This window comes from Cupriavidus sp. JZ107, from assembly GCF_053903255.1.
The window spans coordinates 1,997,346-2,053,552 of the sequence record NZ_CP096480.1 but is presented as its reverse complement, the minus strand read 5'-3'; the positions used below and the strand labels follow the sequence as shown (position 1 = coordinate 2,053,552).

55 protein-coding genes (1 of these 55 only partly in view) are annotated in these 56,207 nt (G+C 67.8%); 43 read left to right on the top strand and 12 right to left on the bottom strand.

What is annotated here, in order from left to right; genetic code table 11:
- Positions 1 to 210: 210 nt before the first annotated feature.
- The gene (locus M1D55_RS08880; RefSeq protein ID WP_006577744.1) at positions 211 to 657 is read right to left on the bottom strand and encodes a hypothetical protein; all 447 of its coding nucleotides are present in this window, start codon (positions 655 to 657) and stop codon (positions 211 to 213) included.
- 160 nt (positions 658 to 817) lie between these two features.
- Between M1D55_RS08880 and M1D55_RS08875 the strand changes: the two genes are divergently transcribed.
- On the top strand, positions 818 to 1,165 hold the full coding sequence (locus M1D55_RS08875; RefSeq protein WP_006577745.1) for a hypothetical protein: 348 nt from the start codon (positions 818 to 820) through the stop codon (positions 1,163 to 1,165).
- A 2-nt stretch (positions 1,166 to 1,167) separates the two neighbouring features.
- Here M1D55_RS08875 and M1D55_RS08870 read toward each other — a convergent pair whose 3' ends face one another.
- Entirely contained in the window at positions 1,168 to 1,776 is a 609-nt protein-coding gene (locus M1D55_RS08870; protein ID WP_456280680.1) for a phospholipase D family nuclease, read from the bottom strand.
- 243 nt (positions 1,777 to 2,019) lie between these two features.
- On the opposite strand from M1D55_RS08870, the gene M1D55_RS08865 reads away from it, so the two are divergent.
- The 7 genes from M1D55_RS08865 to M1D55_RS08835 all read left to right on the top strand — a co-directional run bounded on the left by M1D55_RS08865 (position 2,020) and on the right by M1D55_RS08835 (position 9,114).
- On the top strand, positions 2,020 to 2,226 hold the full coding sequence (locus M1D55_RS08865; protein WP_053824425.1) for a dodecin: 207 nt from the start codon (positions 2,020 to 2,022) through the stop codon (positions 2,224 to 2,226).
- Positions 2,227 to 2,666: 440 nt separating this feature from the next.
- Positions 2,667 to 3,365 (top strand): 3-oxoacid CoA-transferase subunit A, encoded by a 699-nt coding sequence (locus M1D55_RS08860; RefSeq protein WP_006577747.1) that lies wholly within the window; start codon positions 2,667 to 2,669, stop codon positions 3,363 to 3,365.
- Between the two features lie 40 nt (positions 3,366 to 3,405).
- Positions 3,406 to 4,053 carry a CoA transferase subunit B gene (locus M1D55_RS08855; protein ID WP_456280679.1) on the top strand — a complete coding sequence of 216 codons (648 nt, stop codon included), beginning with the start codon at positions 3,406 to 3,408 and terminating at the stop codon, positions 4,051 to 4,053.
- 89 nt (positions 4,054 to 4,142) lie between these two features.
- Complete coding sequence (gene pcaF, locus M1D55_RS08850) at positions 4,143 to 5,345, top strand: 3-oxoadipyl-CoA thiolase (protein WP_023264891.1); 1,203 nt, start codon at positions 4,143 to 4,145, stop codon at positions 5,343 to 5,345.
- Positions 5,346 to 5,601: 256 nt separating this feature from the next.
- Positions 5,602 to 6,333 (top strand): SDR family NAD(P)-dependent oxidoreductase, encoded by a 732-nt coding sequence (locus tag M1D55_RS08845; protein WP_006577749.1) that lies wholly within the window; start codon positions 5,602 to 5,604, stop codon positions 6,331 to 6,333.
- Between the two features lie 66 nt (positions 6,334 to 6,399).
- Complete coding sequence (locus M1D55_RS08840) at positions 6,400 to 7,407, top strand: Bug family tripartite tricarboxylate transporter substrate binding protein (RefSeq protein WP_006577750.1); 1,008 nt, start codon at positions 6,400 to 6,402, stop codon at positions 7,405 to 7,407.
- 237 nt (positions 7,408 to 7,644) lie between these two features.
- Positions 7,645 to 9,114, top strand: coding sequence for a SulP family inorganic anion transporter (locus M1D55_RS08835; protein ID WP_456280678.1), 1,470 nt, complete (start codon positions 7,645 to 7,647; stop codon positions 9,112 to 9,114).
- Between the two features lie 172 nt (positions 9,115 to 9,286).
- On the opposite strand, the gene M1D55_RS08830 is transcribed toward M1D55_RS08835, so the two are convergent.
- On the bottom strand, positions 9,287 to 9,523 hold the full coding sequence (locus M1D55_RS08830) for a hypothetical protein (RefSeq protein ID WP_064577342.1): 237 nt from the start codon (positions 9,521 to 9,523) through the stop codon (positions 9,287 to 9,289).
- Between the two features lie 220 nt (positions 9,524 to 9,743).
- On the opposite strand from M1D55_RS08830, the gene M1D55_RS08825 reads away from it, so the two are divergent.
- A complete protein-coding gene (locus M1D55_RS08825) occupies positions 9,744 to 10,286 on the top strand; it encodes a PadR family transcriptional regulator (RefSeq protein ID WP_023264889.1) in 543 nt (180 codons plus the stop codon).
- A 67-nt stretch (positions 10,287 to 10,353) separates the two neighbouring features.
- Here M1D55_RS08825 and M1D55_RS08820 read toward each other — a convergent pair whose 3' ends face one another.
- The 3 genes from M1D55_RS08820 to M1D55_RS08810 form a co-directional block, all read right to left on the bottom strand.
- The gene (locus M1D55_RS08820; RefSeq protein WP_456280677.1) at positions 10,354 to 10,764 is read right to left on the bottom strand and encodes a type II toxin-antitoxin system PemK/MazF family toxin; all 411 of its coding nucleotides are present in this window, start codon (positions 10,762 to 10,764) and stop codon (positions 10,354 to 10,356) included.
- A 9-nt stretch (positions 10,765 to 10,773) separates the two neighbouring features.
- Positions 10,774 to 11,046 carry an AbrB/MazE/SpoVT family DNA-binding domain-containing protein gene (locus M1D55_RS08815; protein WP_053824417.1) on the bottom strand — a complete coding sequence of 91 codons (273 nt, stop codon included), beginning with the start codon at positions 11,044 to 11,046 and terminating at the stop codon, positions 10,774 to 10,776.
- 263 nt (positions 11,047 to 11,309) lie between these two features.
- Positions 11,310 to 12,299 carry an NAD(P)H-dependent flavin oxidoreductase gene (locus tag M1D55_RS08810; protein WP_006577756.1) on the bottom strand — a complete coding sequence of 330 codons (990 nt, stop codon included), beginning with the start codon at positions 12,297 to 12,299 and terminating at the stop codon, positions 11,310 to 11,312.
- Between the two features lie 252 nt (positions 12,300 to 12,551).
- Between M1D55_RS08810 and M1D55_RS08805 the strand changes: the two genes are divergently transcribed.
- Positions 12,552 to 13,568: a tyrosine-type recombinase/integrase gene (locus M1D55_RS08805; protein WP_456280676.1), complete on the top strand. Its 1,017-nt coding sequence runs from the start codon at positions 12,552 to 12,554 to the stop codon at positions 13,566 to 13,568.
- Positions 13,569 to 13,627: 59 nt separating this feature from the next.
- Positions 13,628 to 14,647, top strand: a complete 1,020-nt coding sequence (gene galE / locus M1D55_RS08800) for a UDP-glucose 4-epimerase GalE (RefSeq protein WP_456280675.1) — start codon at positions 13,628 to 13,630, stop codon at positions 14,645 to 14,647.
- A gap of 137 nt (positions 14,648 to 14,784) precedes the next feature.
- Here galE and M1D55_RS08795 read toward each other — a convergent pair whose 3' ends face one another.
- Positions 14,785 to 15,090: an H-NS histone family protein gene (locus tag M1D55_RS08795; RefSeq protein ID WP_006577758.1), complete on the bottom strand. Its 306-nt coding sequence runs from the start codon at positions 15,088 to 15,090 to the stop codon at positions 14,785 to 14,787.
- 788 nt (positions 15,091 to 15,878) lie between these two features.
- Between M1D55_RS08795 and M1D55_RS08790 the strand changes: the two genes are divergently transcribed.
- The 17 genes from M1D55_RS08790 to cheZ all read left to right on the top strand — a co-directional run bounded on the left by M1D55_RS08790 (position 15,879) and on the right by cheZ (position 33,749).
- Positions 15,879 to 17,819 carry a putative bifunctional diguanylate cyclase/phosphodiesterase gene (locus M1D55_RS08790; RefSeq protein ID WP_064577343.1) on the top strand — a complete coding sequence of 647 codons (1,941 nt, stop codon included), beginning with the start codon at positions 15,879 to 15,881 and terminating at the stop codon, positions 17,817 to 17,819.
- A gap of 215 nt (positions 17,820 to 18,034) precedes the next feature.
- Positions 18,035 to 18,430, top strand: a complete 396-nt coding sequence (locus M1D55_RS08785; protein WP_232204319.1) for a response regulator — start codon at positions 18,035 to 18,037, stop codon at positions 18,428 to 18,430.
- 227 nt (positions 18,431 to 18,657) lie between these two features.
- Positions 18,658 to 19,140 carry a chemotaxis protein CheW gene (locus tag M1D55_RS08780; protein WP_456280674.1) on the top strand — a complete coding sequence of 161 codons (483 nt, stop codon included), beginning with the start codon at positions 18,658 to 18,660 and terminating at the stop codon, positions 19,138 to 19,140.
- Between the two features lie 36 nt (positions 19,141 to 19,176).
- Positions 19,177 to 20,832, top strand: coding sequence for a methyl-accepting chemotaxis protein (locus tag M1D55_RS08775; protein WP_456280673.1), 1,656 nt, complete (start codon positions 19,177 to 19,179; stop codon positions 20,830 to 20,832).
- Between the two features lie 183 nt (positions 20,833 to 21,015).
- Positions 21,016 to 22,875, top strand: a complete 1,860-nt coding sequence (locus M1D55_RS08770; protein ID WP_456280672.1) for a methyl-accepting chemotaxis protein — start codon at positions 21,016 to 21,018, stop codon at positions 22,873 to 22,875.
- A 60-nt stretch (positions 22,876 to 22,935) separates the two neighbouring features.
- On the top strand, positions 22,936 to 23,715 hold the full coding sequence (locus M1D55_RS08765; RefSeq protein ID WP_006579235.1) for a DUF4088 family protein: 780 nt from the start codon (positions 22,936 to 22,938) through the stop codon (positions 23,713 to 23,715).
- A gap of 403 nt (positions 23,716 to 24,118) precedes the next feature.
- Positions 24,119 to 24,436 carry a flagellar transcriptional regulator FlhD gene (flhD, locus tag M1D55_RS08760; RefSeq protein WP_006579236.1) on the top strand — a complete coding sequence of 106 codons (318 nt, stop codon included), beginning with the start codon at positions 24,119 to 24,121 and terminating at the stop codon, positions 24,434 to 24,436.
- Entirely contained in the window at positions 24,433 to 25,035 is a 603-nt protein-coding gene (flhC, locus tag M1D55_RS08755) for a flagellar transcriptional regulator FlhC (RefSeq protein WP_006579237.1), read from the top strand. The genes flhD and flhC overlap by 4 nt, the downstream gene beginning before the upstream one ends.
- Before the next feature lie 117 nt (positions 25,036 to 25,152).
- Positions 25,153 to 26,016, top strand: coding sequence for a flagellar motor stator protein MotA (gene motA / locus M1D55_RS08750; protein WP_006579238.1), 864 nt, complete (start codon positions 25,153 to 25,155; stop codon positions 26,014 to 26,016).
- A 58-nt stretch (positions 26,017 to 26,074) separates the two neighbouring features.
- Positions 26,075 to 27,025: a flagellar motor protein MotB gene (motB, locus tag M1D55_RS08745; protein WP_023264293.1), complete on the top strand. Its 951-nt coding sequence runs from the start codon at positions 26,075 to 26,077 to the stop codon at positions 27,023 to 27,025.
- Positions 27,026 to 27,238: 213 nt separating this feature from the next.
- Positions 27,239 to 29,263, top strand: coding sequence for a chemotaxis protein CheA (gene cheA, locus M1D55_RS08740; RefSeq protein WP_064577469.1), 2,025 nt, complete (start codon positions 27,239 to 27,241; stop codon positions 29,261 to 29,263).
- Between the two features lie 129 nt (positions 29,264 to 29,392).
- Positions 29,393 to 29,887: a chemotaxis protein CheW gene (locus M1D55_RS08735; protein ID WP_006579683.1), complete on the top strand. Its 495-nt coding sequence runs from the start codon at positions 29,393 to 29,395 to the stop codon at positions 29,885 to 29,887.
- Between the two features lie 94 nt (positions 29,888 to 29,981).
- Positions 29,982 to 30,881, top strand: coding sequence for a CheR family methyltransferase (locus M1D55_RS08730; protein WP_064577466.1), 900 nt, complete (start codon positions 29,982 to 29,984; stop codon positions 30,879 to 30,881).
- Positions 30,881 to 31,528 (top strand): chemoreceptor glutamine deamidase CheD, encoded by a 648-nt coding sequence (cheD, locus tag M1D55_RS08725; RefSeq protein ID WP_006579681.1) that lies wholly within the window; start codon positions 30,881 to 30,883, stop codon positions 31,526 to 31,528. Before M1D55_RS08730 ends, cheD begins: the two co-directional genes overlap by 1 nt.
- A 22-nt stretch (positions 31,529 to 31,550) precedes the next feature.
- Complete coding sequence (locus M1D55_RS08720) at positions 31,551 to 32,627, top strand: protein-glutamate methylesterase/protein-glutamine glutaminase (protein ID WP_232204323.1); 1,077 nt, start codon at positions 31,551 to 31,553, stop codon at positions 32,625 to 32,627.
- Positions 32,628 to 32,704: 77 nt separating this feature from the next.
- On the top strand, positions 32,705 to 33,100 hold the full coding sequence (cheY, locus tag M1D55_RS08715; RefSeq protein WP_006577576.1) for a chemotaxis response regulator CheY: 396 nt from the start codon (positions 32,705 to 32,707) through the stop codon (positions 33,098 to 33,100).
- 10 nt (positions 33,101 to 33,110) lie between these two features.
- Complete coding sequence (cheZ, locus tag M1D55_RS08710; protein WP_006577575.1) at positions 33,111 to 33,749, top strand: protein phosphatase CheZ; 639 nt, start codon at positions 33,111 to 33,113, stop codon at positions 33,747 to 33,749.
- Between the two features lie 66 nt (positions 33,750 to 33,815).
- Here the strand turns inward: cheZ and M1D55_RS08705 are convergent, their stop codons facing one another.
- The gene (locus tag M1D55_RS08705; RefSeq protein WP_456280671.1) at positions 33,816 to 35,897 is read right to left on the bottom strand and encodes a hypothetical protein; all 2,082 of its coding nucleotides are present in this window, start codon (positions 35,895 to 35,897) and stop codon (positions 33,816 to 33,818) included.
- A gap of 27 nt (positions 35,898 to 35,924) precedes the next feature.
- Entirely contained in the window at positions 35,925 to 38,024 is a 2,100-nt protein-coding gene (locus M1D55_RS08700; RefSeq protein ID WP_456280670.1) for a hypothetical protein, read from the bottom strand.
- 346 nt (positions 38,025 to 38,370) lie between these two features.
- Between M1D55_RS08700 and flhB the strand changes: the two genes are divergently transcribed.
- The 8 genes from flhB (at position 38,371) to M1D55_RS08660 (ending at position 49,077) form a co-directional block, all read left to right on the top strand.
- Positions 38,371 to 39,513, top strand: a complete 1,143-nt coding sequence (flhB, locus tag M1D55_RS08695; protein WP_006577572.1) for a flagellar biosynthesis protein FlhB — start codon at positions 38,371 to 38,373, stop codon at positions 39,511 to 39,513.
- Positions 39,510 to 41,600: a flagellar biosynthesis protein FlhA gene (gene flhA, locus M1D55_RS08690; protein WP_006577570.1), complete on the top strand. Its 2,091-nt coding sequence runs from the start codon at positions 39,510 to 39,512 to the stop codon at positions 41,598 to 41,600. The genes flhB and flhA overlap by 4 nt, the downstream gene beginning before the upstream one ends.
- Positions 41,601 to 42,068: 468 nt before the next feature.
- A complete protein-coding gene (gene flhF, locus M1D55_RS08685; RefSeq protein WP_456280669.1) occupies positions 42,069 to 44,612 on the top strand; it encodes a flagellar biosynthesis protein FlhF in 2,544 nt (847 codons plus the stop codon).
- A 6-nt stretch (positions 44,613 to 44,618) separates the two neighbouring features.
- Entirely contained in the window at positions 44,619 to 45,464 is an 846-nt protein-coding gene (locus M1D55_RS08680; protein WP_456280668.1) for a MinD/ParA family ATP-binding protein, read from the top strand.
- 19 nt (positions 45,465 to 45,483) lie between these two features.
- On the top strand, positions 45,484 to 46,200 hold the full coding sequence (locus M1D55_RS08675) for an RNA polymerase sigma factor FliA (RefSeq protein ID WP_053824398.1): 717 nt from the start codon (positions 45,484 to 45,486) through the stop codon (positions 46,198 to 46,200).
- 20 nt (positions 46,201 to 46,220) lie between these two features.
- Complete coding sequence (locus M1D55_RS08670) at positions 46,221 to 46,661, top strand: flagellar protein FlhE (RefSeq protein WP_456280667.1); 441 nt, start codon at positions 46,221 to 46,223, stop codon at positions 46,659 to 46,661.
- 140 nt (positions 46,662 to 46,801) lie between these two features.
- Positions 46,802 to 48,022 (top strand): cardiolipin synthase ClsB, encoded by a 1,221-nt coding sequence (gene clsB / locus M1D55_RS08665; RefSeq protein ID WP_456280666.1) that lies wholly within the window; start codon positions 46,802 to 46,804, stop codon positions 48,020 to 48,022.
- Between the two features lie 71 nt (positions 48,023 to 48,093).
- A complete protein-coding gene (locus tag M1D55_RS08660) occupies positions 48,094 to 49,077 on the top strand; it encodes a lysylphosphatidylglycerol synthase domain-containing protein (RefSeq protein ID WP_064576194.1) in 984 nt (327 codons plus the stop codon).
- Positions 49,078 to 49,350: 273 nt separating this feature from the next.
- Here M1D55_RS08660 and M1D55_RS08655 read toward each other — a convergent pair whose 3' ends face one another.
- The 3 genes from M1D55_RS08655 to flgA all read right to left on the bottom strand — a co-directional run bounded on the left by M1D55_RS08655 (position 49,351) and on the right by flgA (position 51,091).
- Positions 49,351 to 49,809 (bottom strand): flagella synthesis protein FlgN, encoded by a 459-nt coding sequence (locus M1D55_RS08655; protein ID WP_006579137.1) that lies wholly within the window; start codon positions 49,807 to 49,809, stop codon positions 49,351 to 49,353.
- Positions 49,810 to 49,880: 71 nt separating this feature from the next.
- Positions 49,881 to 50,189 carry a flagellar biosynthesis anti-sigma factor FlgM gene (gene flgM / locus M1D55_RS08650; protein ID WP_456280665.1) on the bottom strand — a complete coding sequence of 103 codons (309 nt, stop codon included), beginning with the start codon at positions 50,187 to 50,189 and terminating at the stop codon, positions 49,881 to 49,883.
- Between the two features lie 137 nt (positions 50,190 to 50,326).
- Positions 50,327 to 51,091, bottom strand: a complete 765-nt coding sequence (flgA, locus tag M1D55_RS08645; RefSeq protein WP_232204330.1) for a flagellar basal body P-ring formation chaperone FlgA — start codon at positions 51,089 to 51,091, stop codon at positions 50,327 to 50,329.
- Positions 51,092 to 51,409: 318 nt separating this feature from the next.
- Between flgA and flgB the strand changes: the two genes are divergently transcribed.
- From flgB to flgH, 7 genes are all read left to right on the top strand, one after another.
- Positions 51,410 to 51,817 carry a flagellar basal body rod protein FlgB gene (gene flgB, locus M1D55_RS08640; protein ID WP_006579134.1) on the top strand — a complete coding sequence of 136 codons (408 nt, stop codon included), beginning with the start codon at positions 51,410 to 51,412 and terminating at the stop codon, positions 51,815 to 51,817.
- A gap of 7 nt (positions 51,818 to 51,824) precedes the next feature.
- A complete protein-coding gene (flgC, locus tag M1D55_RS08635) occupies positions 51,825 to 52,232 on the top strand; it encodes a flagellar basal body rod protein FlgC (RefSeq protein WP_006579133.1) in 408 nt (135 codons plus the stop codon).
- Between the two features lie 43 nt (positions 52,233 to 52,275).
- Complete coding sequence (flgD, locus tag M1D55_RS08630) at positions 52,276 to 52,941, top strand: flagellar hook assembly protein FlgD (RefSeq protein ID WP_006579132.1); 666 nt, start codon at positions 52,276 to 52,278, stop codon at positions 52,939 to 52,941.
- Positions 52,942 to 53,033: 92 nt separating this feature from the next.
- A complete protein-coding gene (flgE, locus tag M1D55_RS08625; RefSeq protein ID WP_232204331.1) occupies positions 53,034 to 54,251 on the top strand; it encodes a flagellar hook protein FlgE in 1,218 nt (405 codons plus the stop codon).
- A 44-nt stretch (positions 54,252 to 54,295) separates the two neighbouring features.
- Positions 54,296 to 55,039: a flagellar basal-body rod protein FlgF gene (gene flgF / locus M1D55_RS08620; protein ID WP_006579130.1), complete on the top strand. Its 744-nt coding sequence runs from the start codon at positions 54,296 to 54,298 to the stop codon at positions 55,037 to 55,039.
- Between the two features lie 73 nt (positions 55,040 to 55,112).
- The gene (gene flgG, locus M1D55_RS08615; RefSeq protein ID WP_023264122.1) at positions 55,113 to 55,898 is read left to right on the top strand and encodes a flagellar basal-body rod protein FlgG; all 786 of its coding nucleotides are present in this window, start codon (positions 55,113 to 55,115) and stop codon (positions 55,896 to 55,898) included.
- 11 nt (positions 55,899 to 55,909) lie between these two features.
- A protein-coding gene (gene flgH, locus M1D55_RS08610) for a flagellar basal body L-ring protein FlgH (RefSeq protein WP_052511343.1) crosses the window boundary here: on the top strand, positions 55,910 to 56,207 show its start. 392 nt of this gene lie beyond the right edge of the window; 298 of the gene's 690 nt are visible here — the first part of the coding sequence; its start codon is at positions 55,910 to 55,912; the stop codon falls past the right edge of the window.

The following is a 56,207-nucleotide window of genomic DNA, read 5'->3' as shown; positions in this document are numbered from 1 at the left end:
TGCTTACCAGCGTAGGAGCGACGGCGCGCGCGGCACGTCGGCTTGATCCGCGGCGCGGCCTCGGCGATCGGCGGATTGCGTTGTCAGCGAATGACCACAGCGATGCCGTGAGGAATTTTCACGGGTCGTAAGAAGGGGAGGGAACAGGAAGAAAAAAGGGACGCGGATGCGTCCCTTTGCTGCCGATGGAAGGCAGCCGATCATCGGCAATTACCGCTCGCGGTTCTGGCCCGACTGTCCGCCCGAGGACTGCTGCCCAGGCTGGCCGCTGGTGCCGGACTGCTGTTGTTGCTGGCCGCCGCTCTGGCCACCCATGCCGCTCTGCTGGCCGCTCTGCCTGCCGCCTTGCTGCTGCTGGCCGCCTTGGCCGCTTTGGTTACCCATTCCGCCCTGCTGGCCGCTCTGGCCGCCGCCTTGCTGCGACTGGCCGCCCATGCCGCCCATGCCGCCTTCGCTCTGGCCCATGCCGCCCTGCTGACCGCCCTGGCGACCGCCTTGCTGTTGCTGACCGCCCTGGCCGCTTTGGTTACCCATTCCGCCCTGCTGGCCGGTCTGGCTGCCGCTCTGCTGATGCTGCTGAGACGATTGGCCACCCTGGCCCATGCCACCCTTTTCGGTGCCGCCTTGCTGCGCCTGCGGTTGCTGTTGCTGTTTCATTGCTGGTCTCCATCAGCGGCGAAATGCCGCGCCTTGGTGTCGTGCAATGGGCGTGCCACCGCGCCGCAACATGATTTCAAGCCGGGCGCCCGGGCATGACACGACGCAGGTATGGCGTTTGCGTGTCGTCGATGGTCAACATTCGGTCAGGGGAGGGCATATGACCAAGCAACCGACGCATCCGGAACGTGAACCGCGGCAGGGTCAGGCCGGCGGACGGCCGCAGGGCGAGACGACGGGAGAAAGAACGGCACAGGGAACCAGCGAGGGGCCGGGACCGCTGGCCGAGAAGTCGCAGCCGGACCCCGGCACGCTGCCGCAGAAGGGCGGCGGCGAACCGATGCCGCGCCTGCCGCACGAGCGCGACGAATCGCATCAGAGCCAGCACACCGGCAGCAGGCCGGTGGGACGTCAGGCCGCGCGCGATATCGAGCGCGGCCTCGAGGAAACCGATCTGTACGGCTCGCGCGGGCGCCGTGGCGGCGCGGCCTCGGAGGACAACGATTGAGCCTAGTACGGCAATGACAGCCGATGCCGGCTCTGCCAATTGTCGACGTAGCGCTTGACCAGACGTGCATCGCCGCGAATCAGGATGCCGTTCTCGGTGTTGCGTTCCTCGGCCGATTTGGTGAAGTTGAACGAGCCGGTGAAGACCGCCTCGCCGTCGAAGATCATCACCTTGTTGTGCGCGATGGCGGGGCGCGAATCGATCATCACCTCGATGCCCTGGTGCTTCAGGAAGGTGGCGCTGGTATAGCGCTCGGACACCTGGCTCTTGTCCAGGATCACGCGCACATCGACCCCGCGCTTGCGCGCCTGCATCAGCGCCTCGGCGATCGGCTTGCTGGTGAACGAATACGCCTGTACCAGCACGCTGCGCCGCGCATTGCGGATCGCGTCGACCAGCATGGCCTGGCAGCTCTCGCCATCGGGCGTGAAGCACAGCGCGTAATTGGCGCCGTCAGCGAAGCTGCGCGCGCCGTCGGCGGGGGCTATCGGCGCTTCGCCGCTGCGGGGCAGGATGCGCGCGGACGCGGCGGGCGCCAGCAGCGAAGAAGAAAGCAGAACGGACAACAGGGCGCCGGCGACGATGGCGGGCGCGCGAAACACAAAGGACATGAGACAGCGTGAATGCGTTGCCGCGGAGCGCGCCGCTCGCGGCAATGGTAGCCAATTGAATAACGAATCGAAATGGAAACGTTGCGAGGCGGGGAAGTTAGCAGCGCGAGCACGCAAAGGCAAGGCGGTTGGAACGGCGCGGCCCGGCTGCCTATGATGAAACGCGTGCCGGCACATGCCGACGCCGATCGGTTATCCCAACCCAGGCGCCAGCAGCCCGGCGCCCAACCCTGGAGGCAAGCGATGTCGAATCACACCTACAAGCTCGTCGAAATCGTCGGCACGTCGCCCGACGGCACCGATGCCGCGATCCGCAGCGCGCTCGCCAAGGCGTCGGAGACCATCAAGAACATGGACTGGTTCGAGGTGGTGGAAATGCGCGGCCATATCGTCAATGGCCAGATCGCGCACTACCAGGTCACGTTGAAAGTCGGCTTCCGCGTCGAATGAGCGTGCCGCACGGCTGGCGCCGCGCATGCCGCGGCCGCCGCCGCCGTGTTGGATTCCTTCCTTCCTTCCTTCCTTTCTTCCTTCCTTTGGTGTTCCTCGCTGCTGCCTGACTGTTCCGCTGAAGCGGCGCGCGGCTTGCGGTTTCACTTCCATCTCTGCAGGGGCGCCCAGGCTCCCGCCTTGACCCCGGAACCCCACGGGTGTACCCTCTGCATTGGTGTTCATTCTGCGAATTGAAGTTCGTATAGCGAACATCGGCAACAACAAGAGTCCGCATGACGGACCATCGTTTGACTGCTAGGGCCTTTATGGGCGCCGCCACGGCGCGCCCGGAACCACGCCAGGCAGAACCCTCCGGAGACGACGCTTCCAGCGGCCGCCCGACACGTCGGGCGGCGGGCTCCGGCCGGTCCGGCCAGGCCATCTCGACTGGAACGCAATTGATCAACAAGCTCTTCGACTCGGTGGAATCGGCGGTGGCCGACATCCATGATGGCGCGACCATCATGATCGGCGGCTTTGGCCTCGCCGGCATGCCGGCGCAACTCATCGATGCGCTGATCGCCCAGGGCGCGCGCGACCTGACCATCGTCAACAACAACGCCGGCAACGGCGAAACGGGCCTGGCCGCGCTGCTCAAGGCCAAGCGCGTGCGCAAGATCATTTGCTCGTTCCCGCGCCAGGTCGATTCCTACGTGTTCGATTCGCTGTACCACGCCGGCCAGATCGAGCTGGAACTGGTGCCGCAGGGCAACCTGGCCGAGCGCATCCGCGCCGCCGGCGCCGGCATCGGCGGCTTCTTCACCCGCACCGCCTACGGCACGCCGCTGGCCGAGGGCAAGGAAACCCGCATCATCGACGGCCAGGGCTATGTGTTCGAGTCGCCGATTCACGCCGACTTCGCGCTGATCAAGGCCGACACCGCCGACCGCTGGGGCAACCTGACCTACCGCAAGACTGCGCGCAACTTCGGCCCGATCATGGCGATGGCCGCCAAATGCGCGATCGTGCAGGTCAGCCGCGTGGTCGAACTGGGCGAACTGGACCCCGAGCACATCGTGACGCCGAGCCTGTTCGTCAAGCGCGTCGTCAAGGTCGACGCCGCTGCCGCAGACAACGCCGCGGCCAATGCCGCCTGACGCGCGGACGCGCCCAACCCGCATCGAAGAGAGAAGCGATATGCAACGCCTGACCCGCGATCAGATGGCCGCCCGCGTGGCCCGAGACATTCCGGACGGTGCCGTGGTCAACCTCGGCATCGGCCTGCCCACCCTGGTCGGCAACCATCTGCCGGCCGACCGCGAGATCCTGCTGCACAGCGAGAACGGCCTGCTGGGCATGGGCCCGGCGCCCGCGCCCGGCGAGGAAGACGGCGACCTGATCAACGCCGGCAAGCAGCCGGTCACGATCAAGCCCGGCGCCTCGTTTTTCCATCACGCCGATTCGTTCGCGATGATGCGCGGCGGCCATCTGGACTACTGCGTGCTCGGCGCGTTCCAGGTGTCGGCCACCGGCGACCTGGCCAACTGGCACACCGGCGCGCCGGGCGCGATTCCCGCCGTCGGCGGCGCGATGGACCTGGCGATCGGCGCCAAGCAGGTGTTCGTCATGATGGAACACCTGACCAAGCAGGGCGAGAGCAAGATCGTTCCCGAATGCACGTATCCTCTGACCGGCATCGGCTGCGTGACCCGCGTCTACACCGACCTGGCCACCATCGACGTGACCCCGGACGGCCTGGTCGCCCGCGACCTGGTCGAAGGCCTGTCGTTCGACGAGCTGCAGCGCCTGACCGGCGTGCCGCTGAAGCAGGCGCAGCCCGCTTGATGCCCCGCCTGATGCACCATCCGATGGCGACGGATCGCAGTTGCTGCCGATACCGCCGCCACCACCACTGAAACCAAGGACGAGACACCATGACCGAAGCCTTTATCTGCGACGCGATCCGCACCCCCATCGGCCGTTACGGCGGCAGCCTGTCCGCGGTGCGCGCGGACGACCTGGGCGCGGTACCGCTGAAGGCGCTGATGGCGCGCAATCCGAACCTGGACTGGAGCGCGATCGACGACGTGATCTACGGCAACGCCAACCAGGCCGGCGAAGATAACCGCAACGTTGCGCGCATGTCGCTGCTGCTGGCCGGCCTGCCGCAAAGCGTGCCCGGCGCGACCATCAACCGCCTGTGCGGCTCGGGCATGGACGCGACCGGCACCGCCGCGCGCGCGATCCGCGCCGGCGAAGCCGGGCTGATGATTGCCGGCGGCGTCGAGAGCATGAGCCGCGCCCCGTTCGTGATGGGCAAGGCCACCACCGCGTTCTCGCGCGACGCGCAGATCTTCGACACCACCATCGGCTGGCGCTTCATCAACCCGGCGATGCGCGCGGCCTACGGCGTGGACTCGATGCCCGAGACCGCCGAGAACGTCGCCACCGACTACAAGATCAGCCGCGAAGACCAGGACCTGATGGCGCTGCGCAGCCAGGAAAAGGCCTCGCGCGCGCAGGCCGACGGCACGCTGGCGCAGGAAATCACCGCGGTCACGATCCCGCAGAAGAAGGGCGATCCGATCGTCGTCGAGCGCGACGAGCACCCGCGCGCCACCAGCATGGAAGCGCTGGCCAGGCTCAAGGGCGTCGTACGTCCGGACGGCACCGTGACCGCCGGCAACGCCTCGGGCGTCAATGACGGCGCCTGCGCGCTGCTGCTCGCCAGCGAGGCCGCCGCGCGCCAGCACGGCCTGACGCCGAAGGCCCGCATCGTCGGCATGGCGACCGCCGGCGTGGCGCCGCGCGTGATGGGCATCGGCCCGGCGCCGGCCACGCAGAAGCTGCTCAAGCAGCTGGGCATGACGATGGACCAGATCGACGTGATCGAGCTGAACGAAGCGTTCGCCGCGCAGGGGCTGGCGGTGCTGCGCGAGCTCGGCGTCGCCGATGACGATGCGCGCGTCAATCCGAACGGCGGCGCGATCGCGCTGGGCCACCCGCTCGGCATGAGCGGCGCGCGCCTGGTCACCACCGCGATGTACCAGCTGCATCGCACCGGCGGCCGCTTCGCGCTGTGCACGATGTGCATCGGCGTGGGCCAGGGTATCGCGATGGTGATCGAGCGCGTCTGAGCGGCGCCCGCATTCGCAGCGCCGAGAGGACGCTTGAGCTGCTCAAGCCGCTCGATCCGCTCAAGTTTTGCGGCGCGCCTGCCGTTGACCAAGGCAGGCGCCGACGCTCAGCGTTGCGACAGATTTCCCAACGCAGTTGGTGCGGCCGGGCCGACTGGCTCGCCGGTCCGCCGCACGCTTTCTTTGCGCCCGAATTTGCGCTGAACTTCTGCTGAATCTTCGCAGTACCGGTTCCATACCGGCATGGAGTAATCGGATGTCTCTTCCCGTTGCCACGCTCGTCACCGGCGCCAGTTCCGGCATCGGCCGCGCCATCAGCGAAATGCTGCTGGCCGACGGCGTGACCCGCGTCGTCAATGTCGACTATGCCGCCCCGGGCTGGTCGCATCCCAACATGACCTTTTTCCAGGCGGACCTGACCGACGCCGCGGCCACGCGCGCGGCGGCTGCCGAGGTGACGTCGCGTTTCGCCATCACGCGCCTGGTCAACAATGCCGGCGCGACCCGTCCCGGCACCGCCGATAGCGCGACCGTCGAGGATCTCGACTACGTGGTCGGCCTGCACCTGCAGGCGAGCCTGCTGTTGACGCAGGCCTGCCTGCCGGCAATGCGCGCCGCGGGCTTCGGCCGCATCGTCAACATGGCCTCGCGCGCGGCGCTGGGCAAGCCCGAGCGCGTGGTGTACTCCGCCACCAAGGCTGGCATGGTCGGCATGACGCGCACGCTGGCGATGGAGCTCGGCGGCGACGGCATCACCGTCAACGCGGTTGCGCCCGGGCCGATCGCCACCGAATTGTTCCGCCGCAGCAATCCCGAGGGCAGCGAGCAGACCAAGCGCATCCTGGCCAGCATCGCGGTCAAGCGCATGGGCACGCCCGAGGACGTGGCCCGCGCCACGCTGTTCTTTCTCTCTCCCGAAAATGGTTTCGTCACCGGACAGGTGTTGTACGTCTGTGGCGGTACCACGCTGGGCGTCGCACCGGTCTAGGCGCGGCCCCTATTACAAGTCGTGGCCCGCATGGACGGCCACCGAGGAAACTCCCTGGAGCATACGATGAAGTTCAACTCGCAACCGTCGCAGGCGCGCCGCCGCCTGCTGGCCGCCGGCGTCGCGCTGGCTACCACGTTCGCCGGCGTCTCCGGCGCTGCCTACGCGCAGGATGGCTATCCGACCAAGCCGATCACGATGATCGTGCCGTTCTCGGCCGGTGGCACCACCGACATCCTGGCCCGCATCGTCGGCCTGCAGCTGGGCAAGGCGCTCGGCCAGCCGGTGGTCATCGAGAACCGTCCGGGCGCGGGCGGCAACATCGGCGCCTCGCTGGCCGCCAAGGCGCCGGGCGACGGCTACACGCTGTTCATGGGCACCATCGGTACGCACGCGATCAACCAGTCGCTGTACTCGAAGCTGCCGTACGACCCGGTCAAGGACTTCGCGCCGATCACCCGTGTCGCGATGGTGCCGAATCTCGTGGTGGTCAACCCCAACGTGCCGGCCAAGAGCGTCAAGGAGCTGATCGCCTACGTCAAGGCCAATCCGAACAAGATCAGCTACGGCTCGTCGGGCAACGGCTCGTCGATGCATCTGTCGGGCGAACTGTTCAACTCGATGACCGGGCTGAACATCCAGCACGTGCCGTACAAGGGCAGCGCCCCGGCGGTCAACGATCTGCTGGGCAACCAGATCGGCCTGATGTTCGACAACCTGCCGTCGTCGTACCAGCACGTGAAGGCCGGCAAGCTGCGCCCGCTGGCCGTGACCTCGGCCAAGCGTTCGCCGGCGCTGCCGGACGTGCCGACCGTCGCGGAAGCCGGCGTGCCGGGCTATGAAGCGACGTCGTGGTTCGCGCTGTACGCCACTGGCGGCACGCCCAAGGCCATCGTCGATCGCCTGAACGCCGAAGTGGTCAAGATCCTGGCCATGCCCGACGTGCAGAAGCAGATGGCCGGTCAGGGCGCCGAGCCCAACCCCGAGAAGCCGGAACAACTGGCTGCCTTCATGAAGACCGAAGCGGCCAAGTGGGCCAAGGTCGTCAAGGCCTCGGGCGCGACCGTGGACTGATCGTTGCGGATGCCGCGCCGGGTTCGCGCGGCGCAACGACGGGAAAGCCGGCCTTCGGGCCGGCTTTTTCATGGCCGTCGTTTTTTGGGGGCCGGTATAATCCGCGGCTTTCAGCGCAGCTTCCGGCCGGCATCCCCATGCCACGCCCGAACGCCGGACTGCACTCCGATTCGCCTTCCCCAGCTTTCGTCGCAACGCGGTTGTGATCGCGCGCGGCGCCCTCCATAGACCAGACCCATGCTTTCCTTGCGCCAGCAATGGTTCGGCAATATCCGCAACGACGTGCTCGCCGGCACCGTCGTCGCGCTTGCGCTGATCCCCGAAGCCATCGCCTTTTCCATCATCGCGGGCGTCGATCCGAAGGTCGGCCTGTACGCGTCCTTCTGCATTGCCACAGTCATTGCCTTCGCCGGCGGACGGCCTGGCATGATCTCGGCCGCCACCGGCGCGATGGCGCTGGTAATGGTCACCCTCGTCAAGGAGCACGGCCTGCAATACCTGCTGGCCGCCACCGTGCTGACCGGCGTGCTGCAGATCCTGGCTGGCCGGCTGCGGCTGGGCGTGCTGATGCGCTTCGTGTCGCGCTCGGTGATCACAGGCTTCGTCAATGCGCTGGCGATCCTGATCTTCATGGCGCAGCTGCCAGAACTGATCGGCGTCAGCTGGCACGTCTACGCGATGGTGGCCGCCGGCCTGGCGATCATCTATCTGCTGCCGCGGATCACGCGCGCCGTGCCGTCGCCGCTGGTGACGATCGTCGTGCTGACCGCGGTGTCGATGCTGCTCGGGCTGGACATCCGCACCGTCGGGGACATGGGCCAGCTGCCGGACAGCTTGCCGATGTTCCTGCTGCCGCAGGTGCCGCTGAACCTGGAGACGCTGGCAATCGTGCTGCCGTATTCGGCGACGCTGGCGGTGGTCGGGCTACTCGAATCGATGATGACCGCGGCCATCGTCGACGACATGACGGACACGCCCAGCGACAAGAATCGCGAATGCATGGGGCAAGGCGTGGCCAATATCGCCGCCGGCCTGCTGGGCGGCATGGCGGGCTGCGCAATGATCGGGCAGTCGGTGATCAATGTGAAATCCGGCGGCCGCGGACGTCTGTCTACCTTGGTGGCCGGCGTGCTGCTGCTGGTGATGGTGGTGTTCCTGGGCGATTGGGTCGCCCGCATTCCGATGGCGGCGCTGGTTGCGGTGATGATCATGGTGTCGATCGGCACCTTCAACTGGGCCTCGATTCGCCGCCTGCGCGAGCACCCGCCCAGCTCCAGCATCGTGATGATTGCCACGGTCGCGGTGGTAGTGATGACTCACGATCTGGCCCGCGGCGTGCTGGTCGGCGTGTTGCTGTCGGGCGTGTTCTTCGCGTGGAAGGTGGGCAGGATGCTGGATGTCGCGTCGTCGCTGGAGGGCGGCGTGCGTGTCTACACGGTGACGGGCCAGGTGTTCTTCGCCTGCGCCGACCAGTTCGTCCGCGCCTTCGACATCAAAGAAGAGGTCAAACGCATTCGGATCGATGTCAGCCGGGCTCACTTCTGGGACATCACCGCGATCGGGGCGCTCGACAAGGTCGTGCTCAAACTGCGGCGGGCTGGAATTGACGTCGAGGTGGTCGGACTGAATGCGGGCAGCGCGGCGATGGTCGAGCGCTTTGCGTTGCACGACAAGGGCGGGGATGCCCGGGAATTGCCGGCGCACTGATTGCCGGTGCTGATCGCCGGCAGCGGCGGCAAAAAAAAGCTCGCGACTGGCAGCGAGCTCGAGTTCCGGCCCACCCGGGCAGGAGGAGACATCGTTGGGGGCCGCGGCAGCGCGGCTGCCTCGGCTTGGGCGTCGGGCGGGCTGGGGTCTTGGCCTGGGCCTTGACTCGGCCTCAGTTCAGGCTGACCTTGACCACCTGTTCCTCGACGCCGACAAAGCGGACCAGCTGGCGCAGCCCGCTGGGATACTCCTTGATGTGATGGCCGACCGGGGTATCCGGCAGGCGGTAATAGATGGCGCTGGACGGGGCGGCGCTGGTTGGGGCGGCGATTCGGCCTTCCAATGCGGAGGGACCGTCGCCTTCCCACGGAATATCCCGCTCCTCGGCGAGATCGTGCGATCCGGGCATGGCGGCTGTTCCTGATCAAATGCGGCTTTGTTTCCAATGTATTGCAGCGCCAGCCGATTTGCTATTTCACCTTTTTTAATTCTGGCCTAGCCATCGGCTCGATTTGTCATATTGCGAGCAATAGGGTGCAGCGCCGAGCCGATGGCTTGCGCGCCGCCTCCATGCGCTACCATTGGCGCTTTGCGCGCATTCCGGCGCGCATTTCGCTCCCATCGTCCGCATGTCGATCCAGCACGCCCTTCTGACCTCGTTGATGGAGAAGCCCTCGTCAGGCTACGAACTGGCGCGGCGCTTCGACAAGTCGATCGGCTATTTCTGGCACGCCACCCACCAGCAGATCTATCGCGAACTCGGCCGCATGGCCGAACGCGGCTGGATTGCAGCGCAGGACGACGAAACGGACGCGCGCAGCCGCAAGAAGGTCTATCGTGTGCTGCCGGCGGGGCGGGAGGAGCTGGTGCGCTGGGTGCTGTCGCCGACGGCCGGGCTGGACCAGCGCGACGAGATCCTGGTCAAGCTGCGCGCCGACGCGGTGGCCGGCCCGCTCGGACTGGGCGACGAGATGCGGCGGATGATCGCGTTGCACGAAGAACGGCTGGCAACCTATCGCGCGATCGAGCAGCGTGACTTCGCCGCTCCGCACCCGGACCGCGCCCAACAGCTGCGGCATGCGCTGCTGCGCCGCGGGATCCGTTACGAAGAAGATTGGGTGGCGTGGGGCACGGCGGTGCTGCCGTTGCTGGAGCCGGAGGGCGGGCGGTAGCCCGCGCGGCAATGGTGTTGTTGCCCGCCATCGCCGCACCAGGATGTCGATATGGAATGGGACTTCGCTAACCGATACCGCAGATCGCTGCCACCCGCAGCCGAATCTCTTTGAGTTCCTGTTCGGTCGCGCATTGCCCATCATAGCGGGCACTTCGGGCGATCCAATCCAACGTGGTGATTTGATCCGGCAAGGCCGCGCATTCGCGCGGCATGCCCGATATACGCACTTGCATGCGGGCACGAGCGGTGCCGGCGGGCGCGAGAGAGGTCGTCAGCGGAACCCCGATAAAGCGCTTTGTCGGGCCGTTGATTCCTGCCGGCGACAACACCAGTATGGGCGGGAAGCCCGCTTGTTCATGTCCCTTCGTTGGATCGAGGCTCATCCACCAGATTTCACCCGCTTGGGGAACTCGATGCTGAACGTCGGCCGTTGCGAACGCGCCGATTGCCGTGCCGCTCGTCGTGGTTGATCGCATAGACAATCATCAGTCGTTATCAGGATTGCCCGCGGCACCAAATTCATTGCCTACCGGAGCTCCCCAATCAACGGTAGCCTCGACCTCATGCCCGGCTTGCAGTTCGAGGATGAACTCCTCCAGCGAGAAGGAAGGCTCGGCCTTCTTCTCCAGGACCAATTTCCCCTCAAGTACCGTCGCCTCTATCACCGCGTTCTCAGTGATATTTGCTTCTTCTGCCAAGTACGACGGAATGCGAAGAGCAAGACTGTTGCCCCAACGCTTCACTGTCAATGCGGTCATTAGCTGTTCCTCCACTTTCAAACTTCGCGCGTGAGGAGAGCCCCCCGTGATCTGGTCGTCATGTTCGGGGAGCGGGATCGCAGGCTATATCGCAGACAGCTCCATTCTTTAGCTCCACCGTCAACCAATTCATAACTTTGGTAACGGGACGGCTGCGGTGCGGCGTCCTCACGTATCTACAGTGTAGATACGTGAATAGGGGGTGTCAATCTGGCTCACTGCAATGGAGACGGGGGCCAGGACGGTCCCCCGTCCGGTTTCGTTTACACCAGATCCCTCACCCCAACGCCCGCGCCGACGTCAGCCAGCCCCAGCCGGCGGCGCGCCAGCGCGTATTCCTCGGCGAAGCGGTCGACCAGGTCGGCGGCGGGTACCACGCGCTTGATCGCGCCGACGCCCTGGCCGGCGCCCCAGATGTCCTTCCACGGTTTGACCCGGTTCGAGCCGAAGTTCATCGCGGTCGGGTCGGAGGCGGGCAGTGCTTCCGGATCGAGGCCGGCGTTGACGATGCTCTGGCGCAGGTAGTTGCCGTGCACGCCGGTGAACAGGTTCGAATAGACGATATCGCCGGCCGTGCTGTCCACGATCATCTGCTTGTAGGCCGGCTGCGCGTTGGCTTCCTCGGTGGCGATGAAGGCGGAGCCGATATACGCGAGGTCGGCGCCCGCGGCCTGCGCCGCCAGGATGCCGTTGCCGCTGGCGATGGCGCCCGACAGCAGCAGCGGACCATCGAACCACTCGCGGATCTCATGCAGCAGTGCAAACGGGGACTGCGTGCCGGCATGGCCGCCGGCGCCCGCGGCGACCGCGATCAGGCCGTCGGCGCCCTTGTCGATCGCCTTGTGCGCGAACGTGTTGTTGATGATGTCGTGCAGCACGATGCCGCCGTACGAGTGCACCGCCTGGTTGACCTCGACACGCGCGCCCAGCGAGGTGATCACGATCGGCACCTTGTAGCGCACGCACAGCTCCAGGTCGTGCTCCAGCCGGTCGTTGGACTTGTGCACGATCTGGTTGACCGCGAACGGAGCCGACGGGCGGTCCGGATGCCTGGCGTCGTGCTCGGCAAGCTCGGTGGTGATGCGGTCCAGCCATTCCTCCAGCAGCGAGGCCGGCCGTGCGTTCAGCGCGGGGAAGGAGCCGACCACGCCGGCCTTGCACTGCGCGATCACCAGATCGGGATTGGAGATGATGAACAGCGGCGAGCACACCACTGGCAGGCGCAGGCGTTGCAGGAGCGGAGGAAGGGACATGGCGGCCTCGGTTCGTAAAGAAGGGTTGTGTTCGTTGGATGGCTGCGATCGATGGCTGCATCGATATGCAACCAGTTGCATAGTGAATCGAAAGTTAGCACGGCGTTCGCAGGCTTTCAATACCCGTGACCAACGCATTGGCGCGCTGTGACGCTTGCGCCGGGCGATTACCGTACGGTGCCGCGCATCCGCTGCGTGGGGACGCGGTGGCGCCTTGTCTACAATGTGCCCAATGAATCAGCAGGAGTGCAGGTGAGCGACGATCCTCGACCGGCAGCCGCGGGCCGCGATCTGTTCGAAGGCAATCTGGCGGACTGGCATGCCGATCCCGAGCGGGCTTTCGATGGCTGGCTGGCGGTCCATGGCTTTGGCCATGGCACCGCGGTGGTCTATCGGGCCATGTGGGGCAAGCTGCTGCGCTGGTCGCGCGAACATGGCGTCGCGCCGCTGTCGTGGTCGGCCGCGCAGATCGGCGCCTTCCTGGATGCCGAGGGGCTCCACAAGCGCCATCGCTATCGCTATACGCGGCTGATCGAGCGCGTCTTTCACTACCTGTCGCTGCAGCAGGCGGGCCTGCATAACCCCGGCAGCCAGGCGGTGCGGGCCCATGTGGCCGAAGGCGACAACGATCCGACCCCCTTCCTGCTGCCGGCCGAGCGCGACGCCGTGGTGGCGCGTGTGCTGGAACCGGTCACGATGCCGGACGCGGATGCCACGCCGAGCGCGACCGCCTGGAAGCGCGCGCGGGACATCGCGGTGGTCGCCACGATGCTGGGCGCCGGCCTCAAGGTGGGCGAGGTACGCGGGCTGCGGCTCGACAGCATTGCGTCCGACGCCAGCGAGCTGCGGCTGACCCGTACCGACAACGGCCGCACCTATCGCGCGCCCGTGTTCGACTTCGCCCGCCGGCCTCTGCTTGCCTGGCTGGCGGTGCGAGAGGCGGGCGGCACGCTCGGCACGCTGGTCTTTCCGGCGCAGCCCGCGGGGCGGCCGCTGCACGCCGCCTCGCTGTACCGGCGGGTCGAGCAGTTGCTGGACGAGGCCGGCGTGCTGGACGGACGCACCGAGCGCGCCTCGCCGCAGACGCTGCGCAACAGCTATGGCGCGCTGCATTTCGAGGCCGGCGCCGAGCCGGCCACCGTCGCACAGTATCTGGGCATGCGCGATCTGGAGTCGGGCTGGCGGCTGCACGCGGCGTATACCGCCTGGCAGGCGCGCAGCGGCCAGCTTGCCGCGGCCGGGGCGGGATCGCCGGCCGGGTTACCATAACGCCCCTGACGGCGGTGGCTCGGCCCCGCCGTCCGCATGTTCAATCGATAAAGTTCACGATGCCAGACACTCTGCTGCTGACCGGTGCCACCGGCTATATCGCTTCGCATACCTGGGTTGCACTGCTCGCGGCCGGCTACGACGTGGTCGGGCTGGACAATCTGTCCAACAGCAACCGTGCGGTGGTCGACCGGATCGCCACCATTTCCGGCAAGACGCCGCGATTCGTCGAGGGTGACGTGCGCGACCGCGCCTTGCTGGACCGACTGTTCGCCGAGCACAAGATCGGCGGCGCGATCCATTTCGCCGCGCTGAAGGCGGTCGGCGAATCGGTGGCGCAGCCGCTCGCCTACTACGACAACAACCTGAACGGCCTGCTGACGCTGTGCGCGTCGATGCAGGGGGCCGGCGTCAAGACGCTGGTATTGAGCTCCTCGGCCACCGTCTATGGCAATCCGCATACGGTGCCGATCCGCGAGGAATTCCCGCTGTCGGCGACCAATCCCTACGGCCAGACCAAGCTGATGGGCGAGCAGATCCTGCGCGATCTCGAACGCGCCGACCCGCACTGGCGTATTGGGTATCTGCGCTACTTCAACCCGGTCGGGGCGCACGAAAGCGGCCTGATCGGCGAGGATCCGGGCGGCGTGCCGAACAATCTGATGCCCTATGTGGCGCAGGTGGCGGCGGGCCGCCGGGAGCGCCTGATGGTGTTTGGCGGCGACTATCCGACCCCGGACGGCACCGGCGTGCGCGACTACATTCACGTTTGCGACCTGGCCGACGGCCATCTGGCGGCGCTGCGCTATTTGAACGAGCGCGGCGAGGGAATGACGGTCAACCTCGGAACGGGCCGGGGTTACAGCGTGCTGGAGGTGGTGGAAGCGTATCGCCGCGCCAGCGGGAAATCGATTCCGTATGAAATCGTCGCCCGCCGCCCCGGGGATATTGCCTCGTGCTATGCGGACCCGGCATTGGCGCAGCGCCTGCTCGGCTGGCAGGCGCGTCACGATCTGGACCGGATGTGCGCGGACTCGTGGCGCTGGCAGTCGATGAATCCGCTGGGGTTTGCGTCCTGAGGGACGATCCTCGCCGATTGCCGCAATGAAAAACCGGGCCTGGGTTTGGCCCGGTTTTTTTATTGCCCCGACCCCAATCCCGGTGGCTGGGGCTGCCGGTGTGGTGACGCCGCAAGGCGTCCCGGCGGATGCTGCCTTTATCGCACCAGGAAGTCGTCGATCGATTTTCCGGAGGCCAGCGCCTGGGTCAGCCAGCCGGGGCGCTTGCCACGGCCCGTCCAGGTATTGCCAGCGCTGTCGCGATAGCGCACGGGCACTTTGCGCGCGGTTTTCTTGCCGGGTACCGCCTTGCTGCCAAAACCGAGATCTTCGGCGGTCAAGCCATATTCTTCGATTTTCTTGCGGATATCGTCGATTACCGCTGCCTGCTCTCGTGCCTTGATCTCTTCGGCTTGCTTCTGCAATTCGTTGATTTTCTGAACGATTTCCTGATAGGTTGCCATTTTGAGACCTCTGATTACGGTGGGCGAGATGAACGGCATGAATTATAACGGCCTGCGATAGCGATGCAAATGCTGGCGCAGGTTGAAACCGATTTTTGACAAAATCGGTCACGAAACCTTTCATGATGAACTTTTCTCGCGCCGGTCTGTCGCCGGCGTCATGTTTGGCCGGATTCCATGCGATTGCCGCCTCGCCGGCGTGGTTTCGTGATGCCATGGGCCTGGCTCTTTCGTTTGTCGCATTCGTTTTGTGCAATATGGCGCGGTAAAACGGATGCGATGTTGCCCTCGGCGCGTTTCCATTGCCCGTCGGCGTCACGGATCTCCGCCACAGGGACCCCGCCGCCATTCCCCGATTCAAGTAATCCCCACCGGCGGTCGATATCCCCACAGCATGGGCTGTCGCCCGGCAGGTTGGCGGACTGTCCGCCGCTACTGATCGATCGAGTCGTCCCATGTCCTTGCGTCGCCTTGTCCTGTCTTCGTCGTCGAATGTCCGCGCACAGCTTGCTGCCAGCGCGGGTGAAGCCAGGCAACGTGCGATCACCGACTGCTTTCGTTGCAATAAGGTGACGTCGCGTGCACTGCGTGCGGTGGCTATGCTAACGTCCCGGGCGATGCCGACCCGGCGGCCGACGGCAGCCGGTGCGTGCACGGTGCGCCGGGGTCCCGCACCACGATTTGCCGCGCTCGACGCGGTTCCGCAATACCAAGGGCGTCCCGTCGCCGGCCTGCGGGCCCGAGCCTGACGGCGCCACCTACACGCATTCCGCAGCGCCCCCTTCGATATGAGTTTTAGCGTTCTGCTGCTCGCCATCCTGCTCGGCATCGCCGTCGGCCTTCGCGCTGTCGGCCGTGGCCGCGATGGGACGGGATGGTCCGGCCGCATGATGGCCCTGACCGCGGGACTGGTGTCGCAGGCGTCGATCGGCCTGCCGGTCTGGGTCGTGTTGCTGTCCGGCTCGGTGCCGCGTTCAGCGGAGTGGTCGCAGGCGCTGGCCGCGTTCGTGGGCGGCATCGCGACGACGGTGCTGGCCCAATGGCTGCACCGCGCGCTGGCGTACTGGCGCGGTGCCGCCATGCTGGCGACGCTGGCCGGCGCGGGCGTGATCGCCGCGGCAGGAATCGGGCTTGGCCACCAGTGCGGCGGCGCGGCCTCGCGCACCGCCTGCATCGATGCGGTGAACCTGCTGCATCCGGCCTGGTTCGGCCTTGGCCTGGCCGTGCTGGGGACGGCGGCGTTCGCGCTGTTGTCGTTGCTGGACCGCCGCCATGCGCCGCAGCGCGAACGCGACGTCCTGCTCAGCGATGCCGGCGAGCCCGAGAGCGAGCGCAACGGCGGCGCGTCGCCGGGTTTGCCGGCGCGGATCGTGCGCCGGCTGAACGGCCGCATGCCGGGCCGGTTGACGGTCCGTCCCGTGGGGCGCGGCCAGGCGACCGTCGGTGAATACAGCGTGGCGACCGATGTGCCCGATCGCGCGGCGTTCGCCCGCTGGCTCGACCAGTCGATCGCCCATGCGCGGCTGGCCGAGACCAGCTGCGCGGTGCTGCTGATCCATATCGCCGACTTCCGCGAGGTCGATGAAGTCTTCGAGGTGCGCGCCGACGACATCCTCGCTCAGGACGCCAGCGTGCTGGCCCAGGCCGCGCTGGAGCCGCACGACTTCCTGGCGCGTCTGGCCCGCGACGAGTTCGCGGTCGGCGTCCCGGCGCTGCTCAATTCGAATCGCGCGCACGAACTCGGCTCGCGCGTGCTGGCGTCGATCTCCGAGTTCGTCACCGCGCGTGGCCTGCAGATGCAGATCGGCGTCAATATCGGCATCGCGGTCTATCCGCGCGACGCGCAGAGTTCGGAGGGGCTGATGCAGGCGGCGCGCGTCAGCCTGTCCGAGGCGCGCGAATCCGGCTCGAACCAGGTGCGCACCTTCAATTCCGCCGCCGGCGAGCGCGCGCGCCGCATGCGGGTGATCCGCCGCGACCTGTGGCTGGCGATCCAGGACGACGGCCTGTCGCTCGAATACCAGCCGAAGTTCGACGTCGACGCGCGCACCGTGGTGGGCGCCGAGGCGCTTTGCCGCTGGCGCCATCCGACGCTCGGCGCGGTCAATCCGGCCGAATTCATCATGGTGGCCGAGCAGTCCGGTCAGATCGACAAGCTGGACGACTGGGTCATCGCCAGCGTCTGCAGCCAGGTGCGCGAGTGGCAGGACGCCGGCCTGCCGGTGGTCCCGGTCGCGATCAACGTGTCGGGGCTGCGCTTCGCCAGCCGCGATTTCCCGCAGTACCTGCTCGAGCAGATCCACCAGCACGACATTCCGCCGTCGGCGATCACGCTCGAGATCACCGAGACGGCGGCGATGAAGGACATCGCGCAGTCGCTGGAGACGCTGACCGAACTGCAGGCGCTCGGCATCCACGTCGCGCTGGACGACTTCGGCAGCGGCTATTCCAGCCTGGGCTATCTGAAGCGGCTGCGGGTCGGCACGCTGAAGATCGACCGCACGCTGATCGGCGGCCTGGAGTCGGATCCGCAGGGCCGCGCCATCGTCGGCTCGATGGTCGCGCTGGCGCACGAGCTGCGGATGCGCGTGGTAGCCGAGGGCGTCGAATCGCAGGCCCAACTGGACATCCTGGCGCGCATGGGCTGCGACGAAGTGCAGGGCTATCTGCTGGCCCGCCCGATGGAAGCCGCCGGCTTCGCCGACCTGCTGACCACTGCGCGCCGCTGAACGCCACGCCTCGGAACCTGCGAACTAAAGGAAGCGAGCCTGCCGGCCGATAAGTCTGGTTGGCGCACAGCGCCGCGGTATGGGGCCGATTCCGGTCCGATATGGCGGCACGCGCCGCAGCGATGCGCCGGCAGGGGCCGGCGCCGACCAGCACAGCATACGGATCGCCACACGGACCATGCCGGCCGATCCGCCGCCGTTTCGAGGTAGCCGCCATGCCAGCTCAACGCATTCTTGTCGTCGACGATTCGCCTTCCCTGCGTCGCATGATCGCCGCCTGCCTGCGCGCCGGCGGCTACGACGTCGCCGAGGCGGGGGACGGCGACGAGGCGCACGCGGCGGCCGAGGCCGCATCGCCGGCGCAGCCGTTCGACATGCTGGTCACCGACCAGGTGATGCCGGGCATGGACGGCCTGACGCTGATCCGCCGGCTGCGCGCCACGACGCGCTACGCCGCGATGCCGATCCTGATGCTGACCACCGAGGCCGACGGCCAGATCCGCGCGCAGGCGCGCGAGGCAGGCGCCAGCGGCTTCCTGCCCAAGCCCTTCGATCCCGATCAGCTGATGCAGTCGGTCGCCGCGCTGCTATCCCCCTCCGAAGAGGGGTAATTCCGGCCGCTTCCGACCCTTCAGCCGCGCATCGGAACTGCCGATAACCAGCAAGGGGCGAGGCGCGCGCCGTTCGCGGGCGCCCTTGGGGCCGCGCCATCGCGGCGCCATCGCCATGCAGTTGCCAGGGCAGTTGCCACGCAGTGGTCAATAAAGGCGGTCGGGCCGGCTGGGGTGCACTCCGCCAGCGTGCAACGACGGCCACAACCGGGGAGCGGGAGCGCAAGATGAACGTCAACATCAGGACCGAAGGAAGCGGCGAGGAGTTTCTCGCCTTCACGCTGGGTCGCGAGGAATACGGCGTCGACATCCTCAAGGTGCAGGAAATCCGCGGCTACGAGGCGGTCACGCAGATCGCCAACGCGCCGGCCTATCTGAAGGGCGTGATCAACCTGCGCGGTACCATCGTGCCGATCGTCGACCTGCGCATCAAGTTCCAGCAGCAGACCGTCAGCTACGACCAGTACACGGTCGTCATCATCGTCGACCTGAACCATCGCACCACGGGCATCGTCGTCGACGGCGTCTCCGACGTGCTGACGCTGACCCCCGCCCAGATCAAGCCCACGCCGCAGTTCTCCGGCAATCTCGACACCGAATACATCCGCGGCCTCGGCTCGGTCGAAGACCGCATGCTGATCCTGGTCGATATCGAGAAGCTGCTGGCGACCGAGGAGCTGGCCGCGATCGAAGCCGCCGCCGCGGCCTGACGCGCGCACCCCGAACGAATCGAGCAGCACAACGTCATGAGAAACAACCAGCCTGTCACCGCGCGCGAATACAAGCTCGCGCCCAACGATTACCTGATTTCGCGCACCGACCTGAAGGGCCGCATCACCTTCGCCAACCGCGCGTTCATCGAGGTCAGCGGCTTTACCGCCGAGGAACTGCTCGGCGCTCCGCACAATCTGGTGCGCCATCCCGACATGCCGCCCGAGGCCTTCGAGGACCTGTGGCGCACGCTGCAGGCGGGCCGCTCGTGGGTCGGGCTGGTCAAGAACCGCCGCAAGAACGGCGACTACTACTGGGTCAGCGCGACGGTGACGCCGACCCGCGTCGACGGACAGACCGTCGGCTATACGTCGGTGCGCTCGATGGCGAGCACCGAGCAGATCGAGGCGGCGCAGGCCGCGTACGCGCGCGTTCGCGCCGGCAACGCCGGCGGCATCCGCATCCGCGAGGGCGCGGTGGTCCGCCGCGGGCCGCTGGGCTGGATCGACGGGCTGCGCCGCCTGGGCCTGCGCGGCCGCATCATGCTGTCGCAGGGCGTGGGCCTGGCATGGTTCCTGGCGGCGCTGGTCGCCTTCGAGCTGCTGGCCGAACCGCAGACGCGCGCGGCACTGCGGCCATGGCTGTGGGGCGGCTTCGTACTGGCGGGGCTGTCGGCGATGGCCACCGGCGCGGCGCTGCTGGCGATGGTGCATCGGCCGATGCGCGAGATGCTGGACTTCGCGCTGCGCCTGGGCGCCGGCGACCTGACCACGCGCTACGAGTTCTCCAGCAACGACGAGATCGGCGCGCTGGCCAAGGCGATGCAGACCATGCAGCGCAGCCTGCTGTCGGTCGTCCGCGAGATCCAGGAAGGCATGAGCGCGATCGCCACGGCCACGCGCCAGGTGGCCGCCGGCAACAACGACCTGTCGCAGCGCACCGAGCAGCAGGCGGCGTCGCTGGAAGAGACCGCGTCGAGCATGGAGGAGCTGACCGGCACGGTGCGCCAGAACGCGGACAACGCGCGCCAGGCCAGCGGCCTGGCGGCCAACGCGTCGGAGACCGCGGTCAAGGGCGGCGAGGTGGTCGGCCGGGTGGTGCAGACGATGGACGAGATCAACGGTGCGTCCAAGAAGATCGTCGACATCATCGGCGTGATCGAGGGCATCGCGTTCCAGACCAACATCCTGGCGCTGAACGCGGCGGTGGAAGCGGCGCGCGCGGGCGAGCAGGGCCGCGGCTTCGCGGTGGTGGCCGGCGAGGTGCGCAGCCTGGCGCAGCGCAGCGCCAATGCGGCCAAGGAGATCAAGGGCCTGATCGGCGATACGGTGGCGCGGGTGGACAACGGCTCGGCGCTGGTGGGCCAGGCCGGACAGACCATGGGCGAGATCGTGCAGGCGGTCAAGCGGGTGACGGACATCATGGGCGAGATCAGCGCGGCGTCGGCCGAGCAGAGCTCGGGCATCGAGCAGGTGAACCAGGCGGTGGCGCAGATGGACGAGGTCACGCAGCAGAACGCGGCGCTGGTCGAGCAGGCCGCCGCCGCGGCCGGTTCGCTCGAGGACCAGGCCGCGCGGCTGCGCGACGCGGTGGCGGTGTTCCGCGTCAGCCTGCACGCCGAGCCGCGCCCGCAGCGTCCGCGCGCCGCGGCGGTGCCCGACACTGCGGCGCCGCGGCTGGCACGCGCGTGATGATGGGTTTTTGACGGGCGATCGGGCACGGACGCCGGCAGGCGCCCGGCACCGATCGAAGCACGGACAGCAGTATCAACCGGCACGACAACGAAGCCGGAAAGCAAGCCGGCAAGCGCACCGATCGCTGGCGATCGGCGCCGCATCCGGCCGGACGGTCATCCAGAAGAAGAGGTAGTTCTCATGCAATGGTTCAAGCAACTGCGAGTCGCGACGAAGCTGGTCGTCGGCTTTCTGATCGTTTCCGTCATCGGCATGGCGATGGGCCTGCTGGGGGTGGTCAATATGGGCCGGATGACCGAATGGACCAGCCGGATCTACAACACCGACCTGCAGGCGCTGAAGGCCGTGCAGGACGCCAACATCAATCTGCTGTACGCCAGCCGCGCGCAGATCGCGCTGCTGTCGGCCTCGACGATGGGTGAACGGACGACCGAGAAGACGCTGATCGAGAAGTCGTTCGGCGTGGTCGACGAGCGCATCAAGCAGGCCCGCAATTCCTTCCAGACCGAACAAGGCCAGGCGCTGATCAAGCAGTTCGATACGTTGCTGCCGGCCTATCGCGACCGCATGGCCAAGTACGTCGAGCTGGTCTCGCGCCAGCCGCTCGATACCTCGCAGTTCGAGAGCCAGGTGTTCGAGGAAAGCACGGCGCTGCTCAAGGATGGCCATGCGATCGAAGAGCTGATGTTCAACATGGTCAAGCGCCGCGACGCCGGTGCCCGCGCGAACATGGAAGAAGCCGAGGGGGTCTACGAGAGCTCGCGCCTGTGGATGCTGGCGCTGGTGCTCGGCGGCCTGGCGGTGTCGTTGCTGCTCGGCGTGTTCCTGGCCCGCGCGCTGTCGCGCCAGCTGGGCGGCGAACCGGCCTACGCGGCCGCGATCGCATCGCGCATCGCCGACGGCGACTTCTCGACCGAGATCAAGCTGCGTGCCGGCGACCGCGACAGCATGCTGTACGCGATGAAGCAGATGCAGCTGCAGCTGTCGGGTATGGTGCAGGAGTTCAAGACCGCGGCCGAATCGATCGCCTCGGCCTCGCGCGAAATCGCCGCCGGCAACAACGACCTGTCGCAGCGCACGGAGCAGCAGGCGGCGTCGCTGGAAGAGACCGCGTCGAGCATGGAAGAGCTGACCGGCACGGTGCGCCAGAACGCGGACAACGCGCGGCAGGCCAGCGGCCTGGCGGCCAACGCGTCGGAGACCGCGGTCAAGGGCGGTGAGGTGGTCGGCCGGGTGGTGCAGACGATGGACGAGATCAACGGTGCGTCCAAGAAGATCGTCGACATCATCGGCGTGATCGAGGGCATCGCGTTCCAGACCAACATCCTGGCGCTGAACGCGGCGGTGGAAGCGGCGCGCGCGGGCGAGCAGGGCCGCGGCTTCGCGGTGGTGGCCGGCGAGGTGCGCAGCCTGGCGCAGCGCAGCGCCAATGCGGCCAAGGAGATCAAGGGCCTGATCGGCGATACGGTGGCGCGGGTGGACAACGGCTCGGCGCTGGTGGGCCAGGCCGGACAGACCATGGGCGAGATCGTGCAGGCGGTCAAGCGGGTGACGGACATCATGGGCGAGATCAGCGCGGCGTCGGCCGAGCAGAGTTCGGGCATCGAGCAGGTGAACCAGGCGGTGGCGCAGATGGACGAGGTCACGCAGCAGAATGCGGCGCTGGTCGAGCAGGCCGCCGCCGCGGCCGGTTCGCTCGAGGACCAGGCCGCCCGCCTGCAGGCGTCGCTGGCCCGCTTCCGTCTGGCCGCCGACGAGCTGTTCGCGCCGTCGCTGCAGGCCCCGTCCGTCGCCAGCCCGATCGCCGCTCCGGCGGCGCCGGCATCGGCCGCCGCGGCCGCCAGCCGTCACGACGAGCCTGCTGCAGCGGATCGTGCGGAACGTGCCGAACGCGCCGAACGTGCCGAACGTGCCGAACGTGCCGAGCCGGCTCCGGCCAAGTCCGCCCCGCGCCTGCCGGGCCGCCCGGCTCCGCGCGCTGCCACCGCCGCTGCGGCTGCCGCCGCCGCCGGTGCCGACAGCGACTGGAGCGCCTTCTGAACACCCCGCCGCGGCGGGGCGGGCGCGGCCGGCACGGCGCGCCCCCGACCATGACAGACGATGAACAGCGAAATCACCCTGTCCCTGCCGCGTGAGGCCGCGGACAAGCTGCGCGGCGAGTTCGACCATTTCGTCCGGCTCTCCACGGGGCTGGACCGGCAGTTCGTGCCGCCCTCGTTCGAGGACTTCCTGCGTGCGCGCGTGATGCACCAGGACGGGCCGCTGACCGAGCGCGCGGTCACGCGCCTGCTGACCGGCGGCGAGTACGCCTGGGCCAAGCGCGTGTTCGACAAGCAACTGCCGCATGCGCTGGCCAATCTGATGCGCGATGCCGAACGCTTCGGCTTCGGCCTTGCGGTGCGCTCGGAATGGTCGCAATCCGAACGGCTGGCGCAGGCGCGCAAGTGGGCGGTCGAGATTCTCGACCACGCCGGCGCCGATCCGGCGCTGGCCGATACGCTGGCGGAACACATCGCCAACGCGGCGATCGACGTGCGCACGATCGAAGAACAGATGCAGACGCCGGCCTGGCGTCTTGCCGACAGCCTGCGCCGGCGCGTCTACGACCTGCTGTATCTGGTGCAGACCGAGCGCGGCACTGGCGCCGCGCTGACCCGCCTGGGAGAGCTGCGCGCGATGGTGGGCCTGGCGCTCGACTACGGCGCGATCGACGCGCAGGAAGCGGGCCGCGTGATGGAGCAGATCGAGCACGCCCGGCCGCACCTGTTCCGCGACGAACCTGACGATGTATTCGCACGGCTCGCCGCGTGGCTGCGCCGCGTCTTCAAGCCGATGCCGGCTGCGCCGTCAATGGTGGAAAGCGACAGGCGTTCGCCGTGAACGCGAAGCGTTTCCAGTAACACGGGAAACTCGCCCGAAAACTGCGCTGAATCGCCTCTCAAGTGATTCTCGCGGCATGTCTGCTGTTACAGATTTGATTCAGATTACGTTACAAGGTTGTTACATCTGTCTGCGTCGTTTCGGCCATGTATCATCCGTACGACAATGCGCATCCCCAACGTAAGTAGGGATTGGCAGCGGCAGCCGATTGCCGATATAAAGCGGTCAGTCCATTTACATTCCGTAACATTTGTTACCAGATGTGAGTTTTGTAACTGGACCGGAGTAGTTCCGATCAGATGTAGTACCCGTCGCACACGCACTGAAACGATCTGGACGCCGGAGGTCTGCCACCGGTAAGCGCTGGACAAGCGGGCGAGGGTTCATTGGTAGCGGGGATAAATTGGAAAGCAGTGAACTTCTGCAGGAGATCAGGGAGGTCAATCTCGCCTATCTGCTGCTCGCGCAACGCCTGGTGCGCGAAAACCAACTCGAAGCCATGTTCCGCCTGGGCGTCAGCAAGGAGATCGCTGACATCCTGGCCAAGCTGACGCCGGCTCAGCTGGTCAAGCTGGCGGCGTCCAACATGGTCCTGTGCCGATTCCGGTTCGACGATCACGCGTTGCTGTCCACGCTGACGCATACCGCCAAGAGCCACGATATGCAGCAGATCCACGCTGCGATCCTGCTCGCGCGGCAACCGGTGGAGTCGCTCAATTGAGCGCGCTGCTGCAGGCCCAACCGGCCCGGAGCTACACCGCCGCTCCGGCCGCCCCGCGCAAGAGCGTACTGCAGGATGCCAACCAGACGCAGCTCGCCATCGAGCTGATCGGCCTGGGTGCGCGCCTGCAGGTGCTCGAAGCCGAGACCACGCTGTCGCGCGACCGGCTGATCCGTCTGTACAAGGAACTGCGCGGCGTGTCCCCGCCCAAGGGCATGCTGCCGTTCTCGACGGACTGGTTCACGACCTGGCTGCCGAACATCCACTCGTCGCTGTTCTTCTCGGCCTACCAGTTCATGGTCGAGCAGGGCGAGGCGAGCGGCATTCGTGCCGTGGTCGCCGCATACCGGCTCTACCTCGAGCACGTGTCCCTGCTAGGCGGCGAAATTGTCTTAAGTTTTACGCGTGCCTGGACGTTAGTACGGTTCTTCGAGAGCAATATGCTGCAGCTTTCCAGTTGCACATGCTGCGGAGGACAGTTCGTCACACACGCCTACGAGCCGAACGCGAACTTCGTCTGCAGCCTGTGCCGGCCGCCATCGCGCGCGGGCAAGGCAAAGAAGCCCTCGAAGGACGCCACGCCAGCGCAACCCGCCTGATTCACGCCGGGCTTGCGCGGCGAGCCAGACCGAGGCGGCACGGCGCGCAGCTTGCCGTGTCTTCCGAGGTACGGCTCGCGCGTGTCCGACGCGTGTTTTTCTGACGGGGAATCGATCGTGCTAGTTGTTCTTGGCTATGTCGTCGTAGTGGCGGCGGTGCTTGGTGGATACGCCATGACTGGCGGCCACATGGGCGCGCTATATCAACCGGCAGAACTGGTGATCATTGGTGGCGCCGCGGTTGGCGCCTTCATCAGCGCCAACAGCGGCAAGGCGATCAAGGCGACCTTGCGCGCGCTGCCGCAGCTGCTCCGCAGCAGCAAATACAACAAGGCGCTGTACATGGAAGTGATGGCGCTGCTGTACGTGCTGCTGTCCAAGGCGCGCCGCGAGGGCATCCTGTTCCTCGAAAAGGAAATCGCCGATCCGGCCGCCAGCAGCGTCTTCAGCCAGTACCCGCGCATCCTCGCCGACCCGGCGATGATGGAATTCCTGACCGACTATCTGCGCATGATGGTCAACGGCAACATGAATGCCTTCGAGATCGAGGCCCTGATGGACCACGAGATCGAGACCTTCAAGCACGAGGCCGAAGTGCCCGCCCACGCGCTGGCGCGGGTCGGCGATGCGCTGCCGGCATTCGGCATCGTCGCCGCGGTGATGGGCGTGGTCCATGCGCTGGCCTCGGCCGACCTGCCGCCGTCGGTGCTGGGCGCGCTGATCGCGCATGCGATGGTCGGTACCTTCCTGGGCATCCTGCTGGCCTACGGCTTCGTCTCGCCGCTGGCCTCGCGCGTCGAGCATCAGGTTGCCGAGACGGTCAAGATGTATCAGTGCATCAAGGTCACGCTGCTGGCTTCGCTGAATGGCTACGCGCCGCTGGTCGCGGTCGAGTTCGGCCGCAAGGTGCTGTACTCGAGCGAGCGTCCGTCGTTCCTGGAACTGGACGACCACGTGCGCGAAGTCAAGAGCCTGACGTAAGCGCGTCGTCCAGGCAGTCCGCGAGCCAGTCCATCCGTCCGTCCAACGCAGGCCAAGCATGACCGATCACGCGCGCCCCATCGTCGTCCGACGCGTCGCCGCCCACGACAAGCCGCACGGCAACCACAGTTGGAAGATCGCCTACGCCGACTTCATGACGGCGATGATGGCCTTCTTCCTGGTGCTGTGGCTGCTGAGCACGTCGACGCCGAAGGACCTGGTGCAGGTGGCCGAGTACTTCCGCACGCCGCTGAAGGTCGCGATCGCCGGCGGCCAGAAGACCAGCGAGTCGCCGAGCGTGATCCCCGGCGGCGGCATCGATCCGGCCAGCAAGGACGGCGAAACGCGGCGCATGCGCGAGGACGACCCCCAATCGCTGCAGAAGCGCCGCGACCAGCTCGAGACCGAGCGGCTGCGCGCGCTGAAGCAGCGGCTCGAACAGCTGATCGAGAACAACCCGGTGCTGCGCCAGTTCCGTCCGCAGCTGCTGCTGGACATCACCAGCGAAGGGCTGCGCATCCAGATCCTCGATACGCAGAACCGGCCGATGTTCCGCACCGGCAAGGCGGTGGTCGAGCCGTACATGCGCGACATCCTGCGCGAGATCGGACCGGTGCTCAACGAGATGCCGAACAAGGTCAGCCTGTCGGGCCATACCGATTCGTCGACCTACATGAACGGCGAGCGCACCTATTCGAACTGGGAGCTGTCGGCCGACCGCGCCAACGCCTCGCGCCAGGAACTGATCGCGGGCGGCATGCAGGAGGGCAAGGTGCTGCGCGTGCTGGGCCTGGCCGCCACCATGCCGCTGGACAAGAAGGATTCGCTGGCGCCGGTCAACCGCCGCATCAGCATCGTGGTGCTGAACCAGCGCGCCCAGGCCCGCTTCGAGGCGGAGAACGCCAGCGCGGCCGACGTCGCGGTGCGCGCCAAGGCCGGCGAGTCGGCGCAGGCGCTGCAGCAGGGGATGGACGAGGCGACCGGCGCGTCGGCGGCGCGGGCGCAGTAGAAAGGCTTGCCCTGTCCCCCGGCCCCTCTCCCGCAAGCGGGAGGGGAGCGCCTTCCGCATGCCGAGGGTGTTCCCCTCTCCTGCACGCGGGCAAGGGGTAGGGAGAGCGCAGCCGGCGCTTAAATCAGTAACAAAATTTAATAAGACCGTCGGCGAGGTCGATAACCAGCTGGTAACGGCTCAATGCTTAGCAATCAGTGATTCAGGACGGTCATGTCTGTCGATATCGATATCACGCAGTTCTACCAGACCTTCTTCGAGGAAGCGGAAGAGCTGCTCGTTGAAATGGAGCAGTTGCTGCTCGGCCTCGACATCGAGGCGCCCGACGCGGAAGACCTCAATGCGATCTTCCGCGCGGCGCATTCGATCAAGGGCGGGGCGGCGACCTTCGGCTTCAGCGCGCTGACCGAAACCACCCACCTGCTCGAGAATCTGCTGGACCGCACGCGCCGCCACGAACTGGCGTTGTCCAGGGCCATCATCGATACCTTTCTGGAAACCAAGGACGTGTTGCAAGACCAGCTCAACGCCTACCGCAACGGTACCGAACCCGATCCGCAGACCCTTGCGCGCATCTGTGCGGTGCTGCAGCAGCTGGCGTACGAGACCGGTGGCGAAGCACCGGCCCCCGCGCCGGTAGCGGCCGCTCCGGCGGCGGCCCCGGCTGCCGCCACGGCCGCGCCCGGCGGCGCGCTGAAGGTGCGCCTGCTGAACGTGTCGAAGGACGACCAGGCGCTGCTGCGCGAGGAGCTCGGCAATCTCGGCGAGATCCTCGGCGAGACGCAGAGCGACAGCGAGCTGGCGATCGAGCTGGCGACGCAGTGCAGTCCCGACGATATCGTCGCGGTCTGCTGCTTCGTGATCGACGCCGAGCAGATCGTGATCGAACCCGCCACCGGCGCGGCTGCCGCGGCGCCGGCCGCCGCCGCCGCGACGGCCGTTGCCGAAACCGTGGCCGCGCCGGCTCCGGGCCCCGTTACCCCCGCACCGGCGGCGGCACCCGCAGCCAAGGACAAGGAGCGCGCCAAGGCCAGTGCCGCGGCCGCGCACCAGGAGTCCGGCTCGATCCGCGTGCCGACCGAGAAGGTCGACCAGATCATCAACCTGGTCGGCGAACTGGTGATCACGCAGTCGATGCTGGCGCAGACCGCGTCGTCGCTCGACCCGGTGCTGTTCGACCGGCTGTTCTCCGGCATGGGCCAGCTCGAGCGCAACGCGCGCGATCTGCAGGAAGCGGTGATGTCGATCCGCATGATGCCGATGGACTATGTGTTCTCGCGCTTCCCGCGCCTTGTGCGCGACCTGGCCGCCAAGCTCGGCAAGCAGATCGACCTGGTGACCTTCGGCAAGGCCACCGAACTGGACAAGAGCCTGATCGAGCGGATCATCGACCCGCTGACCCATCTGGTGCGCAACAGCCTGGACCACGGCATCGAGACCCCGGACAAGCGCGTCGCCGCGGGCAAGGATCCGACCGGCCAGCTGATCCTGTCGGCGCAGCACCACGGCGGCAACATCGTGATCGAGGTCAGCGACGATGGCGGCGGCCTGCGCCGCGACAAGATCCTGGCCAAGGCGATGCAGAACGGCCTGCCGGTGTCGGAGAGCATGAGCGACGAGGAAGTGTGGCAGCTGATCTTCGCGCCGGGTTTCTCGACCGCCGAGGCGGTCACCGACCTGTCGGGCCGCGGCGTCGGCATGGACGTGGTCAAGCGCAACATCCAGGAGATGGGCGGCCACGTCGAGATCAGTTCGCGCCCCGGCAACGGCACCACCACCCGCATCGTGCTGCCGCTGACGCTGGCGATTCTCGACGGCATGTCGGTCAAGGTCGGCGAGGAGACCTTCATCCTGCCGCTGAACTGCGTGATGGAGTCGCTGCAGCCGAAGGCCGACGACGTGCGCACCGCCGCCAATACCGAGCGCGTGATGCACGTGCGCGGCGAATACCTGCCGCTGCTGGAGCTGCACCGCGTCTTCAACGTCGAGAACGCGGTGCAGGAGCCGACCCAGGGCATCGCCATCATCCTGCAGGCCGAGGGCAAGCGCTTCGCGCTGCTGGTCGACCAGCTGATCGGCCAGCACCAGGTCGTGCTGAAGAACCTGGAGACCAACTACCGCAAGGTCCCCGGCATCTCGGCCGCGACCATCCTGGGCGACGGCAGCGTGGCGCTGATCGTCGACGTCGCCGCGCTGCAGCGCACCGGCGTGCGGCGCCAGGAGCCGGTGCTGGCGTAACGACAAACGGATATTCATACCGTCGTCCCCGCGAAAGCGGGGACCCAGCGACTCGACACACGATGCGGGAAAGACGCTGGGTCCCCGCCTTCGCGGGGACGACAAGGATTGAACAAGGAGCAACACATCATGGCCGGCATCGGACATAGCGACACCCCCGGAAGCGAGGCGGCGGGCCAGGAATTCCTGGTGTTCACGCTGGGCTCCGAGGAATACGGCATCGACATCCTGAAGGTGCAGGAGATCCGCAGCTACGACGGCGTGACGCGGATCGCCAACGCGCCGGACTTCATCAAGGGCGTGACCAACCTGCGCGGCGTGATCGTGCCGATCGTCGACCTGCGCATGAAGTTCCGCCTCGGCAATGTCAAGTACGACCACCAGACCGTCGTCATCATCCTGAACATCGCCGGCCGTGTGGTCGGCATCGTGGTCGATGGCGTGTCGGACGTGCTGACGCTGACGGGCGAGGCCATCAAGCCGGCGCCCGAGTTCGGCGTGTCGGTGTCGACCGAGCACCTGACCGGCCTGGCGACCGTCGAAGGCCGCATGCTGATCCTGCTCGATATCGAACGGATGATGACCAGCCCCGAGATGGAGCTGATCGAGGGCGAGGCCGCCTGAGCGGGCGCGGGCCCCCAACGGCCCGCCGCTCGCCATCGCCAGCCCCGCGCATCATCCTCACCCCGTCGCCACCCTCGCCGATCCACCCGCAGACATGACGCCGCAACGAACCCCCGCTCCCCGCGCCGCGGCCCCCGCCATGCCGCTCGCCACGTTGCGGGACGACGCGCGCGACTTTCTGCTGACCGACCGCGACTTCGACAAGGTGCGCGCGCTGATCCACCGCCGCGCCGGCATTTCGCTGGGCGCGCAGAAGCGCGAGATGGTCTACAGCCGGCTCGCGCGCCGCCTGCGCGCGCTGCATCTGAGCGACTTCGCCAGCTACCTGGCGCTGCTCGAAGCCGACGAGTACTCCGGCGAGTGGGAGTTCTTCACCAACGCGCTGACCACCAACCTGACCTCGTTCTTCCGCGAGGCGCACCATTTCCCGCTGCTGGCCGAACATGCCAAGCGGATCGGCCGGCCGTATTCGGTCTGGTGCGCGGCGGCGTCGACCGGCGAGGAGCCGTATTCGATCGCGATCACGCTGGCCGAGGCGCTCGGCGATCGCGCCGGAACCGTGCTGGCCACCGATATCGACACGCAGGTCCTGGCCAAGGCGCGGACCGGCGTCTATTCGGCCGAGCAGGTCGCGCGGCTGTCGCAGGAACGGCTCAAGCGCTTCTTCCTGAAAGGCACCGGACAGCGTGCCGGCCAGGTCAAGGTCAAGCCCGAGCTCGCCTCGACGATCACGTTCGAGCCGCTGAACCTGCTGGCGCCCGACTGGGGCATCCGCGAGCGCTTCGATGCGATCTTCTGCCGCAACGTGATGATCTATTTCGACAAGCCGACCCAGGGCCGCATCCTGGAGCGCTTCGTCCCGCTGCTCAAGCCGCATGGCCTGCTGTTCGCCGGCCACTCGGAGAACTTCTCCTACGTGACGCGCGCCTTCCAGCTGCGCGGGCAGACCGTCTACGAGCTGGCGCCGGGCGCCGCCAGGGCCGGAGCCGCCTGATGCAGACGCCGCACCTGCCGGAGGCGATCGCCACCCGCACCTACTTCGACCGCGAGTTCGGCAAGCAGGCGATCAAGCTGCTGCCCAACGAGTACTACGTGACGCGCGACGACGTCGTGCTGACCACGGTGCTCGGCTCGTGCGTGGCCGCCTGCATCCGCGACGAAAAGGCCGGCGTCGGCGGCATGAACCATTTCATGCTGCCGGACGACGAGAACGCCGGGCCCGACCGCGTGCTGTCCGCATCGATGCGCTACGGCTGCTATGCGCTCGAGGTGCTGATCAACGAGCTGCTGAAGATGGGCGCGCGCCGCGAGCGGCTCGAGGCCAAGGTGTTCGGCGGCGGCGCGGTGCTGGCCAACATGACCACGCTGAACATCGGCGACCGCAACGCGGAGTTCGTGCTGCGCTATCTGAAGACCGAAGAGATCCGGGTCGCCGCGCAGGACCTGCGCGGACCGCACGCGCGCCGGGTCAGCTATTTCCCGCAGACGGGCCTGGCGCTGGTGCGCCGGCTGACGCGCCAGGACGACCAGGCGGTCGTCGAACGCAGCGAACGCGCGCTGGCGCGCGCCATTTCCGCGACGCCGGTACGCGGCGGCGTCGAGCTGTTCGGGCGGCGCGGCGCCGCTTCCACCGTTTCCTGAATTCGAAGGACCCGCTTTCGACATGACCGCCGCCGCCAAGATCAAGGTGCTCTGCGTGGACGACTCCGCGCTGATCCGCAGCCTGATGACGGAGATCATCAATAGCCAGCCCGACATGGAGGTGGTCGGCACCGCGCCGGATCCGCTGGTCGCGCGCGAGATGATCAAGCGCCTGAACCCCGATGTGCTGACGCTGGATGTCGAAATGCCGCGCATGGACGGGCTCGATTTCCTCGAACGCCTGATGCGGCTGCGGCCGATGCCGGTGCTGATGGTGTCGTCGCTGACCGAGCGCGGGTCGGAGATCACGATGCGCGCGCTGGAACTGGGCGCGGTCGACTTCATCACCAAGCCCAAGCTCGGCATCCGCGACGGCCTGCTCGAATACACCGACACCATCGCCGACAAGCTGCGCGCCGCCTCGCGCGCGCGCCCGCGGCCCGCGGCGGCGCCCGGCGCCGAGCCCGCGGCGCCGGCGCCGATGCTGCGCACGCCGCTGCTGTCGACCGAAAAGCTGATCATCGTCGGCGCGTCCACCGGCGGCACCGAGGCCATCAAGGAATTCCTGATGCCGCTGCCGCCCGACGCGCCCGCGGTGCTGATCGTCCAGCATATGCCGGCCGGCTTTACGCGCTCGTTCGCGCAGCGGCTCGATGGCCTGTGCCGCATCAAGGTCAAGGAGGCGGAACATGGCGAGCGCGTGCTGCCGGGCTATGCCTATATCGCACCGGGCGACCAGCACCTGCTGCTGGCGCGCAGCGGCGCCAACTATGTCGCGCACCTGTCGCAGGACCCGCCGGTCAACCGGCATCGGCCGTCGGTCGACGTGCTGTTCGACTCGGCCGCCGTGCATGCGGGCAAGAACGCCATCGGCGTGATCCTGACCGGCATGGGCCGCGACGGCGCGCGCGGCATGCTGCGGATGCGCGAGGCCGGCGCCTACAACCTGGCGCAGGACGAGCAGAGCTGCATCGTGTTCGGCATGCCGAAGGAGGCGATCGCCGCCGGCGGCGCGCACGAGGTGGTGCCGCTGTCGGCGATGAGCCAGCGCGTGATGGCGCGGCTGGCCACCTTCGGTACCCGCGCGCAGCGCGTTTGAAAACCACGTGGATGCGCCGCGGCTGCGCGGCGCGTCCGGATAGACGCAATCATCCACAACCGTAATGGAGCCGTAGAGTGGACAAGAACATGAAGATCCTGGTGGTCGACGACTTCCCGACCATGCGCCGTATCATCCGCAACCTGCTCAAGGAGCTGGGTTTCGCCAACGTCGAGGAAGCCGAAGACGGCGCCGCCGGCCTCGAGAAGGTCAAGGACGGCAGCTTCCAGTTCGTGGTCTCGGACTGGAACATGCCCAACATGGACGGCCTGACGATGCTGCAGGGCATTCGCGCCGATCCGGCGATTGCCAAGACCCCGGTGCTGATGGTGACCGCCGAGGCCAAGAAGGAAAACATCATCGCGGCGGCGCAGGCCGGCGCCAATGGCTATGTGGTCAAGCCGTTCACCGCGGCGACGCTGGACGAGAAGATCACCAAGATCTTCGAGAAGATCGCCAAGGAAGGGGCTTGAGGCAGCCGCTATGTCCACCACGTCGAATATCAATATCGAGTCCGCCGAGCAGATCATCCAGCGCATCGGCAGCCTGACGCGCATGCTGCGCGACAGCATGCGCGAGCTGGGCCTGGACAAGGAGATCGAGCGCGCGGCGCAGGCGATCCCCGACGCGCGCGACCGTCTGAGCTACATCGCCAACATGACGGAGAAGGCGGCCGAGCGCACGCTGAACGCGGTCGAGCTGGCGCAGCCGATCCAGGCCGATCTGGAGAAGCAGGCCGAGGCGCTCGACAAGCGCTGGGAAGACTGGTTCGCGCGGCCGGTGGAGCTGGCGGATGCGCGCGAGCTGGTGCTCGACACGCGGTCGTTCCTGACCGAGGTGCCGACGCAGGCCCGCGCCACCGGCAGCCATCTGCTCGAGATCATGATGGCGCAGGACTTCCAGGACCTGACCGGCCAGGTCATCAAGAAGATGATGGACATGATCCAGACGCTGGAGCAGGAGCTGCTGCAGATGCTGATCGACAATGTCCCGGCCGAGCGCCGCGTCGAGACCGGCCCGGCGACGCTGATGAACGGACCGCAGGTCAATCCGGAAGGCAAGCACGACGTGGTATCGGACCAGTCGCAGGTCGACGATCTGCTGGCGAGCCTGGGTTTCTGAGCTTCCGAACCTGTGACTACCTGAACGCCTGAACGCCTGGACGCCTGTACGCGAACGGCGGTGCGTTCAGCCGATCGTCCTGTCGGCTGCCGGCAGCGTGTCGTACAGCGCCCAGACCCGATCGCGCCACGCCGTCGCACCGATGCCGCGAAGCAGGCCGTGCACGGCGCCGCCGCGCGCTTCGCGGTGCAGCGCTTCGATGGCGTTCAGCAGGGGCGGATACACCGTGTCGACGCCTGTTTCGTCACGCGCGTCCGCGGCCCAGCGGGCCAGAGCGGTGACGATGACGACCTCGTGCCGCTGCTGGCCGGGCAGCTGGTGGTGCGCGAGCAGTTTGCGAACCTGTGCCAGCAGCCACAATGCAACCTCGGCGTTCCAGGTCCAACGGGTGTACGTGGCCGCTGAAGTGAGGTCGAGCAGGATGGCACCACGCTGTCCCGGCGTCAGCATGTCCAGCAGTCGCTCCAGTTGCTCGCGAACCACGTCGATGGTGACGAGGTGCCCGTTTCGGACGGCATCGCGCCACATCTCGCCGCTGCCCGACATGACGTTGAACAAGCTCCTGGCCAGGGGCTCCACTGCCTTGTGTCGGACCGGGGCCGGCAAGGCGGACACGCGCGCGAGATGCAAGTCCCAATAACGGGGATGGGCGCCAAGCGTCTTGATCGCGCCCGCCAGCGCGGACGCCTTGCCGCGGTCGGAGACATCCGTGGCCAGCTGCAGATAGGCCGATACCGCGCCCTCCGGATCGGCATGCCATCGGCCCAGGTTGTACACCATCGACGGCAGCAGCGCTTCGCGGACACCCGGCGGCCAGTCCTTGATGAGCCCATGCACCAGGTTCCACCGACGTGTCGAATCGGCCGGCCGTGTGTCCATCGCATCGACCCGGAAAGCCAGCAGCTTTGCCAATCTGGCCTTGACCGACATGTCGCGCGCCGCATCGGCCAGACGAAATACGGTGGACCAGACGCTCTCCAGCCGCTCGGCCTGGTCCGCGATCGACAGCAGGTGTTCGCACAGCTCGACACACAGCGATGCATCGAGACGCATGGCGCAATCCGCGAGGTAGGCCGCCATGCCGCTGTCCGCGATGGCGCATCGCTCCTCAGGCTCGACCACGTGGGCGACCATGCCGAGAAGCACGCGTGCGGCGTCGGCGGGCCGCAGCCGTTGTACCGCGATGTCGGCCAGCGATCGCCAGCGCGGCAGCGATGTCTCCGGCAGCGGATGCGTGGCATCCATTCGCACGCTGCGACCTAGTGCCATCAATACCTCGGCGCATGACTGCGCCGGCAGCTCGGTGGCGCAATGGAGCAGCGCATCCCAGCGCGCGCGGCGATCGGCCACCGTCACTCCAAGAAGATCGCCAGGATTCGCCTCCTCCAGGCCAAGCGCCGATGCGCACAGCAGCTTCGTACGAAGCGCGCACGCGGGCTCGCCTCGCGATGCCAGGGCTTGTTGCCGCTCGAACAGGCAGGCGTGCGTCTCGAGCCAGCGCGTCCCCGATGCGCGATCGGGAGCGCTGGCGTAGGTGCCGATGGCGGCCAGCAGCGCGATGGCGTCCTGCTCGTCCGGTGCATCGTCCGCGATGGCCAGCCATTGCCGCAGCGGCATTTCCGCCAGAACGCCGCCCTTGCTGTCGGATACGCAGGCGGCCAGTGCCCGGCTGCAATCGCCCGGCGGGAGGGCAAGCATGTCGGTCACGAAAGCGGGACGACCGGCATGCTGGATGCGGGTGCCCGCGGCCACGGCGGGGCGAAACGGTGCCAGTATGCGGCTGGCTTCGTCGTCCAGGATCCTCCATCGCGTCGTGACGCACTGGAACAGGCGCTCGTGGAGAGCCGCATGCCATGGCTTGGGCAGTGCCGCGATTTCCGCACAGCGCGCATGCAGCTGTGTCAGCGAGCGGGTCCATCGGATGCGGTCCTTGACCCGGGCGGGAGCGGTGAACAGCCGCTCCATCACGGCATGGATATGGCGATTGACCCGGGCCAGCCGGACCTTGTCGGCCTTGTGCAGCCAGGTGGCGACATATTCGAGCACATGGTCGTTGGTGCCGAGGCCTTCAGGGTGTGCGGTGGCAGGGGAAGGGGGCGTAGCGGTCAGTGGCATGGCGGCAGACAGGGCGATCAGAAGGGAAGGCATGGCGCCTGGGATGGGATTTCGCGCCGTTCACGCATCGGCTGGCCGGTCCCGTGCCTTGCGTTTGAGCCGATTGCCGTCGGCGGCCGGTGGCTCATCCTCGACTGGCAGCGACGCATGGAAATGCGCCCATACCGGCGCGAAGAGGTGGATCATGTCGGCCTTCTGGCAGGCATCGTGCAGCCAGTACAACGCGGAGGCGCACTGGTCCGGTTGCAACGTGCGAATCGCCGTGGCGAGCGCCGGCAGTATCTGCGCGGCGTCGCGCGGTTCGGTGAGCCGCGTGGCGCGTTCCGCCAGCGTCGTGAACAGCCTGACTTCGTGGCGTCCGCTGCGGGGCAAGTACAGCCCTTCGTCGATCAGCCAGGTAAATCGGTGGACGGAGGCGTAAGGCGCCATGGCCATCAATACGAAGCCGCGATCCGCCCACGTCAGCATGCCCAGCAGCTCGGTGAATTGTCGCCGCGCCTGACGCTCGCTGACGGGCCAGGCCGCGAGCGAGACATCGCCTGGTGCGGCCGCGGCAGTGTCGTCGGCTCGCTGCGGCGGTGGTGTGTCGGGCAACGGCTCGCGCGTGACCAGCAGCTTGTGCGCGATCGCGGCGAAGGGGTCGCGGCGCATGCGCCGCGGCAGATCGACCGCCGCGTTGACCATATCGGACCAATGGCGGGGGTCGTCGTCATACACCTGGAGCAGGCCCGACAGCAACGTGGGCCGATCGTCCAGATCGAGTTCCTCAAGTAAGCCCATCAGGCGCGGTACCGCGAAGCCGGCCGGCACGTCCGTGCTCAGCTCGGCATCGACCAGGGCCAGCAACGGCTCGCGCCGCAGCGCGCGTGGCAGGGCGGCAACGCGGTCGCTCAGCGCGAACCAGCGTTGCAGGCGACCGTCGGCGTCCGGCAAGCGCTGGCCGAGCGCGACCAGGACCTGCTGTTGCAGCGCGGGCTCGAGCCCGCGCGACGCCCCGAATACCGCCTCCCAGATCCGCTCGTAAACCGCTACGGAATTCATGCGGAACGCCTGCTCGACCACCCGGTTCATCACGAGGACGGCGCGCGCGTCGGGCAGCCGGCTTGCCGCTTCCATCAAGGCGATATAGGGCGCCGGCCTGGAGGTGATCTCGTCGAGCCCGTCGATCCGGTCGAGCATGGCGACCAGGGCCTCATTGGCCTGGTCCGCCGGCATCTGGTTGCCGATCGCGCCGATGATGCGGTACCAACAGGTGTCGCGCGGCTCGGCGGCCATGTCCTGTTCCAACGCAGCGGCGAAGTCGCATGCCGCGCTTGCTGCCAGCGCCAGCCAGATCGGCGGCCGCGCTGCCGGCGGTAACGCCCGGGCTTCGTCGAAGACGCGATGCCAAAGCGACGCGCGGCACGCCATCCGCACGACATAACGCGACGGATCGGCCAGTGCCTCGGCGACCGCCGTCAGCAATTGCACGCGTTCGGCCAGGCTGGCCACGCCGGCGCGTCCCTTGCGCTCGTGGGCAGCCGCCAGCATGCCTTCGAGCAGGTCGCGCCATCGTTCCTTGTTCCTCGACGCCCTGGCGGCCAGGCCGGTCAGCGCCGGGACGCGTGCGTCCGCGTCCAGGGCCAGCGCGATATCGAGCAGGGCCGGGACCGGCCGCTGCGCGATGTCAACAAGCGGCGCGCGATGGGCACTGCCGTTCGCCGGGCGCGTAGTTTGCGCCGGCGCGGCGGTGTGGAGCAGTGCGAACCGGGCCATATCGGCGCGCATCTGGATGGCCGGATGGAGCTGTTCGACCGGCATCCGGTTCAACAGCGAACAGCGATCCGCCGGGGCCAGCTGGGCGATGTCGCCGAGCGCTCGCTGGAACGCCGAGTTCGAGACGATCCACTTCAATCGCTCGCGCAGTCGGACGGGTGCGACGAAGTCGCGATCGAGCTGGCCATGCATGCGCCTGGACGTCCGCGACAGCGCCACGATGGCCGCGCCGCGCAGCCGCTCGACGATCTGGCGCAGCATGCATTCGGGCAGGGTATCGAGCGCGATGCGCCCGGCGCCCTGGGCCAGGGTGCCATTGCCGGTGGCATGTTGCGCCGGCTCGGGATTGGCGTGGGCTGCGGCGATCGCTTCGCCGGATGAAGAGATAAGGAATTGGAAGGGCATGGTTGCCTCCGTCGTGTCGCCGCGCTTTCGCGCTGCGGTGTGGCCCGCCCCGGCCGGACAAGGGATCGAGCCGGGCACCATAGCGGCATGCCATCACCGGCTCTTTTCGAATTGCCCCGGATTTACCGCAATCGCCCGCCGGCACGCCGCCATCCCGAAAGAATCCCGCAGGACCGCCGTTAACCTCTGTGATCGAACCGTTCTCGCGGCGCTGCGTGCCCGCGCCCCCCTGCCATCGGCCAAATAGCGTGGCAATCCCCCGCCTATTTCCCCTAATGGCGGTGCTCCCCCGCTCCGATAATCGACCCCGTCGAAGGGCGGCATGCCGCTTCGCCACGGAGCGGCCATGTCCGAAGAAAGCGATCTCGAGAAAACCGAACCCGCCTCACCCCGGCGCCTGGAAAAGGCGCGCGAGGAGGGGCAGGTGGTGCGTTCGCGCGAGCTCGGCACCTTCGTGATGCTGATGGCCGGCGTGGCAGGTCTGTGGGGCCTGGGCGGGATGCTCGGCCGCAAGCTCGATACCGTGATGCGCGCCGCGCTGTCGTTCGAGCCCGCCGTGGCGCACGATCCGGCCCGCATGCTGTCCGGCTTCGCGCAACTGGTGTGGGAATCGCTGCTGGGGGTGCTGCCCCTGTTGCTGCTGTTCGCCGTCGCCGCGCTGCTGGCGCCGATGGTGCTCGGCGGCTGGCTGTTCTCGACCAAGTCGCTGCTGCCCGATTTTTCCCGGCTGTCCCCGCTCAAGGGGCTGGGGCGGCTGTTCTCGGCGCAGTCGCTGGTCGAGCTGACCAAGGCCGTCGCCAAGTCGCTGCTGGTCGGCGGCATCGGCTTCTGGGTGCTGTGGCGCCATCTGCCGGACGCCGTGGCGCTGATGAACGCGCCGGTGCAGGAGGCGCTGCTGCGCCTGCTCGAGCTGGTGCTGCTGTGCTGCGCGCTGGCCGCCGGTTCGCTGCTGCTGGTGGCCGCGATCGACGTGCCCTGGCAATTCTGGGACTACTTCAAGAAGCTGCGCATGACCAAGGAAGAGGTCAAGCAGGAGCACAAGGAAAGCGAGGGCAACCCGCACGTCAAGGGCCGGATCCGTCAGCTGCAACGCCAGATGGCGCGGCGCCGGATGATGGCCGAGGTACCCAAGGCTGACGTGGTGGTCACCAACCCAACCCATTTCGCCGTGGCGCTGCGCTACGAGGAAGGCCGCATGGGCGCGCCTCGCGTGGTCGCCAAGGGCACCGAGGAGGTCGCCGCGCGCATTCGCGAGCTGGCCGCCGAGCATCGCGTGCCGATCCTCTCCGCGCCGCCGCTGGCGCGCGCGCTGCACCGCCATGTCGAGCTGGGCCACGAGATTCCTTCCGGGCTGTACACCGCCGTGGCGGAGGTGCTGGCCTGGGTCTACCAACTGAAACACTGGCACCACGCCAACGGGCCGCTGCCCGAAGCCCCGACCGGCCTGCCGGTGCCCGACGAACTTGCCGTACCGGAAAGCCGCGCATGAATGCATTGAACTCGCTGTTCCGACTGCCCGGCGGGCAGTCCGCCGGCCAGCTGAAGGCACTGGCCGGGCCGCTGCTGATCGTGATGATCCTCGGCATGATGGTGCTGCCGCTGCCGCCATTCCTGCTCGATCTGCTGTTCACCTTCAATATCGCGCTGTCGATCATGGTGCTGCTGGTCGGCATGTACACGCAGCGTCCGCTGGACTTCGCCGCGTTTCCGGCCGTGCTGCTGTTCTCGACGCTGCTGCGGCTGTCGCTGAACGTCGCCTCCACCCGCGTGGTGCTGCTCGAGGGCCATACCGGCCCCGACGCGGCCGGCAAGGTGATCGAGGCCTTCGGCCACTTCCTGGTCGGCGGCAACTTCGCGGTCGGCATCGTGGTGTTTGCGATCCTGGTCGTGATCAACTTCATGGTGATCACCAAGGGCGCGGGCCGTATCGCCGAGGTCGGCGCGCGCTTCATGCTGGACGCGATGCCGGGCAAGCAGATGGCGATCGACGCGGACCTGAACGCCGGCCTGATCAACGAAGAGGGCGCGCGCAAGCGCCGCGCCGAGGTCGCGCAGGAATCGGACTTCTACGGCGCGATGGACGGTGCCAGCAAGTTCGTGCGCGGCGATGCGATCGCCGGCCTGCTGATCATGTTCATCAACGTGTTCGCCGGCATGGTGGTCGGCATGGTGCAGCACGACCTGGACTTCTCGACCGCGGTGCGCAACTACACGCTGCTGACCATCGGCGACGGCCTGGTTGCCCAGATCCCCGCGCTGGTAATCTCGACCGCCGCCGGTGTCATCGTCTCGCGCGTGTCGAACGACCAGGACGTCGGCGAGCAGCTGACCGGCCAGCTGTTCTCCGATCCGCGCGTGCTGTACCTGACCGGCGGCATTATCGGCCTGCTGGGCATCATCCCCGGCATGCCGCACATTGCCTTCCTGCTGCTGGCCGGCGGGCTGGTCTGGTTCGGTACCTATGTCAGCAAGCGCCAGCTGGCTGCCAAGCAAACCGCCAAGCGCGAAGAGCGTACGCCCGCCGCGCTGGCCAACGAGAACACCGAGGCGACCTGGGACGACGTCACGCTGGTCGATCCGCTGGGCATGGAAGTCGGCTACCGGCTGATTCCGCTGGTCGACCGCGCGCAGAACGGCGAGCTGCTGGGCCGGATCAAGAGCATCCGCAAGAAGGTCGCGCAGGAGGTCGGCTTCCTGGTGCCGGTGGTGCATATCCGCGACAACCTGGAACTGAAGCCCAACGCCTACCGCATCACGCTCAAGGGCGTCGAGATCGGCTACGGCGAGGCGGTGCCCGGCCAATGGATGGCGATCGATCCGGGCCAGGTCAGCGGCACGCTGCCCGGCACGCCGACGCGCGATCCGGCGTTCGGCCTGCCGGCGGTCTGGATCGACAGCGGCATCAAGGAACAGGCGCAGGCGCTCGGCTACACCGTGGTCGACGCCAGCACCGTGGTCGCCACGCACCTGAACCATCTGATCCACCAGCACGCGGCCGAGCTGCTGGGCCGCCAGGAAGTGCAGGCGCTGCTGGACCGTATCGCCAAGGATTCGCCGAAGCTGACCGAGGACCTGGTGCCCAAGACGATCACGCTGACGTCGCTGCAGAAGGTGCTGCAGAACCTGCTCGACGAGAGTGTGCCGATCCGCGACATGCGCACGATCCTCGATGTGATCGCCGAACATGCGCCGAAGATCAGCGACCCCAACGAGCTGACCGCGCTGGTGCGCATGGCGCTGGGCCGCGCGATCACGCAGCAGTGGTTCCCCAACGGTGCCGACCTGCAGGTGATCGGCCTGGATGCCGGCCTCGAGCGCGTGCTGTCGCAGGCGTTGAACTCGGGCGGCAGCATCGAGCCCGGCCTGGCCGATGCGCTGGTGCAGCAGGCGCAGGCCGCGGTGGCCCGCCAGGAGCAGATGGGCCTCGATCCGGTGCTGCTGGTCCCGCATGCGCTGCGGCCGTTGCTGTCCCGCTTCCTGCGGCGGACCATGCCGCAGCTCAGGGTGCTGTCGCACGCGGAGGTGCCGGACAACCGCAATATCCGTATTACCGCGATGATCGGCGGCGCGGGCTGAGTCCGATCGTCGGGGGGGCGGCGCCGCAGCCGCGGTGCGATCGCAGGCGACAGGAGCACTCCCTGTCGCCTGTTTCTCATCAGGGACCGAAATAATTGCTGGGCGCTGCCGTTAACCCGGAGACGAGGACGTGCGGCGCCGTCATCGCCCAAATAGCGCCGCAATCCCCCGCCTATTCAGCCCAATAGCACGAGACCCCCGCTCGCATAATCGACACGTCGAAGAGGCCGGCTGCCGCTTCGCCACGTGGTGTCGATAGCCGAATGCGGCGATCCCCGCAACGTCCCGCTCCCTCCTTCCTGCGCGAGACGTCCGTCGCCACCACGCGAGAACAGACCGGCCTGTGCCCGTCGGCCGCATGCCGACACCATCGCGGCCAGCGATGCCGCGGTGCCGGACAACCGAACATCGAATGATTGCCACGAGCGGCGGTGCCGCTGGATCCCGCTGAAACAAGGGTCGCGAAACATGAGCGTAGCCAAATTTGTGGCGGCCAACGGCCGCGAAGCCTTGCGCCAGGTGCGCGAAGCCATGGGGCCGGACGCCGTGGTGCTGTCCAACCGCACCGTCGACGGCGGCGTCGAGATCGTGGCCATGCGCGATACCGATCTGGGCGCGATCTCGGACAGCGCGCCTCGGTTCCAGCCGCCGCTGCGCGAGCCGATCCAGGCCGCGGCCGCGGAGGACATCGACGGCATTCGCGGCGAACTGCAATCGATGCGCGCGCTGATCGAGCGGCAGCTGTCGGGCATCGCGGTCCCCGCCGTGCCGGCCGCCGCGGCCGATCCGCTGCGCGAGTCGCTGTTCGAATGGCTGGTCGGCGCGGGCTTTTCCGCGCAACTGGCGCGCACGCTGCTGGCGCGGCTGCCGGCCGGCTACGACCGTCCGGCCGCGATGGGCTGGATCCGCCAGGAGATCGCCAGCAAGGTGCCGGTGCTGGCCGACGAGGACGCGCTGTTCGGCCAGGGCGGCGTGCTGGCGCTGGTTGGCCCCACCGGGGTCGGAAAGACCACCACCACCGCCAAGCTGGCCGCGCGCTTCGTGCTGAAGCATGGCGCCGACAAGCTCGCGCTGCTGACCACCGACACCTTCCGGATCGGCGCGCACGAGCAGCTGCGGATCTACGGCGACATCCTCGGCGTGCCGGTGCACGCGGTCAAGGATGCGTCGGATCTGCGTCTCGCGCTGGGCGCGCTGTCGCAGAAGCATCTGGTGATCATCGACACCGTCGGCATGAGCCAGCGCGACCGCAACCTGTCCGAGCAGATCGCGATGCTGGCCGGCGCGCCGGCGCCGGTGCAGCGCGTGCTGCTGCTCAATGGCGCCAGCCACGGCGATACGCTCAACGAGGTGGTGCACGCCTACCGCCACGATGCCGCGCCGGGCGCCGGCATCGACGGCTGCATCATCAGCAAGCTCGACGAGGCCACCCATCTGGGCTCGGTGCTCGATGTCGTGATCCGGCACCGGCTGCCGGTGTTCTACGCGTCGACCGGCCAGCGCGTGCCGGAGCATCTGGAACTGGCGCGCGGCGACGCGCTGGTCGAGCGCGCCTTCCTGATGCCGCGGCGCGGCTCCGTGTTTGCCGACGCGCAGGCCGCGCGCCGCGCGCTGGCGGCGCAAGGCGCCGACGATACCGCCGACGCGAGCCACGGCGCGCGCAGCGAAGCCCACGACGTGCTGCGCTCGATCGCCGACAGCGGCCATGCCGTCGGCGCGTGCGTCAACGCGCTGCGCGATGGCCCCTATGGCTTTGCGCTGCTGCGCGAGCTGTGGGCCAGCCGCGGCCAGGGCCAAGCCGCCCCGACCGAGCTGCGTCCGCTGGTACGCCAGGTCCGCGATGCCGTCTGCCAGGACGCCAGCCGGCATTGCGAACACTTCGTGCTGTCCGCCTCGGTGACGCTCCCCTGCGCGGTGCCGGGCCGCCGCGCGCCGCAGCCGTGGCAGCACACGCTGTGGCTCGGCGACCGTGACGGCATGCCGCTGATGGCCACCGTGACGCCGCTGGCGCGCACGCAGCAGGCCGGCGGCTGGGACACCGAGATGGCGGACTGGCGCGCCGCGCTGGCCGCACGCCGTACCGTCGTCCATCTGCTCGATACGATGCCGGCCGGCGCTACGCTGCAACGCTGGCAGTCGAGCGGCGAACGCTGGCTGGCGGCAGCGCGCAAGAGCACGCGCGTGCTGTGCGACGGCACGGCATGGAAGCTCGATGCGCTGGCCGACACGCTGACTTTCCACGCGCAGGCCGAACTGCGCTGGCGCGACCGCGACGCGGTGCAATGGGTTGCGCAGACCAGGGTGCGCGTGCTCGAAGGGCAGGCCCGCGCCGCGCGCGGCACCGCCACCGAAGGCGGCATCGAGGCCGTGCTGCTGGTGGCGCGGACCATCGAGCGCGACAGCGGCCAGACGCTGGCCGTCGACTATCTGCTGGCCGATCCGGCGCTCGCCGGCGCCGGCGCGCAGCTCGCTCAGTGGGCACGCTGGGGCGAGGCCGCGGCGCTGCAATGCCGCACGCTGCGCCATGCGCTGGACCATCTCGGCCGCCCGGCCGGCATGTCGCCGCAGGCCTTTGACGTCGATGCGCTGGTCGCGCTGCAGGCAGGCATGACCGCGTTGCGGCTGGCGCATGCGCCGGCCCAGGCGGCGATCGACTGCCTGGCAGGACTGGCCGGCCAGGCAGGCCGGTCGGCCGCCAGGGACGCGGCGCCCGGCGCCGCCGCGCTGCTCGAAGGACTGGGCCGCCTGCTGGCCTTGCTCGACGTGCTGGAGAACTTCCCGGGTCGCAACGCCGCGGCGTCGTCGCCGGCTACCGGCTCGAACGAACAGCGTGCTGCGGATGCGCCGATCGCCGCGATCCACGTCGCGACCCATGCCGATGCGGCCACTGCACCGCCCACTCCGGCGCTGCCCGAATCCGCGCAGCACCTCGCCCAACGGATGACGCGGAGCGCCGCGGGCACGCAAGAGAACGCGTCGGCGAAGTTCGACCTGGCCGCGCTTGGAGACTGATTGAACATGCTTGCCGTCGATCAGGCCGAAAGCCTGCGCCGCATGCTGGCGCCGCGCGCCACCCGCCGTATCGCCGTGTTCGCCTGCGAGCCGGGTGCCGGTGCGACCACGGTCGCGCTGGGCCTCGCGCATGCGCTGGCGCTGCAGGGCGAGCGCGTGCTGCTGGTCGATGAGGACCTGCCGCACGCGCGCGCGACGCGCCTTGCCGGTGCCGCGCCCTCGGGCACGCTGGCCCAGGTGCTCGCCGGCACCGTCGCGGCCGATGCCGCGGTCGGTCGCCGCGAAGCCGGCATGCCGGCGCTGCTGCCCGGCGATGCGACGGCGTGGGGCTCGCTGCAGGCGCTGCAGGACTTTCGCACCGTCGTTACCGACGCACGAGTCGGCGCCGATGGCGCGCTGTCACGCTTCGCCGGCGCCGCGCACAACCTGGTGGTGGTGATGCGGCCCGAGCGCGAATCGCTGACCGCCGCCTATGCCTGCATCAAGCGGCTGCATCATCGTTACGCCTGCCGGCAGTTCGAGCTGGTGGTCAACGGCGCCGCCAGCGAAGCGTCGGCGATGGCCATCGCCGGCAATCTGGCGCGCACCGCGGGCCAGTACCTGGGCGTGCAGGCGCGCTGCGCCGGCGTGCTGCCGGCCGACCCGCTGGTCGCGCGCGGCACGGCGCTGTCGCGCGGCGTGGTCGACGCCTTCCCGGGCGCGCCGGCCACCGCCATGCTGCGCCGACTTGCCGCCAGCATCGCTGGCTGGCCTCTTTCACCCGATCCCGAACCGATGCCCGCTGCGGGCCCTCCTGGCGCCTCGACCGTTGTCGCCAGCGCCGCGCCGCCCGCATCGGCGATGGCCTGCTAGCACTCGCGAGAATTCCACCATGTACACGATCCAGGGAAAGCTCGAACAGACCGACACCGTCCAGACCCATGCGCCGCTGGTCCGGCGCATCGCCCTGCAGCTGGCGGCGAAGCTGCCGGCCAGCGTGCAACTGGACGACCTGATCCAGGCCGGCATGATCGGCCTGCTCGATGCCGCCCGGCGCTACGAAGACACCCACGGCGCGCGCTTCGAGACCTATGCCAGCCAGCGTATCCGCGGCGCGATGCTCGACGAGGTACGCGCCAATGACTGGCAGTCCCGCAGCCTGCGCCAGTCGACGCGCCGGATCGAACGGACCGTGCGCGCGCTGGAGCAGAAGCTCGGCCGCACGCCGCTGGACTCGGAGGTCGCCGAAGAACTCGAGATGCCGCTGGACGAATACCAGAGCATGCTCAACGAGGTCTATGGCTGCCAGCTGCTGCACTACGAGGACTTCGAGCGCTCCGGCGAGGAGGACTTCCTCGATCGCCACCTGACCGTCAGCGAGGACGGCAATCCGCTGACGCTGCTGATGGAGAGCGGCATGCGCGGCGCGCTGATCCGCGCGATCGAACGGCTGCCCGAACGCGAGAAGCTGGTGCTGTCGCTGTGCTACGACCAGGAGCTGAACCTGCGCGAAATCGGCGCGGTGCTCGAGGTCACCGAATCGCGCGTTTGCCAGATCCGCAGCCAGGCGATCAACCGGCTGCGCAGCCAGTTGCGCGGGCTGCTGTGATGGCTGGCACGGCAGCTCGCATGTTCCGGTCGATCGCGGCGGTCGCCGCGGCGATGACGTCGACCGCCGTCGTCGCCTCGCCGCTGATGCATACGAACTTCGGTGCCGACTCGCGCCATGCGTGGACGGCCTCGGTGTCCGCACCGGCGCTGTACGGCCGCGGCGTGCGGGCCTTGTCGGCGCCTATCCTACCCAGCGGCTTTCTGACACAGGCCGAAGGGGTGATCACCGCGGTGCGCTGGCGTTACCGTTTTGCCCGTGTGCCACCGCCAAATCTGCAAGCCTATCTCTGTAATGCCAACCGCTGCGTGATGCTGCCGGGGCCCGAGGGCAAGACCGATGCCTTCCGCGGGGATGATGCCGACAAGGGTTTCGTCTTTGCGTTCCGCATTCCGGGACAGGGGCCGCTGAGCCCCGTGCTGCAAGGACAGGCCAGCCAGATCACGGTCAGCTATCGCTGAATGGCGGGCGCTGCCCAAGCGGCCAGGTGACCGCGAAGTCGCCGTCGTGACGACGTGATTTGCGGTGGACTTGCCGGCTCGGAGCGGGTGGCATTGAATGTGCTTGTTGCCAATGGAGAATTTGGCAGCGAGACATCGAAATGAGCCCCAACCGAACCAGCGGTAATCGCATCCGCCTGCTGGAGAACGGCGACGAATATTTCCCGCGCGTCTTTGCCGCGATCGCCGCCGCCCGGACCAGCGTGCTGCTGGAAACCTTCATCCTGTTCGACGACCGCGTCGGCGTGGCGCTGCGCGAGGCCTTGATTGCCGCGGCAAAACGCGGTGTCCATGTGGCGATCACGGTCGACGGCTACGGCTCGCCCGATCTGCCGCCGGAGTTCGTCGCCGGCATGGTCGCCGCGGGCGTGCGCTTCCACATCTTCGCGCCACGCCGGCGGCTGCTCGGCGTGCGGACCAATCTGTTCCGCCGGCTGCATCGCAAGCTGGTGGCGATCGACGGACGGATCGCCTTCATCGGCGGTATCAACTTCTCCGCGCAGCACCTGACCGACCATGGTCCGCAGGCCAAGCAGGACTATGCGGTCGAGGTGGAGGGACCGGTCGCCCACGAGGTGCATCGCTTCCTCGCGCAGACGCTGCCGCCGGGCGACGTCGAAGTGCCCGCGGTCCCGCCTCCGCCGCCGGCCGGCACCATGGCCGCGTGGCTGGTCACGCGGGACAACGACGCGCATCCGACCGATATCGAATGGGAGTACCTGCAGGCGATCCGCGCCGCGCGGCACCAGGTGGTGATCGCCAACGCCTACTTCCTGCCCGGCTATCGCGTGCTGCACGCGATCTGCGAGGCCGCGCAGCGCGGCGTCGACGTGCGGCTGATCCTGCAGGGCAACCCCGACATGCTGTGGGTCAAGCGGATGGCCGACATGCTGTACGCCCATCTTCAAGACGCCGGCGTGCGCATCTTCGAATATTGCGAGCGGCCGCTGCACGGCAAGGTCGCGGTGATCGACCGTGACTGGTCCACCGTCGGCTCCAGCAATCTCGACCCGCTGAGCCTGTCGCTGAATCTCGAAGCCAATCTGGTGATTCGCGACGCCGGCTTCGCCCGCGGCCTGCGCGAGAACCTCGACACGCTGATGGCCAATGCGTGCCGCGAGATCCCGCCGAATCGCCAGACGCGGCGCGCGCCGCTGCAGCTGGCGGCGACCACGCTGATGTTCCACTTCCTGCGCCGCTTCCCCGCATGGGCGGGCTGGCTGCCGGCCCACACGCCGAAGCTGGTGGTGGCCACCGCCGAGCCGTCGCGCCGGCCCTGGCGATTTCCGGTCCTGAAGCGGGACGCCGGTGGAGCGGAATAGTTGACGGTACAAAGGGATGACGCGGAAGGATGACGGCAATACGACGACGGCAAATCGACCACGACAACCAGATGACGGCACGACAGGCGACTGACCACCACACGAGAACACGGCGGCGCAGCCGCTGGGCGCAGGTGCGCCGCGTATTGGGCATCGTCTTCGTCGCGCTGGTGGTGGTGCTGGTGGTCAGGAAGCTTGCCGAGGTCGAATGGGCCGAAGTCTGGGTCACGCTGCAGGAATACGACTACCGCACGCTGACGCCGGCTGCGCTGCTGGTCGTGCTGAGCTATTTCTGGCATTCGGCGTTCGACCTGCTGGGCCGCTGGTATGCGCGGCATCGGCTGTCGTCGCCGCGCGTACTGGTGATCGCCTTCGTCAGCTATGCCTTCAATCTGAACCTGGGCGCGCTGGTCGGCGGGCTCGGCATTCGCTATCGGCTCTATTCCGGGGCGGGACTGTCGGGCGCGCAGATCGCGTCGGTCTATACGATCGGCGTGGTCAGCAACTGGATCGGCTATCTGGCGCTGCTCGGCGCGGTGCTGGCTGCCCGCACCGTGGTGCTGCCGCCCGAGTGGGGGCTCAATGCCACGCTGCTGCAGATCGCGGGGTTTGCGCTGCTGGCCGCGGTCGCCGCGTATCTGGTCGCGTGCGCCAGGGCGCGGCGGCGCCGCTGGACGGTACGCGGCCATGCCTTCCATCTGCCGCCGTTGCGGTTCGCGGTGATGCAGTGCGCGCTGTCGATAACCAACTGGCTGACCATCTCGGCCATCATCCAGACGCTGCTGCCATCGTCGGTGCCGCTGCTGGTGGTGCTGGGCGTGGTGCTGATCGGCAGCATCGCCGGCGCGGTCGCGCATATTCCGGCGGGCCTGGGCGTGCTCGAGACGGTATTCGTCGTGCTGCTGGGCGACCGCGTGCCGCACCACGCGCTGCTGGCCGCATTGCTGGCCTATCGGGCAATGTACTACCTGCTGCCGATGCTGCCGGCGGTGGTGGGATATTTCCTGCTGGAGGCGCGGGGAAGGCGCGCCAGCACGGTCGAGCCGACCGCGTGAAGGGTGGGGTTCGCCCCTCTCCCGCTTGCGGGAGAGGGGCGGGGGAGAGGGCAGCTTGCTATGTGGTGGCGCTTGCAACCACCTCCCTCTCCCCAACCCTCTCCCGCTGAGGAGGAGAGGGAGCACGCTTTCGGCGAGGGAAAACGAAGCGGGAAGAACCGGACGCCCCGGATATTCGCCCCTCTCCCGCTTGCGGGAGAGGGGTGGGGGAGAGGGCCGCGGGCGGCCGCTATGTGGCGGCGCTGCAACCACCTCTTCTCCCCAGAGAGAGAATCAGCCGCTGGCTAGGCTGACGCCGCGCGGACCGGCCTGTGCCCGGCCGTTGCGGCCGTAGACCGTGGCCGTGTCGCCGCGCTGGCGCAGCGTCTGCAGCGCGTCCTGTGTGTATTCCAGGTGCGCCGACACCACGGCCCCATTCAGCGTATTGGCCTCCGCCGCGCCGCGCGCGGTCAGTACCAGCGTGCGCCACGCGGCGGCGACGCCTTCGTCGATATGCAATCCCACCAGTTGCCGGCCGCTGCCGACGCGGATGCCGAGCGCGGCCATCTGCGCCTGGCGTGCGGTGCCGAGCTGCGCGATCTGTTGCGCCAGTTCCTGCTTGTTCTGCACCAGCTCGCCCAGCGACTGGAAGTCGCCGGCGCGAATCGCGGTCCGTTCCTGCTGCAGGGCATCGACGAAGGCCGCGATGGCTTGCGTTTCCCGCTGCATGCTGGCGATCAGGGCTTGGCTCATGGGCGCGAAGTCGAAGGAAATCGGTGGGGGTAGGGTCTACGGGTTCAGTGAGATCAGCCGGTTCAGCCTGATCAGCGGCCGCCGTCCTGTGTCAGCTCGCGCAGCGTGGCCAGCAGACCGTCGGCGATCTTGCTCGGGTCCATCTTCAGGCGCCCTTCGGCGATGGCCTGGCGGATCTCGTCCACCTTGGCTTGATCGATATCGCCGTCGGCCTCATGGGCCAGACGCGAACCGATATCGCGCACCTGGGTGCCGAGGGGGCTCATGGTCAGGCCGCTCGCGGACAGTGCGGCGCCCGGCACGGGGCTAGACGCGGTGCGTCCAGTGCTTTCAGCGGCACCTTCGCCGGTGCGCGGCAGGGTCGATTGGTGGATCTTCACGGGATGTCCTTGCTGGGTTTGCTCAGCTTAACGGCGGGGCGTGGCCAAACTTTAGGACGCGAATTGTGACACGCTGTAACGACGTTGTGGCGACGGCTGGGGCTGCGGGTGGGGCTATGGCTGGGCTATGGCGGCGGCTATTGCTGCAGCACCACCGTGTCGGCGTCCCGCACCAGCCCATTGACCACCTGCCCGCTCTTGAGCCGGACCTGGACGGTGTTGCCAGGGGCGGCGTCCGCCAGGATCTTTCCCTCGCTGCGGATCTGGAAGGCCTCGCCTTCGATGGTCACGGCGACCATCTGCCCCTGCTTGACCGCGATCGCCTTCCGGACCATGTCCATCCGCAGCGGCGAGCCGGCCGCGATCCGGTTGGCCGTGACCGCGCCCTCGAGCTGCGCCGGGTCCGTGACGACGGCGCGCGGCAGCCCGGCAAGATCGCCTTCGCGCCGTTCCAGATCGGCCGGGCCGATCGGCTGGCCCGGCGCCAGCGCATGCGCGGCGACATAGTAATCAGCCACCACCGAGACGCGTGCCTGCACGTAGCGTGTCCATGGCCGCTCTCCGCCGCAGCGCACGCCAACCGAAACCCGGCCCCAGGCCGCCGCGCCGCCCGGCAGGAACGGCTGCGGCGCCACGCATTCGCGCGCGCGCCCGCCCGACGGTGGCACCACCTGGATGCTGGCCTTGCCCGGCAGCCCGGCGGTCTCGCGCAGCAGGAACTGTTCGACCGCGACGCGCACCGGATCGTCGGTGAACGGCGACGGCTGCGCAGCCTGGGACGGCGAGGCGGATGTCGTGACGGGTGTCGTGGCGGTGGCCGCCAGCGCGGCGGTGCATGGCAGCGCCGCGCAGAGCGCCAGCAAGGCGAGGCGGCGTGATGCCGATCGGTGCGTGCGAAACATGGCGTGATCCCGGCAGGCGAAACGGAAAGTCAAGAAACAAGGCGGCAGGCCGTACGCGGGCGCGCGCGGCAGGCGCGCGTGGAGGCGACAAGCGTCCGGCAACGAGACCTCATTGTAGGCAGCGGCCCGCGCGCCCTCCGCCCGAAATGCGCACGTTTCCCCGTCTTATTCATCCGATTGCACTGGCCAGCCGGCACCTAAGATGGCACCCGTAAAGAAGGCCGGGTCCGATCCCGGCCGCCCTCACGCCTTTGCCGACGCAGGGGCGCGTGGTTTCGTCACACGTTCCTCGATAGCGAGAGATAGCGAGATACGGACATGATCGACAGACTCGATGCGTCGTTCCGTTTCCAGCAGGAAGCGTTGAACTTGCGCAATCAGCGGCAATCGGTGATCGCCGCCAATATCGCCAATGCCGATACGCCGGGCTTCAAGGCCCGCGACTTCGACTTTGCCAGCCAGCTGTCCGAATCGGTCGAGCGGGGGCGGCAGGCCAACGGCGTGTCGCTGTCGACCACGTCGACGCGCCATCTGCCGGGGCAGGCCTCGGTCGCCAGCGAGTTCGAACTGGCGTACCGCATTCCGATGCAATCGAGCATCGACGGCAACACCGTCGAGATGGACACCGAGCGGGTGGCGTTCGCCGACAACTCGGTCAAGTACGAGTTCGGCCTGACGGTGATGAACGCGAAGATCAAGGGCATGTTGTCCGCCATCCAGTCGTGAGGAAGCCATGCCCGCAATGAATATCTTCGACGTGACCGGTTCGGCGATGGCCGCCCAGTCGCAGCGCATGAACGTCACGGCCTCGAACCTGGCCAACGCGGACAGCGCGGTGGCGCCCAACGGCCAGCCGTACCGCGCCAAGCAGGTCGTGTTCGGCCTCGCGCCGACGCCCGGCCAGGCCGATATCGGCGGCGTGCAGGTGCGCGGCGTGATGGAAGACCCGTCGCCGCCGCGCATGGTGCACAACCCCACCCATCCGCTGGCCAACGCCGACGGCTACGTGGTGATGCCCAACGTCAATCCGGTGGAGGAGATGGTCAACATGATCTCGGCGTCGCGGTCCTACCAGGCCAACGTCGAGGTGTTGAACTCCGCCAAGAACATGATGCTCAAGACGCTGACCATCGGTCAGTGATTCCGCCATTTCAACGGGACCAACCGGACCAACGGGACCAACGATGACCACCACGCCACCCGTCAGCAACAACAGCAACAGCGCCGCCAACCAGCTGGCCAACAGCGCGTCCAGCGCCGCGGATCTGCAGAACAACTTCCTGAAGATGCTCGTCACGCAGATGAACAACCAGGATCCGCTCAAGCCGATGGACAACGCGCAGCTGACTTCGCAGCTCGCGCAGATCAGCACGGTCAGCGGCATGCAGACGATGAACGCGACGCTGGCCCAGCTGCTGAACCAGGTCAGCGCCAGCCGCGCGATGGATTCGGCCGCGCTGATCGGCCGCACGGTGATGGTGCCGGGCAAGGAAGTCGCCGTCTCGGGCGGCAAGCCGAGCCAGTTCGGCATCGATTTGCCGGCCACCGCCGACGCGGTCACCGTCGACGTGCTGGACAAGGACGGCAACGTGGTGCGCACCATCGACCTGAAGGGCCAGACCGCCGGCGTGCACGACGTGAGCTGGGACGGCAAGAACAACGCCGGCGGCGTCGTGCCGGACGGCGAATACACGTTCAAGGTCAGCGCGACCGCGGACGGCAAGAGCGTGCAGCCGGTGGCGCTGGTCTACGGCAAGGTGCAGGCCATCAGCGGCGATGCCAATGGCGTGCTGGTCGATATCGGCGGCGGTCATACCGCGCTGGTCGACGACGTTCGCAAGATCCTTTAATCCGAATCATCGGCATTCAACAGAACGCCAGCGCGGCGGTGCCACCGGCGCCGGCGCGGGCAAATTCGTACGACGCGTAACAAGGGGAAATCATGGGTTTCGGTCAAGGAGTCAGCGGCATCAATGCCGCGGCACAGAATCTGGACGTGATCGGCAACAACATCGCCAACGCGAACACCGTCGGCTTCAAGCAATCGACCGCACAGTTCGCCGACGTCTACGCCGGCTCGAAGGTCGGCCTGGGCACGCGCGTGAACTCGGTGGTGCAGTCGTTCACGCAGGGCAATATCGAGGCGAGCGGACGCTCGCTGGACGTGGCGATCACCGGCGGCAATGGCTTCTTCCGCATGGTGGGCGCCGACGGTTCCGTCTTCTTCTCGCGCAACGGCCAGTTCCTGCGCACCGACGACGGCCGCATCACCAACGCGCAGGGCCTGCAGCTGACCGGCTATCCGGCCGGCGTGCAGCCGGGCGGCGGCGTGCAGCCGCAACCGCTGGTGGTGTCCAGCGCCCAGATGGCGCCGAAGGCCACCGACCGCATCACCGCGCAATACAACCTGGACTCGCGCGGCACCGCGCCGACCGTGCCGTTCACGACCTCGGCCGGCAACCCGCCCGCCGCCGCGATGTTCAACTACAGCAGCACCATCGAGGTGTTCGATTCGCTGGGCAACGCGCAGCAGGTCACGGCCTACTTCCGCAAGGGCGCAACCGACGCGACGGGCACCGACTGGGAGGTCTACGTGACCGACGCCACCGGCGCGCAGCTGTCGGGTCCGAACGCGATGCGCTTCGATCTGAACGGTGCGCTGGTCACGCCGGCGCCGGGCGCGACGATTCCGGTCAACGTGCCGGCCGCCGGTGGAGCCGCCGCGATGAACATCCAGCTGGACCTGGCCGGCACGACCCAGTTCGGCGACGACAACGATCCGAAGTCGATCGTGCAGAACGGCTATACGTCGGGCTCGCTGCTGGGCTTCTCGATCGAAGCGGACGGCACCATCCTGGGCAGCTATTCGAACGAGCAGACCCAGTCGCTGGGCCAGGTCGTGATGGCCTCGTTCGGCAACGTCGAAGGGCTCAAGCCCGAGGGCGACAACGTCTGGAGCGCCACCGGCGCCTCGGGCCAGCCGCTGCTCGGCTCGCCGGGCGGCAGCATGGGCCAGCTGCAGTCGAACGCGGTGGAAGCGTCGAACGTCGACCTGTCGGGCCAGCTTGTCAACCTGATCATTGCCCAGCGCAACTACCAGGCCAACGCGCAGACCATCCAGGCGCAGGACCAGGTGCTGCAGACGCTGGTCAACATCTGATCGGCACGTCAGCGGTAACCGCAAGCATTGGATAGGAATCGCAGATGGATCGCCTGATCTACACCGCCCTGTCGGGCGCCAAGCAGACGCTGGACCAGCAGGCCGCGGTGGCCAACAACCTGGCCAACGTGTCGACCACGGGCTTTCGCGCGCAGGTCAACATGTTCCGCGCGGTGCCAGTGGTCGGGCAGGAGACGCCCACCCGCGCCTTCACGCTGGCCAGCACGCCGGGCGCCGACATGAAGGCCGGCCCGCTGACCTATACCGAGCGTCCGCTCGATATCGCGATCAAGGGCAATGGCTGGCTGGCGGTGCAGGGGCGCGACGGCGCGGAAGGCTATACCCGTGCTGGCTCGCTGCAGGTGGGCCCGGACGGCCAGCTGCTGACCTCGAACGGCCTGCAGGTGCTCGGCGACGGCGGCCCGATCGCGGTGCCGCCCGGCTCCACGGTGACGATCGGCAACGACGGCACCATCACCGCGCGCGGCCCTGGCGAGACCGCCAATGGCCTCGCGCAGGTGGGCCGGCTGCGGCTGGTCAATCCGCCGCCCGATGCGATCGCACGCGGCGACGACGGCCTGTTCCGGCTGCGGCCGGGCGCTGCGCCGCTGGAGACCGACCAGACCGTCCGCGTGATCGCCGGCGCGCTCGAAGGCAGCAACGTCAATCCGGTCGAGGCGATGGTCGACATGATCGCCAACGCGCGCCGCTTCGAGATGCAGATCAAGATGATCCAGGGCGCCGACGCCAACGAGCAGCGTGCCAACGCGCTGCTGTCGAACCGTTAAGCGCCGACGCCAAGCACCCACCAATGAATCGACAGGGCACGCCGGCGCGCGTGCCCGCCACCGAAGGAACACCATGAACCGCTCTCTCTGGATTGCGAAGACCGGCCTCGATGCGCAGCAGACGCAGATGGACGTGATCTCGAACAACCTGGCCAACGTGTCGACCACGGGCTTCAAGCGCAGCCGCGCGGTGTTCGAGGAATTGATGTATCAGACGATCCGCCAGCCCGGCGCGCTGTCGTCCGACCAGACCACGCTGCCGTCGGGCCTGCAGCTCGGTACCGGCGTGCGTCCGGTCGCCACCGAGCGCATCCACACGCAGGGCAATCCGCAGCAGACCGGCAATGCCAAGGACGTGGCCATCATCGGCCAGGGCTTCTTCCAGGTCACGTTGCCGGACGGCACCACCGCGTACACCCGCGACGGCTCGTTCCAGGTCGATCAGAATGGGCAGCTGGTGACCGCCAGCGGCTTCGTGATCGAACCGGCCATCGCCATCCCGGCCAACTCGACCTCGCTGACGATCGCGCGCGACGGCACCGTGTCGGTCACGCAGCCGGGCAATGCCAACAACGTGCAGGTCGGCCAGCTGCAACTGGCCACCTTCATGAACCCGACCGGCCTGGAAAGCCTGGGCGAGAACCTGTACGTGCAGACCGACGCGTCGGGCGCACCGAACCCGACCGTCCCCGGCCTGAACGGCGCCGGCATCCTGCAGCAGAACTACGTCGAAGCGTCGAACGTCAATGTGGTCGAGGAGCTGGTCAGCATGATCCAGACCCAGCGCGCCTACGAAATCAACAGCAAGGCCGTACAGACGTCCGACCAGATGCTGCAACGCCTGACTCAGCTGGGTTGAACATGAACGCCATGCTGTTCCGTCTGGGCCGGTCGGCCTGCCGTCTGGCCTGCATTCTGGGGCCGCTGCTGGCCACCGGCTGCGCGCTGATGCCGCGCGAGCCGCTGGTGCAGATGCCGACCACGGCCCGGGCCGAGCAGCGGCCGATGATCGCGCCGACCGGCTCGATCTATCAGAACTCCTACGCCGGCAACCCGCTGTTCGAGGATCGCCGCCCGCGCAACGTCGGCGACATCCTGACCATCGTGATCAGCGAGAACGTCAACGCGTCGAAGAACTCGGGCACCAACGCCTCGCGCACCAGCAATG

Bases quoted from the DNA above. Each gene is read 5' to 3' on its own strand.
- M1D55_RS08675 (WP_053824398.1), top strand. From the start codon at position 45,484: ATGTACACGATCCAGGGAAAGCTCGAACAGACCGACACCGTCCAGACC.
- M1D55_RS08660 (WP_064576194.1), top strand. From the start codon at position 48,094: ATGACGGCACGACAGGCGACTGACCACCACACGAGAACACGGCGGCGC.
- flhF (WP_456280669.1), top strand. From the start codon at position 42,069: ATGAGCGTAGCCAAATTTGTGGCGGCCAACGGCCGCGAAGCCTTGCGC.
- flgF (WP_006579130.1), top strand. From the start codon at position 54,296: ATGGATCGCCTGATCTACACCGCCCTGTCGGGCGCCAAGCAGACGCTG.
- galE (WP_456280675.1), top strand. From the start codon at position 13,628: ATGCCAGACACTCTGCTGCTGACCGGTGCCACCGGCTATATCGCTTCG.
- cheZ (WP_006577575.1), top strand. From the start codon at position 33,111: ATGTCCACCACGTCGAATATCAATATCGAGTCCGCCGAGCAGATCATC.
- M1D55_RS08835 (WP_456280678.1), top strand. From the start codon at position 7,645: ATGCTTTCCTTGCGCCAGCAATGGTTCGGCAATATCCGCAACGACGTG.
- flhB (WP_006577572.1), top strand. From the start codon at position 38,371: ATGTCCGAAGAAAGCGATCTCGAGAAAACCGAACCCGCCTCACCCCGG.
- flhA (WP_006577570.1), top strand. From the start codon at position 39,510: ATGAATGCATTGAACTCGCTGTTCCGACTGCCCGGCGGGCAGTCCGCC.
- flgE (WP_232204331.1), top strand. From the start codon at position 53,034: ATGGGTTTCGGTCAAGGAGTCAGCGGCATCAATGCCGCGGCACAGAAT.
- M1D55_RS08735 (WP_006579683.1), top strand. From the start codon at position 29,393: ATGGCCGGCATCGGACATAGCGACACCCCCGGAAGCGAGGCGGCGGGC.
- flgA (WP_232204330.1), bottom strand. From the start codon at position 51,091: ATGTTTCGCACGCACCGATCGGCATCACGCCGCCTCGCCTTGCTGGCG.
- M1D55_RS08780 (WP_456280674.1), top strand. From the start codon at position 18,658: ATGAACGTCAACATCAGGACCGAAGGAAGCGGCGAGGAGTTTCTCGCC.
- flgC (WP_006579133.1), top strand. From the start codon at position 51,825: ATGCCCGCAATGAATATCTTCGACGTGACCGGTTCGGCGATGGCCGCC.
- M1D55_RS08770 (WP_456280672.1), top strand. From the start codon at position 21,016: ATGCAATGGTTCAAGCAACTGCGAGTCGCGACGAAGCTGGTCGTCGGC.
- M1D55_RS08845 (WP_006577749.1), top strand. From the start codon at position 5,602: ATGTCTCTTCCCGTTGCCACGCTCGTCACCGGCGCCAGTTCCGGCATC.
- M1D55_RS08875 (WP_006577745.1), top strand. From the start codon at position 818: ATGACCAAGCAACCGACGCATCCGGAACGTGAACCGCGGCAGGGTCAG.
- M1D55_RS08825 (WP_023264889.1), top strand. From the start codon at position 9,744: ATGTCGATCCAGCACGCCCTTCTGACCTCGTTGATGGAGAAGCCCTCG.
- pcaF (WP_023264891.1), top strand. From the start codon at position 4,143: ATGACCGAAGCCTTTATCTGCGACGCGATCCGCACCCCCATCGGCCGT.
- M1D55_RS08700 (WP_456280670.1), bottom strand. From the start codon at position 38,024: ATGCCCTTCCAATTCCTTATCTCTTCATCCGGCGAAGCGATCGCCGCA.
- flgD (WP_006579132.1), top strand. From the start codon at position 52,276: ATGACCACCACGCCACCCGTCAGCAACAACAGCAACAGCGCCGCCAAC.
- M1D55_RS08840 (WP_006577750.1), top strand. From the start codon at position 6,400: ATGAAGTTCAACTCGCAACCGTCGCAGGCGCGCCGCCGCCTGCTGGCC.
- M1D55_RS08720 (WP_232204323.1), top strand. From the start codon at position 31,551: ATGACCGCCGCCGCCAAGATCAAGGTGCTCTGCGTGGACGACTCCGCG.
- flgG (WP_023264122.1), top strand. From the start codon at position 55,113: ATGAACCGCTCTCTCTGGATTGCGAAGACCGGCCTCGATGCGCAGCAG.
- M1D55_RS08670 (WP_456280667.1), top strand. From the start codon at position 46,221: ATGTTCCGGTCGATCGCGGCGGTCGCCGCGGCGATGACGTCGACCGCC.
- M1D55_RS08855 (WP_456280679.1), top strand. From the start codon at position 3,406: ATGCAACGCCTGACCCGCGATCAGATGGCCGCCCGCGTGGCCCGAGAC.
- M1D55_RS08680 (WP_456280668.1), top strand. From the start codon at position 44,619: ATGCTTGCCGTCGATCAGGCCGAAAGCCTGCGCCGCATGCTGGCGCCG.
- M1D55_RS08820 (WP_456280677.1), bottom strand. From the start codon at position 10,764: ATGCGATCAACCACGACGAGCGGCACGGCAATCGGCGCGTTCGCAACG.
- cheD (WP_006579681.1), top strand. From the start codon at position 30,881: ATGCAGACGCCGCACCTGCCGGAGGCGATCGCCACCCGCACCTACTTC.
- M1D55_RS08870 (WP_456280680.1), bottom strand. From the start codon at position 1,776: ATGTCCTTTGTGTTTCGCGCGCCCGCCATCGTCGCCGGCGCCCTGTTG.
- M1D55_RS08815 (WP_053824417.1), bottom strand. From the start codon at position 11,046: ATGACCGCATTGACAGTGAAGCGTTGGGGCAACAGTCTTGCTCTTCGC.
- M1D55_RS08765 (WP_006579235.1), top strand. From the start codon at position 22,936: ATGAACAGCGAAATCACCCTGTCCCTGCCGCGTGAGGCCGCGGACAAG.
- M1D55_RS08655 (WP_006579137.1), bottom strand. From the start codon at position 49,809: ATGAGCCAAGCCCTGATCGCCAGCATGCAGCGGGAAACGCAAGCCATC.
- M1D55_RS08830 (WP_064577342.1), bottom strand. From the start codon at position 9,523: ATGCCCGGATCGCACGATCTCGCCGAGGAGCGGGATATTCCGTGGGAA.
- M1D55_RS08810 (WP_006577756.1), bottom strand. From the start codon at position 12,299: ATGTCCCTTCCTCCGCTCCTGCAACGCCTGCGCCTGCCAGTGGTGTGC.
- motB (WP_023264293.1), top strand. From the start codon at position 26,075: ATGACCGATCACGCGCGCCCCATCGTCGTCCGACGCGTCGCCGCCCAC.
- M1D55_RS08880 (WP_006577744.1), bottom strand. From the start codon at position 657: ATGAAACAGCAACAGCAACCGCAGGCGCAGCAAGGCGGCACCGAAAAG.
- M1D55_RS08730 (WP_064577466.1), top strand. From the start codon at position 29,982: ATGACGCCGCAACGAACCCCCGCTCCCCGCGCCGCGGCCCCCGCCATG.
- M1D55_RS08795 (WP_006577758.1), bottom strand. From the start codon at position 15,090: ATGGCAACCTATCAGGAAATCGTTCAGAAAATCAACGAATTGCAGAAG.
- clsB (WP_456280666.1), top strand. From the start codon at position 46,802: ATGAGCCCCAACCGAACCAGCGGTAATCGCATCCGCCTGCTGGAGAAC.
- M1D55_RS08785 (WP_232204319.1), top strand. From the start codon at position 18,035: ATGCCAGCTCAACGCATTCTTGTCGTCGACGATTCGCCTTCCCTGCGT.
- M1D55_RS08865 (WP_053824425.1), top strand. From the start codon at position 2,020: ATGTCGAATCACACCTACAAGCTCGTCGAAATCGTCGGCACGTCGCCC.
- M1D55_RS08775 (WP_456280673.1), top strand. From the start codon at position 19,177: ATGAGAAACAACCAGCCTGTCACCGCGCGCGAATACAAGCTCGCGCCC.
- cheA (WP_064577469.1), top strand. From the start codon at position 27,239: ATGTCTGTCGATATCGATATCACGCAGTTCTACCAGACCTTCTTCGAG.
- M1D55_RS08790 (WP_064577343.1), top strand. From the start codon at position 15,879: ATGAGTTTTAGCGTTCTGCTGCTCGCCATCCTGCTCGGCATCGCCGTC.
- flgB (WP_006579134.1), top strand. From the start codon at position 51,410: ATGATCGACAGACTCGATGCGTCGTTCCGTTTCCAGCAGGAAGCGTTG.
- M1D55_RS08705 (WP_456280671.1), bottom strand. From the start codon at position 35,897: ATGCCTTCCCTTCTGATCGCCCTGTCTGCCGCCATGCCACTGACCGCT.